This is a genomic window from Martelella radicis (genome assembly GCF_014196625.1).
In the GTDB taxonomy this organism is placed as follows: Bacteria; Pseudomonadota; Alphaproteobacteria; order Rhizobiales; family Rhizobiaceae; genus Martelella; species Martelella radicis.
The window spans coordinates 741207-782171 of sequence record NZ_JACIDZ010000001.1; the positions used below are offsets into that span (position 1 = coordinate 741207).

The following is a 40965-nucleotide window of genomic DNA, read 5'->3' on the forward strand; positions in this document are numbered from 1 at the left end:
ACGTAAAGATACGCTCGCTGGCAAGAGCCTCAATCGTGGCGAAGGAATCTGCCTGCGCCGAGGCGCTGACGAGCGCACCGGCGAACTGACCGCCCATGATCGCATTGTAGTTCTCGGCAAAGGCAGTGCTGCATGCCTCGAAGGCCTTGTTGATCGCGACCGCCCTCAAAACAGCGATTTTTTCCTGGGGCGTGTCGCCGCGATCATCCTTCGGTGAAAATCCGGCGACGGCGGAAAGCAGTGGCGCAACGTCGCCATAACCGAGATCGCCCGTGGTAAAGGCATCCTCAAGATCGAGGATATTGTAGCAGATGTCGTCGGCCGCCTCGACCAGATAGACCAGCGGGTGGCGTCGCCACCAGCCTGCCGACGCATCGCCGGCAAGAAGGCCGGTTCTGGCGGCGACGGTCTCCAGCGCCGCGCGCTCGGTTTCGAACACGCCGAATTTCTTCAGCCCGCTGTCGCGCACTGCGATCGTCTGGCGGGTGCGCGCCGTCACCGGATATTTGAGGAAGGCGCCGAGCGTGCCATGCGTCAGCCGCATGCCGCCGCGCCGGTGCATTTCCAGCCCGGCGATGATGCGGAAGCCCTGGGCGTTGCCCTCGAAGGCCTCGAACTCCTCGGCGAAGCAGGTTTCCCGGTCAGCAAAAAGCCCACCGCCGCGGTCGAATTTTTCGGCAAACCAGGCGCCGATCGCCGCCTCGCCGGAATGGCCGAAGGGCGGATTGCCGATATCATGCGCCAGGCAGGCAGCATGGACGAGGCCGGCGACGATCGCCTGTCCGCCCTTCTCGACCTTGCCTTCCTGTTCCAGCCACCAGCCGACCTCGAGCCCGAGCGAGCGACCGACGCTCGCCGTCTCGACGGAATGGATCAGACGGTGATGGATATGGTCGTTATCGTAGAGCGGATGGACCTGGGTCTTGTTGGCGAGCCGCCGGAAGGGCGCCGAAAAGGTGATGCGGTCTGCATCCTGGTCATAGGCGGGGCGGCGCGGCTTGTCCGACGAGGAGGTCAGAAACAACCGTTCGAGATCGAGCAGTTTCGACCATTCCATCGTCGTCATGAGATTTCCCTTGCTATCACGGCTTCGTTGCAGCCGTCGCTATTCGGCAGCCTTGCCCTCGGTGTCCGCGTCGGGCGCGTCTTCTGCCTCTTCGTCACGTTCAAGCTCGTAAGCATAGCCCTCGAGCATGGTATAGGCCTGCTCGATCGCCTCGATCTGGTCCTCGGCATTGCGGATCGCCTCGGTGATCGACTCGCTTCTGGAGCGCAGCATGGAGCCGAGCACGTCGGTTGTCGAACTGTCGCGCTTGCGACGGCCGAGCCGGTCCATGTGCTTGCGCACGCGGGCGCGATGGCGCTCAAGCTCGAGGATGTGGAAGCGGCTTTTCAGAATGTCGTCGGAAAGCTTGCGACGCATTGCCGCAACCGGATCGAAACTGCCGGGCTCGCGATCGTCGAGGATCATCTCGTTGACGAGCGGCTCCAGCAACATCAGCCCCTTCAGGTCCTTCGGGTCGGCAAGCTCGGGATCATAGCCGGTATCGTCAAAGACCTTGCGCCGGACGGGGTCCTTCAACAGGTCGTAGGACGCCTGAAGACGGGCGAAGCGTTCCTCGTCGCCGCCGCTGTCGGGATGGGCTTCCTTGGCCAGACGACGATAGGCCGCCCGCACGGTCTTCTCGTCGCAATCATGGTCTACGCCAAGCACTTCATAGGGGTCGATCAAGATGTTACCCGTCTCGCCGTGTCGATCAAAGTCCCTCTGAACTACTCTGCCATCGCCGCCGGTTCAAGCCGAAAGCCGGCCTGCCCGGCGCCCCTTCCCCTTGAATTGGCGAAAATCACCCTATTTCCATGGCATGGTTGAATGCACGACACTTTGGCGCCGGAAATTTGACATTCCACCGCCATAATTCTACACAGCGGAGGCCGCTCGATCGTTGAATTGACAACAGACAAGGCGGCCTTGTCGGGCTCTCTTGAGCCCTGGGGTATCGCGGACATTCGCCGGGTCGGTTTGCCGATCCTGCGCTTTCGCTCGGATGCGAGAGACATGTCCGGATGGATGCGAACGTCGCTTCTGGAGCCCCTTTTGCGTGGCGCGCGCGGGCCGCGCGCAGGCACAACCGAAGATCGGACGCCTCAGGGACCCTCATTCCCCTGTTGCCGAGTAAGGAAGAGGTATGACTGTCAAACTGACCGCGAAAAACGTTTCCAAGCTTTTCAACGATGACAGCGGCGAAGGGGCACGTCGCCTCGCCGCCGGCGAGAGCAAGGAAGACATCTTCAAGGCCACGGGTGTCACCGTTGGCATCGACAATGTGAGCTTTGATGTCCAGGAAGGCGAGATCTTCGTCATCATGGGCCTTTCGGGCTCCGGTAAATCCACCATCGTGCGCACGCTGAACGGCCTGATCCCGCCGACATCCGGTTCGATCATGATCGACGATGTCGACGTCGCCAATTGCAGCAAGGAAGCGCTGAGGGAAGTCCGCAGGCAGAAAATCACCATGGTTTTCCAGCACTTCGCGCTGTTTCCTCACAAAACGATTATAGACAACGTCGCCTTCGGGCTGAAGCTCAAGGGCGTCGACAAGGAAGAGCGTCACAAGCAGGCGCTGGCCTCGCTCGCCAAGGTCGGGCTCGACGCCTATGCCAACAGCTATCCGAGCCAGCTTTCCGGCGGCATGCAGCAGCGCGTGGGCCTTGCCCGCGGCCTGGCCAACGACCCGGAAATCCTGCTGATGGACGAGCCCTTCGGCGCGCTTGACCCGCTGATCCGCCGCGAGATGCAGGACGAACTGATCGTTCTTCAAAAGGAATTAAAGAAGACCATCGTCTTCATCACCCACGACCTCAACGAAGCCATGATCCTCGGCGACCGCATCGCCATCATGAAGGACGGCGCATTCGTGCAGGTGGGCACGGCCCAGGAGATCGTCTCCGAACCGGCCGACGATTATGTCCGCGCCTTCGTGTCCGATATCGACCGCAGCCGCGTCTTCAAAGTGTCCGACATCTCCAGCGATGCGGCCTGGGTAAAGGTTGACGCCACGGCCCGCGACGCACTCGGCGTCATGGACAAGGCCAAGTCCGACCTCGCCTATGTGGTCGAGCGCGGCGTGCCCGTGGGCCTGCTGATGCGTTCGGATGCGCTTGAGTGTCCGCGCGACACGCCGGTGCGTGACGTCATGTTTGCCGAGCCGCCGACCGTGCCGGAAGAGGCCTACCTCAATGAAGTCTACGGCGCCGCACAGGCGGGCGTGCCGATGGCCGTGACCGATGACGACGGCAAGCTCGTCGGCGTGGTCTCGCAGGATCAGATCTTCGAACAGCTTGCCGCTGATCCGGAAGAGCCTGAAACGGAGACCGAAGAGACCGACGCTGAGAAAAACAAACCGGCTGCAAGCCAGCCGGCTTCGGAATAAGCCGACAGGAGACCAGAGATTTGCTAGATCCATCGCAGTATTTCACGATCCCGTTCGACACGTGGGTCAATGACTTCGTCCGCGGCTTCCTCGTCCCGAATTTCCGGCCGTTCTTCCGCGCGCTCCAGGTGCCGGTCAACCAGGTTCTGATGGCGCTCGACACCTTCCTCGCATGGGTGCCGATGCTGGCCATGACCGCCATCTTCGCGCTTCTTGCCTGGCGCATCGTCGGCCGGACCATGGCGCTGGTGACGATCTTCGGGTTCCTGTTCGTCGACCTGATCGGCCTGTGGCCGGAGACGATGACCACGCTCGCCATGATCCTGACATCGGTGTTCTTCTGTACCATCATCGGCGTGCCGGTCGGCATTCTCGTTGCCCGCAGCGACATGCTGTGGCGTATCGTCCGGCCGATCCTCGACGTGATGCAGACCGTGCCGAGCTTCGTCTATCTGGTGCCGATCGTGATGCTCTTCGGCGTCGGCATGGCGCCGGGCATCATCGCGACCATCATCTTTGCCCTGCCGCCGATCATCCGCATGACCAATCTCGGTATCCGCAATGTGCGCACGGACCTGATCGAGGCATCGGAGGCTTTCGGCGCGAATTACACGCAGACGCTGATCGAGGTTCAGCTGCCGCTTGCCATGCGCACCATCATGGCGGGGTTGAATCAGACCCTAATGCTCGCCATGTCGATGGTTGTCATCGCAGCGCTCATTGGCGCAGGCGGCCTCGGACAGGTCGTCAACACCGGTCTCGGCCGACTTGATGTCGGCGGCGCGACCGCCGGCGGCGTCGGCATTGTGGTCCTGGCCATCGTGCTCGACCGCATCACCCAGGGCCTCGTCGAGCCTTCCGATCCCAACCGGATGACCTTCCGTCAGGCGTTGGGAACACTCTTCAGCGGCCAGAAAAAGGCCGCCGAATAAGCACGAGGGCGGCCCGAGGGCCGCTTTCAAGGGATCTCCGATCCCGTAGCCAAGGCGACGCGCCTGCCTCCCCGTAGGCGAGACGCCGCAACACGTAGAAACGGAGAAACACTCATGAACAAGAACCTCAACAAGCTCACCGCTGCCCTGATGATCGGCGCGGCCAGCCTTGTGCCGGCCACTGCCGCATTCGCGCAGGAGCCCGGCGACGGCAAGACCATCCGTATGGCCCAGGCCGACTGGGATACCGGCTGGTTCCAGGCCGAAATCTACAAGCAGATGTTTGAAGATCTCGGCTACACCGTGACCGGCCCGATGACGCTTGGCGCCTCGGCCTTCTATCAGGCCGTGTCGCAGGGCGACGTCGACCTCTGGGTCAACGGCTGGTTCCCGCTGCACCGCACCTATGAGTCGACCTTCGAGGGCAAGGCCAAGGTTGACGGCGCGGTTGCCAAGGGCGGCGCGCTTCAGGGCTACCTCGTCGACAAGGCGGCCATCGAAGAGTTCGACATCAAGACGCTTGACGATTTCAAGCGCGACGAAGTCAAGGAAGCCTTCGACCGCAATGGCGACGGCAAGGCCGATCTGGTCGCCTGCCCTCCGGGCTGGGGCTGCGAGCTGACGATTTCGCAGCACATGGAAGACTTTGATCTCGGCGACTCGATCAACCCGATCAAGGCCGGCTACTCCGCCTCCATGGCTGACGCGATCGCCGCCTACCAGAACGGCGAGCACATCCTGTTCTACACCTGGACGCCGAACTGGACCGTTGACCAGCTCGCGCCCGGCAAGGACGTGATGTGGATTGAAGTGCCGCAGAAGGAAGGCGTCGACCTGCCGGAACCGGCCAAGGGTCTCGACACCTGCGTTGCCGATCCGTGCTACATGGGCTTTGTCGCCAACGACATCGTCCCGGTCGTCAATGACGAGTTCCTCGCCGACAACCCGGCCGTCGATGCGCTCCTCAAGGAAGTATCGATCCCGCTGCCGGATATCTTCGCGCAGAACTCGGCCATGAACAACGGCGACGACGATGTTCAGGCCCAGGCCACCAAGTGGATCGAGGACAATCAGGACCAGGTCAACACCTGGCTTGAAGCTGCCCGTTCTGCCGCCAACTGATAGCGGCTGATCTTGAGGCCGGAAGGACGGTTTGGCCGCCTTCCGGCCTTTTTTGTTGTCCGGCGACGGCAGCGACCGCTCAACAGGCGCGCGCCCGAGCCGATCAGGACAGTTCCAGACAAGAGATTTTCATGAAGAAGCTGATTCACACGCTCGCCGTGACCGCCCTGGTCGGCACGGCCGGCCTTGCACCCGCCCTTGCTCAGGAGCCGGGCGACGGCGTCACCATCGAGATGGCCCGCGCCAGCTGGGACAGCGGCTGGTTCCAGGCCGCAATCTACACCAAGCTTTTTGAGGAACTCGGCTATGAAGTCGAGGGCCCGACAACGCTCGACGTGCCGCCCTTCTACCAGGCGGTGATGCAGGGCGACGTCGACCTCTGGGTCAATGGCTGGTTTCCCGCCCAGGACACCTACAAGCCGATCTTCGAGGATCAGGCCGAGGTGATCGGCATGGTCGCCGATGCCGGCGCGCTGCAGGGCTACATGGTCGACAAGGCGGCGATCGAGGAATTCGGCATCGAATCGCTCGCCGATTTCTCGCGGCCGGAAGTGCGCGAAGCCTTCGACCGCAATGGCGACGGCAAGGCTGACCTCGTCTCCTGCCCGCCGGGCTGGCTGTGCGAGCGCGTCATCGTGGAGCAGCTCGAGGACTTCGGGCTGGATGACGACATCGCGACGACCACGGCCGGCTACAACGCCGCCATGGCCGACACGATTGCTGCCTACAATGCCGGCGAGCATGTGCTCTACTATGCCTGGACGCCGAACTGGACCGGCTACGAACTGAAGGCGGGCGAGGATGTGATGTGGATCCCGGTTCCCCAGGTCGAGGGCGTCGAGACCGTGCCGCCGGCCGAAGGGCTCGAGACCTGCGTCGCCGACCCCTGCCACATGGGCTTCCCACCGAACGACATCCAGCCGGTGGCGCGCAAGGACCTGCTTGAGGCCAATCCGGCGATCGGCTCGATCCTGACCGAGGTCTCGATCCCGCTCGAAGACATTTTCGAGCAGAACGCGGCGATGATCGAGGGCGACGACGATATCGAGGCGCAGGCCGACGCCTGGATTGCGGATAACCGCGATGCGGTCGACGGTTGGCTGGAGACGGCCCGCGCAGCGGCCAACTGAGCCTGAGACAGAGATCCGAAAAGAACAAACCCGGCCCTGGTGACAGGGCCGGGTTTTTCTGTCACGTCAGCGGCCGTCGAGGCTGATGCCGCGCGTTTCGATGCGGAAGAAGAAGGTCACCACCGCGCCGATCAGCGAGGTCACGACCAGACCGTAGAGCAGCGCCGTGGTGCCGATATCGGCAAGCAGAACCGGAAACAGGAAGGCCGTCATGCAGGCGCCGATCTTGGCGAAGGAAGCGGCAAAGCCCGCGCCCGTGCCGCGGATATGGGTCGGAAACACCTCGCCCGCGATCAGATAGGTCTGGGCGTTCGGCCCGAGATTGGTCATGAAGTTGAACAGCATGAAGCCGGTGAAGATCAGAGCTGTCTGCGTCGCGCCCGAATAGCTGCCTGCCTGCGCGGCGATGAACAGGCCGACGGCGCAGCCGATGAAGCCGAAGACCTGCAGGCGGATACGGCCGATGCGGTCGGCGAGCAGCACGGCGCCGATAATGCCGACCAGAAGCAGAAGATCGAGCAGCGCCGTCCCCTTGGCGGCGATCAGGTCGTTGTGAACCAGGTCCGCGACATTGCGGGCATGTTCGGTCTTGTGGCCGACGGTCGCGGCCAGGATGGTGGGCGTGAAGATGCCAATGCCATAGGTGCCGAGATCCTGCAGGAACCACGGCACGGACGACAGGATCAGCGGACGCATGTTGTGCTTCTGGAACAGCGCGCGATAACCGGTCAACTTCTTGCGCGCGAGTTCCGGAGGCTCCGAGACACTGACCTTGGTCGGATAGGCCGGCACGCGTTTCAGAAGCTTCTGTAGTTCCGATTCGGCCTCCTTGCCCCGGCCGTGCACGGCGAGCCAGTGCGGGCTTTCGGGAATGAAGAACCGGCCGATGAACACGGCGAGCGCCGGAATGATCGCCACGCCATACATCCACCGCCATGCGCCGATCGAGGGGTCAAGGGTCAGGATGATATAGCCGAGAAGCGTGCCGAAGATGGCCCCGACCGCCTGGAAGCCGAATGCCGAGAGCACTAGCCCGCCGCGCGTCTTCGACGGCGTGCTTTCCGAAATCACCAGATGCGCCGTCGGATAGTCACAGCCGAGTGCCAGCCCCATGCCGAACAGACAAACGATCAGCCAGGCGAAACTCTGGGTAAAGATGATGGCCGTGAGAAAGGCGATGAAAAGCCCGAGCTCCATGATGAAAACGCGCTTGCGGCCGAACCGGTCGGCAAGCCCGCCGAGCGCGCTCGCGCCGATGAGTATGCCGAACAATGACGCCGAGCCGACCATGCCATGCTGCGTGGCATTGAGACCGAATTCCGCGGCAATCAGCGGCATGGCAACACCGGTCATGAAAACGACCAGGCCCTCGAAGAACTTGCCCGCCACCGAAAGCCACCAGATCAGCCACTGCGTTCCTGTCATCTTCGGCGGGGGCGCTTCCGTCCCGTCGATCCAGTACGGACGTTCGTCGATGTAGAACTGAACGCTCCGTGCTCGGTCGAGCCGGCGCTGGTCGGTCGGCATCTCATTCATGAAGTTTTCCTCTCGGCTTGCTCATATACCTTATACGGGAATGATTTAGCCCCTGCACTCGTGAGTTTCGTGACATTTTCCCAACTTCACGCCGCCAACTTCGAGGCCGGGCGACGATACGGCAGACCGATGAGGGCCATTCTTGACCTAAGTCAATGAAAGCGGGGGCCGTTTGTCTGCAAATGGCTCACGAACGGTCGATTCAGCAGGGAGGAACGCATGACGGCCGAAACCCTCGCGACTGATTGCTTGGACACTCAATTGACCCAGCCGATACCGAAAACAAACGGCCCAGCAAGTGCGGCGCTGCGCTCCGCTCATGCCACGATAGGGCGTCTTTGCGACGCACTGGAGGCCGTTGCCGATTCGCTCCCCGCGAATGTCAATCGCGGCGAGTGTCGGACCTTGTCCGAAGAACTGGTGCCTGCGCTCAAGAAGGCACAGGAACTGGAAGAAATGCAGGTCTTTCCTGCAATCCGCCGGGCAACTGGAGGCCGGGCTGCGGCCGAGGCCCTTGACCGCCTGAGCTACGAGCATTTCGAGGATCTCTGCTTTGCGGAGGAGGTCACAGACGTCCTGCGTCGGCTTTCAAGCGGCGACGTGGTCAATACCGAAGCCGTTGGCTACATGCTGCGCGGCCTGTTCGGCGCGCTCAGGCGCCATTTGTCATTCGAACAGGAACTCGTCGCAAGCCGCCTGCGATAGCCGGGCGGCCTCGGCCGCTCACCGCTTCCGGCGGCTCCACCGATCATGATACCAGAGCCATTGCTCGGGATATTCGCGCACCCAGGTCTCCACCTTGTCGTTCAGCGCCTGGGCCGTCGCGGCCACGTCCACCGCGCCCTTTTCCGTCCGGGGAAGCGGCATTTCCTCTTCCAGTTCGAGACGGAAGCGATTGTCCGGCAGCCGTACGCAGCGGGCGGGAAAGATCTTGCAGTCGAATTGGCGCGCAAGCTTGGCCAGTAGCGGGTTGGTCCGCACCTCCTGGCCGAAATAGGTCGACGGCGATCCGCGCTTGAACTTCTGGTCGACAAGGACGCCTACTCCCCTTCCCGCATCGAGCGCGCTGGCGAGCGCGAAGGCGGAGCCAGCATGGGAGGGAACCAGCTCGCCCATGCGCTTGCGTCGGAAACGGAACACTTTTTCGGCAATATAGGGGTTGTTCGGCGGGCGGAAGAGAACCGAGACGTTGAGGCCAAAGGATGCGGCGGCCACCGGAAGCAGTTCGAAATTCGCCGTATGGGCCGTGAACACGATGAACGGCTTATCGAGCGCCAGCAGATCCATGAAACGTTCCACGCCCGCCACCTCGATGCGGCCCACGTCCGGCCTTTCCGGATCGAAATCGAAAAGCTCGTCGAGAAACACATATTCCGCCGCGAGCCGGCCGATATGGCCCCAGCTGGCAAGCGCGATCCGCTCGACTTCCGCCTCCTCCATGTCTGGAAAGGCGCAGCGCAGGTTTTCAAGCACCAGCTTGTGCCGGCCGGTATGGGGCCCGATCTTGCGCATCGCCCAGTCGGCAAACCGGATCGAACCGTCCGCCGGAAAAAGCTTCATCACGGAAAGCAGGCCGAACACCAGATAGGCAATCAGCCACTGCTGGAACTGCCGGGCTTTGAGAACGATGCGGGTGATGAAGGATTTCACGGGAACCAGATCCAGAATTGAGTGCGGGCAGCGCGAGTGATCCGCGCTGCCCGCCTTGTAACGAGGATTTTCTTTCAGGCCAAGCTTAACAACGCAGGACGCTTGGTGCGCTAGTCACCGATCTGAAGCACGATCTTGCCGAAGACCTGACGGCTTTCCATCCGCTCGAGCGCCTTGTCGATGCCGTCGAAATCAACCAGCGTATCGATGACCGGGTGCACGATCCCCTGCGCCATCTTCTGCATGGCGTCCGCCATGTTTTCCATGCGGCAGCCGAAGGAACCGAAGAATTTGAGCTGCTGCTGGAACAGCATCATCAGGTTGACATTGGTGGAAACGCCCGAGGTCGAACCGCAGGTCACAAGGCGGCCGCCGCGCTTCATCGAAAGCATGGAACCGGCCCAGGTATCCGCGCCGACATGTTCGAAGACGACGTCGACGCCCTTCTTCTTCGTCAGCTTGCGAACGACGCCTTCAAACCGGTCCTCGCGGTAGTTGATAACCTCATCGGCGCCAAGCGCGCGGGCCTTTTCCATCTTGTCTTGTGACCCGACAGTGGTGATCACCCTGCAGCCCGTTTTCTTGGCAAGCTGGATTGCCGCCGAACCGATGCCCGACCCACCGGCATGCACCAGAATGGTCTCTCCCGGCTGAAGCTTGGCGTTGTCGAACAGCATGTGCTCCACCGTGCCGAAGGTGACCGGCGCCAGCGCTGCGGCAACGGCGTCGACGCCGGGCGGCGCGACAACAAGCTGGCGGGCCGGAATGTTGATCCTGTCCTGGGCAAAGCCGTCGAGATGGAAACCATGGACGCCGCCCACATGTTCGCACAGATTGTCCCGGCCCTCGCGACAGGCCTTGCAGCGCCCGCAGACCCGCGCGCCATAGATCGAGACAAGATCGCCCGGCAGAACATTGGAAACGCCGGGACCGATCGCCTCGACAATGCCGGAGGCCTCCGCGCCGATGGTGAGCGGCAGCTTGCGCTTGGCAAAGGCCATGCCGCGCCAGCCCCAGACATCGATATGATTGAGCGCCACCGCCTTCGGCCGCAGCGTCACCTCGCCCGGGCCGGGCGCTTCCGGCTCGGCAACATCCATAAGCTCGATCTTGCGGTCATCTGTCAGCTGCAATGCGCGCATGGGTCATTCCTTCAACATTTCGAAAAGACGGCCCTCGGCCGCCTCGCAAACTCAAGGCGCGATCTTCCCTCAGGAGGGTTCGCGCGTCATCACCAGGCAGGCATTCTGCCCGCCAAAGCCGAACGAGTTGGAAAGCACCGAAGAGACGCTCGCCTCGCGCTTCGCATTCGGCACGACGTCGAGCTCGATCGTCGGGTCCGGCGTGTTGTAGTTGATCGTCGGCGGCAGCACACCCGTCAGCATGGTCTGCAGCGAGAACACCGCCTCGACGGCGCCGGCCGCCGTGAGCGTGTGGCCGATCATCGACTTGTTCGACGACAGCGGAATGGACGGCATCATCTCCTCGCCGAAGACGGCCTTGAGAGATGAATACTCCATCTTGTCGTTTTCCGGCGTCGAGGTGCCATGGGCGTTGATATAGTCGAGCCCGTCAATGCCGAGGCCGGCATCCTCAAGCGCCGCGCGAATTGTCGCGATCGCCGGGCCGCCATCGGGCGAGGACCGCGTGCGGTGGAAATGATCCGCCTTTTCGCCACAGCCGCGAATGATGCCGTAAACGGTCGCGCCGCGGGCATGGGCGGCTTCCAGAGATTCGAGAATGAGCGTTGCCGCCCCTTCCGCTATCACAAAGCCGTCGCGATCCTTACTGAAGGGCTTGGAGGCCTTTTCCGGCGGATCGTTCTGGGTCGAAAGCGCCGACAGCAGCGAGAAGCGCACCAGCGCCTCGGCCGTCACCGAACCGTCGGTCGCAACCGTCATCGCCCTGTCGGTGCGACCCTGACGGATCGCCTCGACCCCGAGCTGGATCGCGGTGGCGCCGGACGCGCAGGCTGTCGACAGCGTCACCGGCAGTCCGCGCGTGCCGAAGCGATCGGCGATCCGCTCAGAGATCGACCCGAACATCACGGCCTCGTGGAAGGCGGGATCTGCCTTTTCGCGCATGGCGGCGAGAAAGCGGATATAGGCGTCATTGTCTTCGCTGGGCGGCGGCGCGCGGTCGGCAAGGTCGAAGCGCATCGACCATTCCGGCTCAACCGGCGGGGCGGCAAGGAACAGCGGCGCGTCGAAGTCGCCGGAAAGCCCGGCCATCGCCAGCGCTTCCTCGATCGTCGCCGCGGCAAAGGCGTAGGACCGCGCGACGGGGTTCTGCTCGGAGGGGATGAAATCCACCGTTCCGGCAATGCGCGTGGAGAGATGATCGGTCGGAAAGCGCGAGATCGCGTGGATGCCGGAGACGCCGCTGGTCAGCTTCTCCCAGTTATCCTTCAGTCCGCGCCCGAGCGAGGTGACGACGCCCATGCCGGTGACGGCAACCAGCGGACGGCCAAGGTGATCGGTAAATTTGCTCATCTGCCCGTCCTTTCTCACTTCTCGCCGACAAGCACGGCAACGCCTTCGCCGCGCTGCAGACCGACTGTGGTCACGGCGATCTTCTCGGCCGGCGCCGACATCGATGCCTCTCCGTCATTGAAGACGGGCACCGGCGCCTTGGCATCGAGCGAAAGCGCGGCCAGCGCGATGCCGAGAGGGAAATTGGCTTCCATGGCGTGGCCGGTCATGCCCGTGTAGCCGCGCAGCGGCGTATCCGGGAAACCGGACTTCAGAACATCGGCTTCCTGCTTCGTCAGCGCGCTGAGGCCGGTGGCGCCGGAGAAGATGGCCTCGTTCTGGCCGCCGTCAAAGCCGGCATCGGCAAGGAGCCGGGCAAAGCGTTTCTCGAACTTTCCATCCTCGCGCTTGCCGCGATCGCCCTCGACGCCGGAGAGCGTGGCATAGATGTGCGCGCCGCGCGCTTGCGCATAGGCGCGGGATTCGAGCACCAGGAAAGCGCCTGCCGACCCCATGATCATGCCGCCGTCGTCCTCGGCGGCCCTGTCCCAGAGCGGCGCCCATTTGCCGCACGACAGCGCATGAACGGCCTCCAGCATCAGCAGGATGTCGCGCCGCTCGGCAACGAAGGATGCGCCGACGAGCGTATGCGTCGACTGGCCGGCCAGTATGCGGGCGTAAGCCGTGGCAACAGCCGAGATGCCCGCCGCCTCTTCGCCCATGAAGGTGCGCGACGATCCCGTGACCTTGTGGACGATCGAGATATTGCCGGCCACCAGATTGGCAAGCTGCGCGAGGAACAGCGTCGGGCGCAGTTCCGTCGTCAGCTTTTCATTCAGCAGGATTTCGCGGTCGGTGCGCTCGCGCGCCTCGTTGACGATCATCGTGTCGACGGCAATGTCGCGCTCGCCGCCGCCGGCGGCCACGATCATGTCCATGGTCGAGCAGATCTCTTCATTGTCCTTTACGCCGGCATCGTCGAGCGCCAGGCCTGCGGCATAGACGCCGAGACGCTGCCAGTTTTCCATCTGGCGCTGATCGCCGCGTTTGGGGATCTGGTCTTTCCAGTCGATTTCGGGCAGCGGATGCACCGGATAGGGCGCGCAGATCTCGTCATCGATGCGCATCCCGGGCGCCGCGCCGCCGGTCAGCATGGCGACATGCGGCGCCTGGCCGACGCCGAAACTGGTCACAAGCCCGATACCGGTGACAACGACATCATTGTCCGATTTCGTCATTTCAGGACCTTTCCACGGTCTGGCCGTTCTCGATCGCGGCGAAAAGGCCGACTTCCTCGGCCCGTCGCCGGACGATCGGCGCCAGATCATTGTCTTCAAAAGAAAGCGTGCGGAATTTCAGCTGGGCGCTGGCGATCGGCTTGCCGGCAGACGCGATCTTCGCCTTGGTCACGGCAAAGCCGGAACCCTCGTGCTCCAGCGCCGCCTCGATATCGAGCACGGCATGCGGCTCGACGAAGCTGCGCAGCTTGGCGCTGTCGACCATCATAAGGAAGGGCATGGCCGAACAGTTGTTCACGCCCAGAAGCAGCATGCCGGAGGCCTGCGCCATGGTCTCGATCAACAGCACGCCCGGCACAAGCGGCATGCCGGGAAAATGCCCTTCGAACACGGGGCTCTTTTCCGGCACTGTCGAGCGCGCAACGATCCTGCCGGCGGAAATGTCCACGGACACGATCTCGTCGATCATCTGGAAATATTCGAGCAGCATGAATGCCTTCAGCCTCTCCCGCCTGCATCGTTCACGGCCAGGAAACGGAAGCCACGGCAGGCCCCGAAGCTTGTCCGCAGAAGAGGGCTGCCTGACGAAATCAGGCGTTCTTGGCCGCTCTCAGCTCGTCGATCTTGGCGCAGAGATTCTTCAGGATGAAGTATTCATCTGCATCGACCTTGCCCTCGTTGACTTCCTGAGTCCATTTTTCGAGCGGAATCTTGATACCGAATTCCTTGTCGATGGCAAAGACGATATCGAGGAAATCAAGACTGTCGATGCCCAGATCGTCAATCGTGTTGCTTTCCGGCGTAATCTTGTCGCGGTCGATTTCGCTCGTTTCAGCGATGATATCGGCAACTTTGTCGAATGTAGCGCTCACGCCTGTACCTCTTCAAACTATCAATTCAGCCCTTCTCATAGGCAAAGATTGGCGAAAAGCCAATGGCCACGGGGCATCGGATGATCATTTTTCGACATTTGATCAGACCGCCGAGGAATGTCGTCCCCGGCCGCCTTCCAGATAGGTATCAAAAGTCGCCGCAACAGAGCGGGCGAAGGGAAGCGCAGCTTTTTCCAGACGAAAACCGAAGGCATCGAAGCGACAGATGTCCGGATTGAGGCGCGCATAGGCTTTCGCCTCGGCAATCACATGTTCGGCCGCCTGCCCGAAACGGGCGCGCAGTTCGCAACTGGAAAAGCCATAGGCGCACATCACCTTTTCAATGACGAAGCGGCGCAGCCGGTCCTCGTCATCAAGCGCGATCCCGCGCACCACCGGCAGTTCGCCAGATTCCGCCAGACGCCGGTATTCGCCGATCGCCGGCATGTTCTGCCAGTAGCCCTCCCTCACCTCGCTGATCGAGGAAGCGCCAAGCCCGATCAGCGAGTCGGCGCTCTCATCCGTGTAGCCCTGGAAATTACGGCGCAGGCGACCTTCTCTCGCTGCACGCGCCAGACTGTCGCCGGGAAGCGCGAAATGGTCGATGCCGATCGGCTGGTAGCCTGCTTCCGCCAGCATTTCCCCGGCAAGCGTCATCTGCTCGAATCGGGCTTCGGCATCCGGCAGCGCATCCTCGGGAATCAGCGTCTGATGCTTCTTCATCCACGGCACATGCGCATAACCGAAAAGCGCGATCCGGTCGGGGCGCAGCGAGATGATCTGCGCCACGGTGCGGGACAATGTCTCGAGGCTCTGGTGCGGCAGGCCGTAGAGCAGATCACAATTGACCGAGCGCACGCCGCGTTCGCGCATCGCGGCAATCACCGCGGCCGTCTGCTCGAAGCTCTGCAGGCGGTTGATGGTCTTCTGTACACGCTCGTCGAAATCCTGAACGCCGAGGCTCGCGCGGGTCACGCCGATATCGGCGAGCGCATCGTAGCGCGCCTCGTCGAGATCGTTCGGATCCATCTCGACGCTGATCTCCGTGTCCTCGGCAAAGTCGAAGGCCTCCCGCAACCAGCCCATCAGCCGGCGCATGTCGTCCGGCGTCAGCATCGTCGGCGATCCGCCGCCCCAGTGCAGGGCGGAAACCTTCACCCCCTGCGGCAGCATGGCACCGACGGACTTGATTTCCTGACTGAGACTTTCCAGATAAGATGTAATCGGATCGTAACGCAGCGTATGCTTCGTATGACAGGCACAGAACCAGCAAAGCCGGTCGCAATAGGGAATGTGCACATAGAGCGAGACTTTGTCCCCTGCAGGAATCGCCTTCAGCCAGCCGGCAACGTCCGTCGCGGAAATCCCGCCATGAAAATGCGGGGCCGTCGGATAGCTCGTGTAGCGCGGTACGGGGCGCGAGAACGTCTTCAGCAACTGCCTGCTTGATATCATGGCGAAAACCCTTCCTCTTGCGGGATCAGTTTGTCGTTATCGCCTTGCACTTCCCCCGGCTTTGACTTTAATCAAGGAATGAGAATGTCTTACGCCCGCGCCGATCTCTAAACTGTTGCGCGCCGAACAAAGGGCGTCTAGACGGGTCGGAAGATTGAAGGCAACCTCGTGAACGGGCTGCGATTTGGTGAAACCATGGATGAAAAGCCGCATTTTGCAACCGATGATGACGCCATACCGCAGGTGTGCCGGGCCTGCGAGGCGCGCCATGGCGGCATTTGCTCGGTGCTGAACGGTTCCCAGCTCGCTGTCTTGAACAAGCAGTCGTCAAAGCGGACGATCGATCCCGGCACGGAAGTCGTCGGCCAGGGCGAGAACGTCAACAGCTATTCCAATATCCTGCGCGGCGTGGTCAAGCTGTCGAAGATGATGGCCGACGGTCGCCAGCAGATTGTCGGACTGCAGTTCGCGCCCGACTTTCTCGGTCGTCCGTTCTCGCGCGAAAGCTCGCTGACGGCGGAAGCGGCGACGGCGACGGAAATCTGCGCCTTTCCCCGCGCCGCGATCGAGCGGATGATCTCCGACACGCCCGGTCTCGAGCACAAGCTCTACGACCAGTCGCTGAAAGAACTCGACGAGGCGCGCGACTGGATGCTGACGCTCGGCCGCAAGACCGCGCGCGAGAAGGTTGCCTCCTTCCTCCACCTGATCGCCACGCACATCGACCCGGAAGCCGATGACGGCTGCACGTTCGACCTGCCATTGTCGCGGGCGGATATCGCCGACTTTCTCGGCCTGACCATCGAGACGGTCAGCCGCCAGATGACGAAGCTGCGCAAGGAAAAGGTGATTCTCGTGGAGAACAACCGGCACGTCACCGTGCCGGATATCGACCGGCTGAACGAGGCCGCCGGCAACGACTGAGCGTCAAGCCGAACGAAAGATCACAGCGACCAGACGAATCAGAGACGGCTGATGATGTGGCTCTCGCCCTCGTCATCGGCGTCCTGTTCGGCCCAGAGCGCTTCGATCGTCGGCAGGATCTCGCCGACGTCATCGATCAGGCGCGGGCGCACCTGATGGCTCGTGTGCAGGAACCCCTCGCCGCTCATATGTTCAAGCAACTGGATCATCGGGTTCCAGAAACCGTCGACATTGCCGAAGATCATCGGCTTCGAATGACGGCCGAGCTGAGCCCAGGTCATGATCTCGACGATTTCCTCCAGCGTGCCGATACCGCCCGGAAGCGCGACAAAGGCATCGGCGCGCTCAAACATGGTGTGCTTGCGCACATGCATGTCCGGGGTAATCAGCAGTTCATCGAGCGCCTCGAGCTGGTGGCGGGTCGCCTCCATGTCCACCAGAAATTCCGGGATGATGCCGACCACATGACCGTCATTCTCGAGCACGCCCTCGGCAACGGCGCCCATGATGCCCTTGGTGCCGCCGCCATAGACGAGCCGGTAGCCTGCCTTGGCGATGGCCGTTCCGAGCGCCTTGCCGGCGGCCATGTAGCTTGCCGATGTACCGGGTCTTGATCCGCAGTAGACGCAGACGGATCGAATCGTGTCTTGTTCGCTGTTCATGGATTTACTGAACCTCATTTGGCCTTTGCCGGTCAAGCGCATTGCAAATCGACCACAATCAGACGTTTACCTTGTTCATGCTTTCTCGCAAGCGCGAATGAAGACTTGTGTATAAACCGCACTATCGCTAGCGTTTTCAGCGAATTGACGTCGTCCGCGTGGCGTCGTGTCTGGAGTGAAGAATGAACAAGAACAACACACGTGTCATCATTGCGGCCATCATCCTGCTGCTGATCGCGGCTGGCGCCTATTTCGCGCTGCGCGACAAGAACGGTGAAATCGCAGGCGAGCAACAGACCACGCAGGACACGCAGACCGAAACGCCGCAGACGGAGCCTCCCGGCCCCGACATGCAGGAGGAGGCTGCCGCACCGCAGCGGGAGCCCGAGAGCGGGACGGCCACGGCCGAACCAGAGAGCGAAGCCGGCGACGACGAGCCGGTTGAGCGACAGGCGGCGATGTTGCGCATCCCCACCTTCGACGTCCTGCGCGTAGAACCTGACGGCACCGCAGTGATTGCCGGCGGCGCCGAACCGCTCGGTTTGCTCGATGTGAAGGAAGAAGAGAGCATTCTCGCCTCCTCAGACGTTACCGAATCCGGCGACTTCGTCGCCATCGTCGAAACGCCGCTGTCGCCCGGCGACCACTTGATCTACCTCAGCGTCACCATGCCGGACGGCAGGACGGTGCGATCCGAACAAACGGCGACGGTTTCCATCCCGGACGGCAACAATGGCGAACTCCTCGCGCTGATCACCGAGCCTGGCAAGGCTTCCGAGATCATCTCCGCGCCGCAAATGCAGTCGACGACGTCACCCGGCAACACGGTCGTCGCAACGCGACAGGACGTCGACCAGCAAGCATCCAACGACGGAAACGCCGGGCGGGATGACGCCATGCTTTCCGGAGATACGTCTGGAGACGATGAAACAGATACCAATCTGCCTGCCGTCAACGTCGAAACGCGCGGAAGCCAGGACGAGGCGTCGGGTGCGGTCACCGCCGCGCAGGAGCCCGCCTCCGACCAGACGCCGATCGCCGTTACCGTCTCGATCAAGGCCGTCGAGATCGAGGACGACACGCTGTTTGTCGCCGGCGAGGGCGAGATCGGCGCAACCATACGCGGTTATGTCGATGACGCACTCGTGGCCGAAGGGTCCGTCAACATCGAGGGCAATTTCGTGCTTGAGGCCCGGACCGAGGTATCGGTCGGACTGCATACGATCCGCGTCGACATGCTGAACGAGAACAACCAGGTCGTGGCCAGGGCCGTCGTGCCCTTCGACCGGCCGCCGGGAAACCAGATCGCCGCGATATCGGCCGACCCAGACGGCACCAGCGCCGATCAGTCCGACGGAACCCAGACATTCCTCCAGCCGCAGCTTCAGGGCAGCGACAACGCGGTCATCATCAGGCGCGGCGACAATCTCTGGCGGATTTCACGGCGGGTCTATGGCCGGGGCGTTCGCTACACCACGATCTACCTTGCCAACGAAACGCAGATCGTCAATCCGGACCTGATCTTGCCCGGCCAGGTCTTCTCCCTTCCCGTCGAGCCCTTGCCCGACAGCGAGGCGGAGACCATCCACCGCCGCCTTCTGGAAGGCATGCCCGTGGGACCGGAATACCAGTTGCCGCCTGCCGACAGATAGGGCGAGATGTCCTGCCCCAGGCCTCGTGCCATTGCATTCGGCGACAAACGACCCTATCTCGCATGACGAAACGACGCCTAGTGCGTCGTTTTCCCGTCTTTGAACATATTTATCATGGCTCGGCCGACCCGCCTCGAGCCGGGGGATTATCATGGCAGATCGCCAGAGAACCGTTTCAGCGGATTCAGCCAATCCGCTTCAGACCATCATCAACCTGTGGCCCTATATCTGGCCATCCAGTCGCCCGGACCTGAAACGCCGCGTCGTCTACGCGACGATCGCGCTGGTGATTGCCAAGCTCATTCTCCTTCTGGTGCCCTATTCCTTCAAATGGGCGACCAATGCGCTAACGGGCGAGCTCGAAATCAACACCATTCTGCCAGCCTTCCTGTTCGGCGCGGTCACGCTGGTCCTGTTCTACAATCTGGCCCGCATCGGCCAGCTCGGCTTCAACCAGCTTCGCGACGCGCTGTTTGCCAGCGTCGGCCAGTATGCGGTGCGCCAGCTCGCCCACCGCGTGTTCGTGCACATGCACAGGCTGGCGCTGCGCTTCCACCTGTCGCGCAAGACCGGTGGACTTTCGCGCATCATCGAGCGCGGCACCAAGGGCATCGAAACCATCGTGCGCTTCACGATCCTCGCCACGCTGCCGACCGTGCTGGAATTCTTCCTGGTCGCAGTCATCTTCTGGTGGGGCTATGGCTTCGACTATCTGGCGATCACTGCGGTCACTGTCGTGCTCTATGTCTGGTTCACCATCAAGGCCAGCGACTGGCGCATCGCCATCCGCCGGCAGATGAACGACAGCGACACCGACGCCAACACCAAGGCGATCGACTCGCTCCTGAACTATGAAACCGTCAAATATTTCGGCAATGAGGACATGGAGGCCAGCCGCTACGACAGTTCCATGGCCAAGTACGAGGCAGCGGCAACACGAATCTGGACCTCGCTCGGCTGGCTCAACTTCGGTCAGGGTGTCATCTTCGGCGCCGGCATGACCGTGATGATGGTGCTTTCCGCGATCGCCGTGAAGAACGGCACGCAGACGATCGGCGATTTCGTCTTCGTCAACGCCATGCTGATCCAGCTTGCCATTCCGCTCAACTTCATCGGCTCGGTCTATCGCGAAATCCGCCAGGGACTGACCGATATCGAGGAGATGTTCAACATTCTCGAAGTCGATCCGGAAGTCACCGACAAGGACGACGCGCAAGACCTGCAAATCCGTCAGGGCGCAATCGCCTTCAAGGATGTGCATTTTTCCTATGATCCCTCCCGGCCGATCCTCAAGGGCGTTTCCTTCGAGGTGCCGGCCGGCAAGACGGTCGCGATCGTCGGCCCGACGGGCGCCGGCAAATCGACGATTTCGCGCCTCCTCTTCCGCTTCTACGACGTCAACGAGGGCGCGATCACCATTGACGGTCAGGACCTGCGCGAGGTGCGCCAGCACAGCCTTCGCGAGGCGATCGGCATGGTGCCGCAGGATACCGTGCTGTTCAACGACACGATCGCCTACAATATCCGCTATGGCCGAACCTCGGCGACCGACGAGGAAGTCAACGCAGCGGCCGAGCTTGCCCAGGTGGGCGATTTCATCCGGCAACTGCCCGAGGGCTTTGATACTCAAGTGGGAGAGCGCGGACTGAAGCTCTCCGGCGGCGAAAAGCAGCGCGTCGCCATCGCCCGCACGATCCTCAAGGCCCCGCCGATCCTCGTGCTCGACGAGGCGACCTCGGCGCTCGATACCCACACCGAGCGCGAGATCCAGGCCGCCCTCGATGTCGTCTCGAAGAACCGCACGACGCTCGTCATCGCCCACAGGCTTTCCACCGTCATCGGCGCCGACGAGATCATCGTGCTGAAGCGCGGCGAGATCGCCGAGCGCGGAACCCACGACAACCTCATCGCCATGAACGGTCTCTACGCCCAGATGTGGGAACGCCAGCGCGAGGCCACGCTTGCCGAAGAACATCTGCGCGAAGTACGCGAGAGCGATGACATGGGCGTGATCATGCGGCTCGATCCCGCAAACTGAACGAAGAAGCCCGCGCCTGTGGAGAACCATTTTCAAGTCGCGGGGGAACCTGTAAGCTTTCCACGCGTCAGTGTTACAAGCGGCCGAACCAAGAGCCCCCGGAGCCAAGGAAACCGATGACCGTTTTCGATTCGATCAGGAAGGCGATCGTGCCCATCCACAAGGAAGGCTATCCCTTCATCGCGATCTTTATCGTCGCCACGCTGATTCTCGGCTGGATCGCCGATCCGCTGTTCTGGATCGGCCTCTTCGCCACGCTCTGGTGCGCCTATTTCTTCCGCGATCCCGAACGCATCGTGCCCCAGGACGACGATATCGTCATCAGTCCGGCCGATGGCCGCGTCTCCTCCATCAGCGAGGAGATCCCGCCGCAGGAAATGGGGCTTGGCGACGAGCCGATGCTCCGGATCTGCGTGTTCATGAACGTGTTCAACTGCCATGTGAACCGGGCGCCCATGGCCGGCACTGTGCGCGGCATTCACTATCGCCCGGGCAAGTTCCTCAATGCCGAACTCGACAAGGCAAGCGAGGACAATGAGCGCAACGGCGTGGTGCTCGACACCGCCCATGGCGCCATCGGCGTCGTACAGATTGCAGGCCTGGTCGCCCGCCGCATCGTCTGCTTCGTTGAAAACGGCGATGTGGTCGATGCAGGCGAGCGGTTCGGCCTCATCCGCTTCGGCTCGAGGCTCGACGTCTACCTGCCGGCCGGCACGACCCCGCGCGTTGCCGTCGGTCAGACGGCGACGGCCGGCGAAACGGTGCTCGCCGTTTTCGGCGACTTTGAACTGCCCGTTGTCGGACGGCGGATCTGATGGATGTGAACGAGAACGAAGGCTCGCTGGCGACGCGAACGAAATCGGGCTCCGATATGTCCGGCAGGGGTCCGCGCCTGCGTGAAATTCCGCTGCGCCTGATCGTTCCCAACCTTGTGACGGTGCTTGCTATATGCGCCGGACTTTCCGGCATCCGCCAGGCGATCGACGGCAAGTTTACCGAAGCGGTGCTGATGCTGTTGATCGCCGCCTTTCTGGATGGCGTCGACGGCCGGCTGGCGCGGCTCCTGAAGGCGTCTTCGAAATTCGGCGAACAGATGGATTCGCTCGCCGATATCGTCAATTTCGGCATCGCGCCGGCGCTCGTCTCCTATATCTATCTGCTGAATGATGCCGGCACGCCCGGCTGGATCGCCGCCCTGCTTTACGCGATCGCCGCCGCGCTCCGTCTCGCGCGCTTCAACGTGATGGCGGAACGCAAGCGCAAGGCAAGCTGGCAAGGCGAATATTTCGTCGGCGTGCCAGCGCCTGCGGGCGCGATCATCGTACTCCTGCCGGTCTATCTAGGTTTTCTCGGCATGCAGCCGAGCCGCGGGATCGCACTTGCAGCTTCGATCTACACCGTGCTCATCGGCTTCCTTCTGATCAGCCGGCTACCGGTCTGGTCGGGAAAAAGCCTCGGGCTGAATGTCCGTCGCGAGTTCGCACTGCCAATGATGCTGCTTGCGGTCCTTTCAGTCGCGCTGCTCGTTGCCTACACCTGGCACGTGATGATCGCCGGCTCGGCTCTCTATATTGCCGCCCTCCCGCTCGGCGCACGCGCCTGGCATTCCAAATACGGCACGCTGGTGATGGAGGAGGATGACGAGGACGACGAAGACGATGATCCGGACCACCCGCGCAAGAACCGGCTCGATCTCGATATCTGACACAACCGTCCGGCTGCGGTCGCCTCAGAAGAGATCCATCTGATCGCCCGGTCCCGCCTCCGGCTCGTCCGGCAGCAGCGCAGGCCCGATCGGCTCGATCAGCTCCGCGCCGAGATTGCGGGCGTTGCTGACCGCCTTTGAGACCGGAAAGGCCTCGAAGAAATCGTCCGGAGCCGGCTTCATCAGGTCAGCCACATGGCGCGGTTCGAGCGTGCGGCAGTCAAGCCAGCGTTCGAAGTCCTCCGGCATGATGATCACCGGCGAGCGGTCGTGCAGTTTCGCCACCACGCCGCTTGCCTGCGTGGTCAGGATCGTGCCGGTATCAAGCTCCGTGCCATCCGCCCCCTGCCAGGGCGACATCAGCCCAGCGAAGGCGATCAGCCCGCCATGGCGCGGGCGGATCCAGTAGGGCTGGGCCGTGCCCTTGCCGCCCGCCTTGCGCCACTCGAAGAAGCCGCTTGCCGGCACCAGCGTGCGGAAATGTCGCAGGGCGCCGCGAAAGGCCGGTTTTTCCGCCGCGCTTTCCGAACGCGCATTGAAGAGCAGCGGAAAATCCCGGCCGTCCTTGACCCAGGCCGGAATAAGTCCCCAGCGCACGAGAAGCGCCGTGCGTCCTTCCCCGCCCCCGGTCAGTTCCGAGGCATTGACCACCATCAGGATCGGTTGCGAAGGCGCGATATTGTAGCGCGGCGGAAACGGATCGATCCCGGTCAGATCGAAGGCCGCCGCCGCCGTCTCAGGGCTTGTTATCAGTCCAAAACGTCCGCACATTGCGTATAGATTTCATCTTGCGCGATGAATGACAAGGGTGCGCGCGACCTCCCGCGAGCCCCGGAAGAAATGCCATAGGGATACCCGTCCATGACCATCTCACCCAGACCCGCCTCCTCCGTGATCGTCAGGCGCGAAGGCAAATTCCTGCTCGTGCGCCGGGCCAATCCTCCGGCACAGGCAATGTATGCCTTCCCCGGCGGCAAGGCAGAGGATGGCGAGACGGCCGAACAGGCCGCGATCCGCGAACTCGCCGAGGAAACCGGCCTGGTCGCGGCCGCCGCAAGCCTGTTTGCGGTCTACGATCTGATCGACCGCGATGATGGCGGCGAGATATCGAGCTTCTACCGGCTGAGCGTGTTTCAGGCGGATGTCGACCGACAAGCTGTTGCGGCAGCCGCGGACGATGCCGACGATCTCGGCTGGTACGCGCTGGAGGAAATCCGCGCCATGAATGTACCGACCAGCGTGCTCGAATGCGCCGAGAGGCTCGGTCGCCCGGGCTGAGACTGTGGCAGCCGCGACACATCGGCGGCACAAGAAACACGGACTGCCCCTGCCGTTAACCGGCTGTTCACTTTTTATGGCAGCAACGCTGACAGACCGGGTAAAATGTTGATACGATAGTTCCGGAACGACCAAGAACGAGAAGCCAGCAAGGAACCGAGATGAAGCCGGATGCCAACGAAATCGACGACATGATCGTGCGGGAAAAGATGCAGGCGGCTCTCGAATACCAGAACGAGGCATGGGCCGACGGTGTTGCCGACGGCATCGAGCCTGAGATCATCGCCGATGCGGCGCTCGCGCTCGCCATGCGCGAAACCGTCCGGATGATCGGCGAGGAAGGCGCGGAGGCAATGCTGGAATCGCTGCGCGAACGCATGCTCGCCGGCGAGTTCTCCCCCGAGCGCATCCTGCAGTAATCCCGACCTGCCGACCGAACGCTCCTCCCCGCATTGACGAATGCCGCTTCGCGCGTGACAAATCGGATCGCGATTCGATCCGCGCCGCGCCGCGCATGAAAGGGACGACCATGGCATTGATCCATCTTCCGGACAGAGCCTTCATCACGCTTGAGGGCGAAGACGCCGAAGCGTTTCTGCAGAACCTGATCACCACCAATGTCGAAGGGCTTGCCTCCGGCGAGGCCTGGCCCGGCGCGCTTTTGACGCCGCAGGGCAAGATCATGTTCGATTTCCTGGTTTCGCGCGGTCCGGCGGGCTTTCTGATCGAGACCCATGCCGAGGACCGGGAAGCGCTGGCAAAGCGGCTGATGCTCTACAAGCTGCGCGCCAAGGTGACGATCGGCACGCCCGACTTTGACGGCGTCACGGTTCTCGCAAATGCGGAGACTGTTCCCGAGGGCGCGATCGCCGACAAACGCTTTGCCGCGTCTGATATCGCGCTGTTCCGTCTGCCCGGACGCCTGGACGACGCGGCAGACGATGCCGACGCCTATACTGCCTTGCGGATCGAAGCCGGGGCTGCGGAAATGCACGCGGATTTCGCCGCCGAAGACGCCTTTCCCCATGACGTGCTGTTCGACAGGAATGGCGGTCTCAACTTCCGCAAGGGCTGCTATGTCGGACAGGAGGTTGTCTCGCGCATGCAGCATCGCGGCACGGCGCGGCGAAGGCTCGTCCGGCTGGAGGCGTCCGAACCCTTCAACACGGATCAGGGCACTGTCGAGGCCGGCGGCAAGAATGCCGGCAGCCTCGGCTCGGTCAGCGGACATAACGCCATGGCGATCGTGCGCATCGACCGGATCGCTTCGGCCGCCGGCGATGTCAGCGTCGGCGGCATACCGGTCAGCGTCACGCCCTATGCCTGGAGCGGCGTATCGCTTGAGCCGACCGGCGCGGAGCCCGAGTAGCCATGCCCAAGACCGATTCCCGAGCCTGGCAGCGCATGCTTTCCGGCCGCCGCCTGGACCTGCTTGATCCCTCCCCGCTTGATGTCGAGATCTCCGACATTGCCCACGGCCTTGCCCGCGTTGCCCGCTGGAATGGCCAGACGGTCGGGACCCACGCCTATTCCGTTGCCCAGCACAGCCTGGTGGTCGAGACCATCTTCCTGCATTGCCACAAGGCAAGCCCCGAAGACTGCCAGATGGCGCTTCTGCATGATGCGCCCGAATATGTGATCGGCGACATGATCTCGCCGTTCAAGGCGGTTGTCGGCGGCGGCTACAAGAGCGTGGAAAAACGGCTGGAGGCAGCCGTCCACCTGCGCTTCGGCCTGCCGCCGCATCCCCCGCGCACGCTGAAGGCACGAATCAAGGCCGCCGACCGCATCGCCGCCTATTTCGAGGCAATCACCCTTGCCGGTTTTTCGCGCACCGAGGCCAAGCGCTTTTTCGGCGAACCCAACGGCGTGTCGATCGAGATGCTCGCAATCGAGCCGATGGCGACGACCGATGCCCAGACGCGTTTTCTGGCGCGGTTTGCGGAAATCGAGGCCGAGCGCGCCAACCGGGAGGCGCCGGCGAAGGGGAATGGCGGATGAGCGCAGCCATCGTGGTCAGCCCGCTGGCGCGCATCGGAGAGATGGCCGCCCGCCACAAATGCCGGTCCATGCTGTCGCTGATGGCCAACGGCCATGACTTTTCGCGGCCGGGCGCGATCGATCCGGCCCGGCACCTGACGCTGCGAATGAACGATATAGCCTTTGCCGGCAGCGGCAAGCTGGTTGCGCCGGAGGCCTTTCACGTCGAAGAGATCATCCGCTTTGCCCGGGCCTGCGATGGCCCCATGCTTGTCCACTGCTGGATGGGCGTATCCCGCTCTCCTGCCGCCGCGCTGATCGCGGCGCTTGCGCGCGCGCCCGTGCTCGATGATCGTGCGCTGGCAGAGGCGCTGAGGGCAGCATCGCCCTTTGCCACGCCGAATGCGCGTCTGATTGCCCTTGGCGACGAGGCCCTCGATCGGAAAGGGCGCCTTGCAGAAGCGGTCAGGGGGATCGGGCGCGGGCGCGACTGCCAGTTGAACCTGCCCTTCGTGCTGGAACCGCAGCGACTTTTCGACGACGGTGGCAACGTTGCAGCGACGCGCGAGTTTTCGTAGCATGGACTTGCGCTGAAAACGCCCTAGCTAGGCAATCATCCTTCCAGTTTCCGAAGACAAGGCATTTTCAATGGACAATATAGAGCAACAGGTCGGCGACATGTTCAAGGCGTCTGGCGATTTCGCCAACGCCATGTGGGCGCTGGTCATCACCTACACATTTTCGGTTCTTGGCGCCGTCATCCTGCTGATTGTCGGCTGGATCGTGGCCGCGCTGGTGCAGCGATCGATCAAGAACGCATTCCTCAAATTCGAGAATGTCGACCGTACCCTGGCGGGCTTCTTCGGTAATATCGCCCGCTACGGCATTCTGACCATCGTCATCATCATGGTGCTCGGCCAGTTCGGCGTGCAGACGGCGTCCATCCTTGCCGCTCTCGGCGCTGCCGGCCTCGCCATCGGTCTCGCTCTGCAGGGCACGCTGCAGAATATCGCGGCCGGCATCATGCTTCTGGTGCTCCGCCCCTTCCGCGTCGGCGAATATATCAGCACCGGCTCGATCGACGGCACGGTGCAGGAAGTCGGCCTGTTCGCCACCGAACTGAAGACCTTTGACGGGCTCTTCCGTCTCGCCCCGAACTCGACGCTCTGGAATGTCTCGATCACCAATTACTCGCGCGTCACCCAGCGCATGCATGAGCTTGCCATCGGCATCGGCTATGACGACGACCTGAAGAAGGCGATCGAGATCCTGCTGGACCTGGCCAAGAACAATGAAAACGTTCTTGCTGATCCCGAACCCTACGCCTTCGTCAAGGAACTCGGCGACAGCGCCGTTGTCGTCGCGATGCGCTACTGGGCGCCGGGTTCCGTGTGGTGGAAGACGACGCATATCATGACCCGCGATGCCAAGCTCGCCTTCGACGAGGCCGGCATTTCCATTCCCTTCCCGCAGGTCACGCTGTCGACGCTGGACGGCGACGAACAGCTCCTCGAAAAAGGGGATGAAGGCGCAGACAAACCGGCGGAGAAGAGCTAGGATCAGGATCAAAGTTGCCGGCCTCGCGCCGGCTTCTTTTTGTCCTTTCGCGCCGGAGCCTGCCATGAAGATTGCCGCCCTCAACATCTACCCGCTGAAAAGCGCGCGCGGGATCGCGCTTGAGGAAAGCCAGTGCGGCCCTTCGGGACTTGCCGGCGACAGGATCGCGGTGATCACGGACGCCGCCGGCCAGTTCATCACCCAGCGCGACATGCCGGCGCTTGCCCGGCTTTCCGCTCTCCGTCGGGATGACGGGCTGGTGCTGGAGATGGATGGTTCGAAGCCGGTTTTTGCCGCTCCGCGCCATGCCGAAAGGCTTGATGTCACGGTGTGGAAGGACACGATCAATGCCGCGACCACATCGGGCGATGTCGATGCGACATTGTCGGACTGGTTCGGCCGGCCTGTTCGCCTGACCTTCTTTGACGGCTCCGCAAGCCGCATTGCCAGCCGCGACTGGGTGGAGCAGGATACGCCGGTTTCCTTCGCCGACGGCTTCCAGCTTCTGGTGACCAGCACCGGCTCGCTTGCCGCCCTCAATGCCGATCTTGAAGCCCATGGCGCGGAGCCGGTCGGCATGGAGCGCTTCCGACCGAATATCGTGCTCGACTGCGCGGAACCCTGGGCAGAGGACGGCTGGACCGGCATAGAGATTTCCGGAATCCGGTTCGACTTCGTCAAGCCCTGCGCCCGCTGCATCATGACCACGCAGGACCAGACCACCGGATCGCGCGACGGCGCCAATCCGCTGCCGGCGATGGGCCGCATCCGCATGTCGGCGGATCGCCGGGTGCCCGGACCGCTCTTCGGCTGGAACGCCGTGCCGCGCGGCGAAGGCCTTCTGCGGGTCGGCGATGCGGCGGAAATTACCGGAACGCGGGAAGAAAGCTGGCCGCTGAAGCGGCGGCGCTGAACGTCAGGCCGTTTCCTGCTTCTCCAGCGCCTTCAGGGTTGCGGCGATGAAACTGTCGCGGGCGCTGTCCGGCTTGATCCCGCGCGGCTCGTAGACGTGGCGATCGAGAAAGAAGCCGGTCAGGCGGAAACCCGCCGCAAGACCCGTTGGGTCCGCGGCCTCGTTGATATCCGCTCTCAAAAAATCCGGCAGCGCCAGCATCCGGTCCGCATAGGGCGCGCCGGCATGCCGCGAGACCGCCCTGCCCGACTTCGGCGACACATAGACAAGATCGACCATGGAGCCGTTCGCGGCGCAGCGCGCCAGGTCAAGCCCGAAACCGAGCTCGTTCAGGAGCGCCAGTTCGAAGCGGACATAGAGCTCGCCCGCCGAGACGGGGTCATCCAGGTTCGCGATGATCACTTCGACAGCTTCGCAGAGATGGCGATGCGGGTCGCGTTCCGGCAGGAGGCGCAGAAGCGCCGCCATGGCGCGCATGCCATGCAGCGCGGTTGCCGACTGCATCAGAAGGCCGGCCCGCTGGCTGAGCGGCTCGACCCGGAACTCGCCGAGATGTTCGGAAAGACGAGCCCGCCATGAAAGCGAGACCCGGTTGCCGGGCTGCAGCACCGGGCGCATCGTGCGCGAGCGGCCGCCACGCACCAGACCCAAATGGCGACCATGGGAAAGCGTCATGACCTCGGCGATCGCGCTGGTCTCGCCATGGCGGCGCATACCCAGAACAATGCCTTCGTCCTGCCATTCCATCGCTCACGCCACTCCGCTTAATTCGAGTAATCGAGCCCCATCTCGCGGTAACGCTCCGGGTCGTCGCCCCAGTTCTCACGCACCTTCACGAACAGGAACAGGTGAACCTTCTGCTCGAGGATCTCGGACAGTTCCTTGCGGGCCGCCATGGAGATCGACTTGATCGCCTCGCCGCCCTTGCCGAGCGCGATCTTCTTCTGGCTGTCGCGTTCCAGGTAGACCACCTGCTCGATGCGCACCGAACCGTCCTTGCGTTCCTCCCATTTCTCCGTCTCGACATGGGCAGAGTAAGGCAGTTCCTGATGAAGCCGCAGGAACAGTTTTTCGCGGGTGATTTCGGCGGCAAGCTGGCGCATCGGCAGATCGGAAATCTGGTCCTCGGGATAGTACCACGGGCCCTCCGGCAGGGCTTTCGCCAGATAATCCATCAGGTCGTCACAGCCCGACCCATTGGTGGCCGAGATCATGAAGGTCTGCTCGAAGCCGATCGCCTCATTGGCGGCGGCGGCGAGCTTCAGCAGGTCTTCATGGCGCACGCGGTCGATCTTGTTGAGCACAAGAATCTTCGGCTGCCGGACCTCTTTCAGGCCTTCGAGAATAGCCTCAGCATCGCCCTTCAGACCGCGCTCGGCATCGACCAGCAACATGATCAGATCGGCATCGCGCGCGCCGCTCCAGGCCGCCAGCACCATGGCGCGGTCAAGCCTGCGGCGCGGCTTGAAGATGCCGGGCGTATCCATGAACACGATCTGGGCATTGTCATGAATGGCGATGCCGCGCAGCGTGGCGCGCGTGGTCTGCACCTTGTGGCTGACGATCGAGACCTTGGCGCCGACGAGCCGGTTGACCAGCGTCGATTTGCCGGCATTGGTCGGACCGATCAACGCAACGAAGCCGGAACGGGTCGCGGCGGTCTCTGCGCCATTTTCTGCGTCAGTCATCTGCTTCTCCTGCGGCTCGCACCAAAACGCGGAAACCGGTAAAACACTTTAAATTCAGTCTATTGTTACGCCAAACTAAACGCATTCATGAATGCGAGAGCCATCAGCCCCCGGTCTTCCAGACGCCTTCGCGCTCCAGAAGCTTGGTCGCAGCCACCTGTTCTGCCGCACGTTTTGAACGGTCAACGCCGGTCTCGGGCTCAACGCCTTTGACGGTGACCTTCACGGTGAAACGCGGCTCGTGATCCGGGCCGGACCGGTCCTCGACATGATAGATCGGGGTTTCGCCATGATTGGCGTGCGCCCATTCCTGCAGTTCCGTCTTGGCGTCGCGTCTCAGTTTCACGCCATCGGCAAAGAGCGGCTTCCAGTGCGTCTCGATGAAGCGGCGCGCCGGTTCCAGGCCGCCCTCCATGTAGATCGCCGCGATCACGCTCTCGACCACGTCGGCGCGGATCGAAAGCACGCGCTTGCCCGTCAGCTTCTTCACGTCCTGACCGGTCTTGATGAAGCGGTGCAGGCCGAGATCGTCGGCGACCCTGGCGCAGGCCTCCGCGCTCACCAGCTGATTGAGGCGGACCGAAAGCTCGCCCTCGGTTGCCGTCGGGAAAAGCTTGAACAGGTTCTCCGCGATCACCAGCCCCAGCACGCGGTCGCCGAGGAACTCCATGCGTTCGTAGTTTCCGTCCTTGCCGCTGCGCGCGCTCGAATGGGTCAGAGCCCGCGCTATGCGTTCCCGGTCGGAAAATTCGAAACCGATCAGCCTTGCCAGTTCGCCGGCTTCATCCTCTCCTGCGCCCCGTGCCGCCATTCAGCCACCAATGACCTTGAACAGGCGGTCCCAACGCATGTTGAACGGCCACTTCCAGATTTCGGCGAAGGACGTGTCATTGCCGAGCGAGAAGAAGATCAGGCTGGCGCGACCGACGAGATTTTCCGCCGGCACGAAACCGACGTCAAAGCGGCTGTCGAGCGAATTGTCGCGGTTGTCGCCCATCATGAAATAATGGCCCTCAGGGACGATGAATTCGCGGGTGTTGTCGCCAGGCGAGTTGCGGATTTCATCGAGCGTGTCGTAGCTGACGCCGTCCGGCAGGGTTTCGCGGAAGACCGGAATGTCGCGGCCCGGGTCCCGGCGATAGTCGGAGGTGAAGGTGCCATCGGCCGTGCGCGGAACCGGCTCGCCATTGAGGTAGAGAATGCCGTTCTGCACCTGCACCCGGTCGCCCGGAAGGCCGATCACGCGCTTGATGTAGTCGACACTCGGGTTCGGCGGATAGCGGAACACCACGACGTCGCCGCGATCGGGATCGGAGCCGAAAATGCGCCCTTCGAACAGGTTGGGCGAAAACGGCAGAGAATAGCGCGAATAGCCGTAGGAGAACTTGTTCACGAACAGGTAGTCACCCACCAGAAGCGTCGGCATCATCGAACCCGAGGGAATGGTGAAGGGCTGGAACAGAAACGTCTTGATGACGAGAGCAAGAAGCAGCGCCTGAACAATGACTTTGACATTGCTCCAGAGCGAGCTTTCCTTTTTTTCTTCTTCTTCGGCCACGCGTTATTTCCTTCTTACACCCATGCGGTTCGTTGCCTGAGCTTTAGCCCCTTCACCCGAAGCGGGCAATGTTTTTAAACCAAAATGCAGGCTCTACACAGCTTCGATGATGACGAAGGCCTGGGCGAGCGGATAGTCGTCGGTGATCGTCAGATGAATGCGCGCCTCGAGACCTGCGGGGATCATGGCGGCGAGATGTTCGGCTGCCCGTCCGGTCAATTCCATGGTTGGCTTGCCGCCGGCCAGGTTGACCACGCCCATTTCCCGCCAGAAGACGCCGCGCGCGATACCCGTCCCGAGCGCCTTGGCGCATGCTTCCTTTGCGGCGAAACGTTTGGCGTATGATGCAGCGCGATTGCGGCGTTGGTCGGAACGCTGCTGCTCGATCTCTGTGAAACAGCGCGCGATGAAGCGGTCGCCGTGGCGTTCGATCGATTTCTCGATCCGCCTGATGTCGATGAGATCGCTCCCAAGCCCGACAATCATCTCCCGGTCCCCCGCATGGTGTCAGCTCTTTGAGCCTTCGGCGGCCTGACCTTCGCGCGGCTTGCCGCCGCGGGCCGCCAGCATTGCCTGGCGGCGTTGCTGGAAGGACTGGACGGCGAAATAGGTAAGCCCGTAGAAGATGGCGCCGCTCAACAGCGCCGGAAGCACCGCGCCGACGGCCATCGGCTCCAGAAGCGGTCGCCAGAGGTCTGAAAGCTCGAAACGGTGCACCAGATCCACGAGGTCGATATGGTCGCGCCCGCCGACATCGCGTCCGAGCAGAGTGCTGCCGAGCCGCCAGGTCGAAAGCCAGATGAACGGGAAGGTCAGCGGATTGCCGAAGGCCGTACCGAGCGCTGCGGCGGCATAATTGCCGCCAAACAGAAAGGCGAGAAGAAAGGCCGAAATAAAATGCCCGCCGATGAAAGGCGTCCACGAAACGGCAACGCCAGCCGCAATGCCCATGGCAATCGCGTGCGGCGTCGCCCTCAGCCGCACCGTGCGGTGATAAAGATAGACCGGCACGCGCCAGAAGCCCTTCTTGGGCCAGATCGCGGCGCGAAACCGCTGCCAATAATTTGCCTGGGAACGTCTCTTAAAAAGCATCGCCTACTTTTGACATCTGGCGGGGGGATTGCAAGGGCGTAGATCGTTTCAGCGTCCACTTCAACAAGGATCGCCGCCGGCAGCCAAGACAAAGCCGAACGCGTCACCCGGACAGATGACCTCACCTGCCGCACGCGTCCGTTCCAGATGTCGGCCATGCGGCCCTGGTCAATCCTTCCTGTGCTCTTGCGAATAGTGCTCCGGCGTCGGGCGGTTCGGGTCGAAACTGTGGTCGATATTGTCGATCACATGCTTGACGCCGTCGACCTCCTTCTCCGTGACCTTGGGGCTGGTAAAACGCTTGAAGAAGCGCGTCAGACGATCCAGCATCTTGTACCTTCCTTTCATCGTTCATTCTGTCCTTGAGGGACAAAAAACGCTAACAGGAAGACGCGGCGAAATCGTGGAAAGTTCCATGCTTTGCGCGCTTTTCGCGCTATTCGAAGAGCCGGTTGACCGTGGCCACGCAATCAAGGGCCTTGAGCTGGTTCAGCGTCTGCGTCAACTGCCGCAGATCCCAGACTTCCATGTCCATTGTCACCTCGGCAAAATCCTCTGCGACGACCTTCATCTGGATGGCGCGGATATTGACGCCAAGCGTGGCGATCGTCTCCGTGATCCGGGCAAGCGTTCCCGGCTCGTTGAGGACACTGATGCCGACGCGGGCGCGAAAGCGCTTGTCATTGGTGGAATCGATATCCCAGCGGATATCGATCCAGCGATCGGGCTCGTCGTCGAAATGCTGCAGGTCCGGCGACTGGATCGGATAGACGGTGATGCCGCCGTCATCGCCGGCAATGCCGACGATCCGGTCGCCTGGAACGGCGCCGGAAGGCGCGAAACGCACGGTCGCCCCGGCATTGAGCCCGCGCAGCGGAAAGCTTCCCGCCGCGTCTCCACCATCGGTGGTTTCCGGCAGTTTGAAGGCCATGCCCTCGCCCTTCGGCAGGTTGACCCAGCCTTCCTCGCTGCTCGGCTTGATCGTGACGCGCTCGTCCTTGTGATCGGGGAAGACGGCGCGCAACACGTCACTCGATGACATCTCGTTGCGGCCGACCGCGGCGATCACGTCCTCGACATCGCTCTGGCCAAGCCGATGCAGCACCGTCGACAGCACCTCCCGAGAAAAGGTCTTTCCCGAGCGCGCGAAGGTACGCTCCAGAATACGATAGCCGAGGCCGCTATACTGTTTGCGGATCGCGGCCCGAGTCGCCCGGCGGATCGCCGCGCGGGCCTTGCCGGTGACCACGATGCCTTCCCAGGCGGGCGGCGGAACCTGAACGCCGGAACGGATGATCTCCACCTCGTCGCCATTGTTAAGCCTGGTGACAAGCGGCATCATCCGCCCGTTCACCTTGGCGCCCACGCACGTATCGCCAACATTGGTGTGCACCGCATAGGCAAAGTCGATCGGCGTTGCGTCCTTCGGCAGCGCGATCAGCTTGCCCTTCGGCGTGAAGCAGAACACCTGATCCTGGAACAGTTCCAGCTTGGTGTGTTCCAGGAATTCCTCGGGACTGTCGCCCTCGGCCAGTGCTTCGATGGTCTTGCGAAACCAGGAGAAGACGCTCGTCTCCTCATCGCCTGCCTGCCCCTTGACGGTGCGACCGTCCTTGTAGAGCGAATGCGCGGCGATGCCGTATTCGGCGATCTCGTGCATGTGCTTCGTGCGGATCTGCAGTTCGATGCGCTGGCGCATCGGCCCGACGATCGTCGTATGCAGCGACTGGTAACCGTTCTGCTTGGGGTTCGAGATATAGTCCTTGAACCGCTCCGGCACCATGCGCCATGTGGTGTGAACGAGACCAAGTGCGCGATAGCAGGTCTCCACTTCGTCTACGATGATGCGGAAGCCGTAGAGATCCGACATCTGTTCGAAGGAGAGCGATTTCGACTGCATCTTGTTGAAGATCGAAAACGGCTTCTTCTGCCGGCCCTTGACCTTGACGTCCTGCAGGCCGTGCTCCTGCAGCAACGCCTTCAGCTCGTCTTCGATGCTCTTGACCAGGGCCTGATTCTGGCCGGAGAGATCTTCCAGCTTGCCCTTGATCGTCTGATAGGCATCGGGGTTGATGTATTGGAAGGAGAGGTCCTCCAGCTCCTCGCGCATGTCCTGCATGCCCATGCGGCCGGCGAGCGGCGCATAGATTTCCATCGTCTCCTCGGAGATCCGCCGGCGCTTGTCGGGACGCATGTAGTAGAGCGTGCGCATATTGTGCAGGCGATCGGCAAGCTTGACCAGAAGCACGCGCACATCATCGGCCACCGAGAGCAGAAGCTTGCGAAGGTTTTCCGCCTGCTGGGCCTTGCGGGAGACGAGGTCGAGACGCTTGATCTTGGTCAGCCCCTCGACAAGCGCACCGATCTCGTCGCCGAAGAAAGCGTCGATTTCGGCGCGGGTCGCCGACGTGTCCTCGATCGTATCGTGCAGCAGCGCGACGGCAATCGTGGATTCGTCCATATGCAGATCGGTCAGGATCGCCGCGACTTCCAGAGGATGCGAGATGTAGGGGTCGCCGCTGGCGCGCTTTTGCCGGCCATGTTTCTGCATGGCGTAGACATAGGCCTTGTTGAGGAGCGCGATATCGGCGTCGGGCTTATATTTCTGTACCCGCTCAACAAGTTCATATTGCCGCATCATGGCTGAAAGACCAGGCCCACTCGGGCGTAATACGGGTCGGGTACGGCCCGTTCTGACGGAGATGGAAAGGAAGGCAGTTCGCGGGGCTCAACGCCCCGCAATGCAAGCGATCAGTAGTCGTCGCCTTTTTCCGGCGGAACCAGTCCCTCGATACCGGCACGCAGCTCTTCTTCCGACATCTGGTCGAAAGGAATGGCTTCGGGCTGGTCGGGACGGTCTGCGGTTTCTTCGCTGACATCGTCTTCGGATGCCGCGTTCTGCGTCTGCTCCGCTTCCGGCTCGTCCACTTCGACGTGACGCTGCAGGGAATGGATAAGGTCTTCCTTGAGGTCGTCGGGCGAAAGGGTCTCGTCAGCGATTTCACGCAGTGCGACAACAGGGTTCTTGTCATTGTCGCGATCGACAGTTATCGGAGCGCCCTGGGAGATGAGACGCGCACGATGTCCGGCGAGCAGAACCAGTTCAAACCGGTTGTCAACTTTGTCGATACAGTCTTCAACTGTGACACGTGCCATTGACTGTCCTTTTAGGTGATTTCTGTGGAAATGCCTCTCATAGAGACTCACATATCGGAATTCAAGAGCGCATTTTCAATCCCGCGAAGCGGTTTTGGAACAAACGGCACCTTTGCCCGTTCACTGGTTATAACTATGGGTTGAATGTTTTCGCATACATGATTAAATCGCAATTGCGACCAACTGGCGTCTTCGGCGCACAGTCGTTATACTGAAGACTCTTTAATTTATCGCAATTCGGGCTCGTCCCAAGCAAAGCTGGTTTTAGTGAAGGGTATTTTGCATGTTTGATCCGCGCGAGAAAATTGCGCTCTTTATCGATGGAGCGAATCTGTATGCCGCTTCGAAAAGCCTCGGGTTCGACATAGATTATCGCAAGCTGTTGAAGACCTTCAACAACAAGGCCTACCTCCTGCGTGCCTACTATTATACGGCGCTCATCGAGGACCAGGAATATTCGTCGATCCGACCGCTGATCGACTGGCTGGACTATAACGGCTACAAGGTGGTCACCAAGCCGGCCAAGGAATTCACCGATTCCATGGGGCGCAGGAAGATCAAGGGCAATATGGATATCGAACTGGCCATCGACGCGATGGAACAGTCGTCCACGGTCGATCATCTGGTGATCTTTTCCGGCGACGGCGACTTCACCACCCTGGTCGAAGCGCTCCAGCGCAAGGGCCGCAAGGTTTCGGTGGTTTCCACGATGTCGACCCAGCCGCCGATGATTGCCGATGACCTACGCCGCCAGGCGGACCATTTCATCGATCTGGTGTCTCTGCGGTCCGAAGTCGGCCGCGAGCCCTCCGAGCGTGCGCAGCGGCCGGCCGAGGTTGTTTCGTCGGACTTCGACGACTGACCCGATAACAAATGTCCGGGGCGCCGCCTCGGCGCATTCCGTTCTGACAGCGTTATCAGCAACTCCAAGAATAAGAAAACAACCCTGAGGCGAGCTTCCGCCTCACCCAAGTTGCTTCAGAAGCCTGCTCTTCTCCCGATTCCAGTCCCGTTTCTTGACCGTCTCGCGCTTGTCGTGCGCCTTCTTGCCCTTGCCGAGCGCAAGCTGCAGCTTCGCCAGCCCCCGTTCGTTGAAATAGAGCTTCAGCGGGATCAGCGTCATACCCTCGCGGTTGACGGCCGAACGCAGCCGGTTGATCTCGCGGCGCCCCAGGAGAAGCTTGCGGCGGCGGCGCGGTTCGTGATTGAAGCGGTTGCCCTGAAGATATTCCGGCAGGTAGGAATTGATCAGCCACATCTCGCCGTCCTCGTCGGAGGCATAGGACTCGGCGATATTGGCCTTGCCCTCGCGCAGCGACTTCACCTCGGTTCCGGTCAGAACCAGGCCGGCCTCGAACGTGTCGAGGATTTCGTAATTGAACCGCGCCTTGCGGTTTTCGGCGACGGTCTTGAATGCGCCGCCCTTGCTGCCTTTCGGAGCCATGGTCTTTTCCGTATTCTTGAGCGGCGTCTTGCTGCGACTAGTCGATCAGCCCGGCGTGGCGCAACGCGGCGTCAATGGCGCCGGCCGTTCTTTCCTCCACACCGAGAAGCGGGAGCCGCACGGCATCGCTCATTCGTCCAATCCTCTTGAGCGCATATTTAGTGCCGCTGACACCCGGTTCAAGAAACAGCGCCTTGTGCAGCGGCATCAGCCTGTCCTGATAGGACAGCGCGGTCTTGAAATCCTCCTTCAACAGCGCCGACTGGAACTCGGAACAGAGTTTCGGCGCGACATTGGCGGTGACCGAAATGCAGCCGACGCCGCCCTGGGCGACAAAGCCGAGCGCGGTGGCGTCCTCGCCGGAAATCTGGATGAAGTCCGCGCCGCAGGAGATGCGCTGCTCCGACACGCGCTCGATCTTGCCGGTGGCATCCTTCACGCCGACGATATTGGCATGCGCCTTGGCAAGCTGCCCCATCGTCTCCGGCAGCATATCGATGACCGAACGCGGCGGAATATTGTAGATGATGATCGGCAGCGAGATGGCCTCGGCGATTGCGGCGAAATGGGCATAGAGCCCCTTCTGGGTTGGCTTGTTGTAATAGGGCGTCACCACCAAGACGGCATCCGCGCCGGCTTTTTCCGCGTGCTGGGCAAGATCGATCGCCTCACGGGTATTGTTGGAACCCGCTCCGGCGATCACAGGCACGCGCTTTGCGGCGGCCTCGACGCAGAGATCAACCACGCGGCGGTGTTCGTCATGGCTGAGCGTCGGCGATTCACCAGTGGTCCCGACCGGCACGACACCGTGGCTGCCCTCATCGATCATCCAGTTGACGTGATCGACAAAACCCGCCTCGTCCAACGCGCCGTCCGGCGTGAACGGGGTGACAAGCGCGGGAATGGACCCCTTGAACATGCGGCTTCTCCTGGCGGCGTTCTTTATAAGGCCGCATTCCTGTTTCAAAATCGAGCGCACCATAATGCCGGATATGAGGCACTGCAAGCATTGCCTTTACTCGCGAAGAGGTCTTCCGTCGGCCTTGAAATTCATCAGGGTTAAGCCGATTTTAACCGAGGAGACCGATAATTTCAGGCGCTGTTGAATTCGTTCCCGGGACGCTCGAATGAAGAAAACCCTGTTGATGCTTTCACTCGCCGCTTCGGTGGCCGTGACAGACGCTCAGCTTGCCGCCGCGCAGGAGTTCCCCTCCGTGGCCCCCATTCCCTATGCAAAGCCCGATCGCACTGCTAGCGCGCCGTCTATGGAGATCACCGGCGCGATAAGCCAGCCGGTGGCAAATCCCGCCTCGAGTTCGATCCTGAAACACGGCCTTGACGCGCTGAAGGAATCCGATGTCTCGACAGCGCTGCGCGACCGCAACCGCCTTCCGGAAGGTTCGCTCGATCACCAGATCATGAGCTGGGCGATCGCGCTCTCCGGCGACAAGGGCGTCCCCTCCTCCGAGATCGCCGAGGCACAGCAGGAATTGCGCGGCTGGCCGGGGCTTTCCGCCCTGAGGGCAAATTCCGAACGCGCCTTTGCTGACGAGAACCCATCTCCCAACGCCGTCATAGCCGCCTTCGGCAATTCCCTGCCGGAGACCTCGGAAGGCACACTTCTGCTCGGGAAGGCACTGCTGGCCACCGGCCAGCGCAAGCAGGCCCATGACATCGTCAACCGCGCCTGGAGCGGATGGGCGCTCGACACGGCGACGGAAAACCAGTTCATCAACGCCTTCGGTTCGATCCTCTCGCAGGAGGATCACAAGAATCGCATGGTCTACCTGCTCTATCGCGACCGGGCGACCCAGGCCAAGCGCTTCTCCGAATACGGCAATGCGCAATCCTTCTACAACGCCTGGGCGGCCGTCATCCGACGCCAGTCCAATTCCGACAGCCTGATCAACGCCGTTCATTCCTCCTGGCGCAGCGATCCGGGCTTTCTCTATATCCAGATCCGTAACGCCCGCCAGAACAACCGTTTCGACACGGCGGCGGCACTACTGAAGAAAGCTCCCCGCAATCAGGCAGCCATGGTCAGCCCGGACCAGTGGTGGGATGAAAGCCGCATTGTCGGCCGCCATTTCTACGAGGAAGGCAATCCGCGACAGGCCTACCAGATCGTTGCCGCTGCCATGCCCGAGGGAAGGCTCGACCAGCTTGACGAGGCCTTCCACGCCGGCTGGATCGCACTTCGCGGCCTCAATGACGGGCGCACCGCTGCTGCTCATTTCGCCAAGATCGTGGAGATTTCGCCGACGCCGATCTCGTCCTCGCGCTCCTATTACTGGCAGGGACGCGCCGCTGAAGCCGGCGGCCCCGGTAATGCACGCGATTTTTATCGTCGCGCCGGCCAGTACCCGACCACCTTCTACGGCCAGCTTGCCCTGCAGAAGCTCGGCCAGACCCAGTTTGATGTCGACTATCCGAGCCCGACGCCGGCCGACCGCGCCAATTTCCAGAAGAACCCCGCCGTTCAGGCCATCAACCGGCTGCAATCCGTCGGCCATGGCTGGCGCGCAAACCGGCTCTATCTGGCCCTGGCCGACGAGCTGACGAGCCCGGGTGAACTTGCCATCCTCGCCTATCAGGCCGAGCAGGACCGCAACCACACACTCTCGCTGCAGATCGGCAAGATTGCCTACGGACGCGGACTTGATGTTGCAGCGCTTGCCTTTCCCATCGGCGTGATCCCGACGGATGCCAATATCTCCGGATCCGGCATGGCGCTCGCCTATGCGATTGCGCGGCAGGAAAGCGCGTTCAATCCGGGCGCCGTTTCACCCGCCAATGCGCGCGGCCTGCTGCAGCTTCTGCCGACGACCGCCCAGCGTGTGGCAAGCCGCCACGGCCTCTCATACTCCGCCTCGCGCCTGACCAATGATCCCGCCTATAACGCCACGCTCGGCGCCCATTATCTCGGCGAGCAGATCGACCGGTTCGATGGTTCCTACATCCTCACCTTCGTCGCCTACAATGCCGGCCCCGCCCGCGTGCCGCAATGGATCGAACGCTTCGGCGACCCGCGCGGCAAGAACCTCGATTTCGTCATCGACTGGATCGAATCGATCCCCTACCCCGAGACGCGCAACTACGTTCAGCGCATCATGGAAAACTACGAAATCTACAAGGCCCGCCTCGGCCAGCCGACGGATATCGCAAGGGATTTGATTTACGGGCGGACGTGAGGACATGAAAAAGCCGGATGTGATGCCTCCGGCTCAGACCGCCAACAAAGCCTACTTGCGGAAGGGGCGTCCCCCTCTCTGCGTCACCCCGGCCTTGAGCCGGGGTCCAGGGCGACACGAACAAACCTTCGGTCTTGATGCATGCACAACCAGTTCGCGATGGCTCTGCCTGCTCGCCCTGGCAACTGTATTGTTTTGTACCTGTTCAGGCTGGTTTGTACATGGTCTGATCTCTTAGCATTGCGTTTGCAAGGGTTAGGATTTTTCGTGCGATTGCGATGATCATG

Annotated in this window: 42 protein-coding genes (1 of these 42 cut by a window edge); 19 read left to right on the top strand and 23 right to left on the bottom strand. The window is 62.0% G+C overall.

What is annotated here, in order from left to right:
• Window positions 1-1066 carry the 5' portion of a dGTP triphosphohydrolase gene (gene dgt / locus GGR30_RS03380; RefSeq protein WP_210287911.1) on the bottom strand. The gene continues 266 nt to the left of window position 1, outside the view, so 1066 of the gene's 1332 nt are visible here — the first part of the coding sequence; its start codon is at window positions 1064-1066; its stop codon lies off the left edge, out of view.
• Between the two features lie 39 nt (window positions 1067-1105).
• Window positions 1106-1732: a J domain-containing protein gene (locus tag GGR30_RS03385; protein WP_183482509.1), complete on the bottom strand. Its 627-nt coding sequence runs from the start codon at window positions 1730-1732 to the stop codon at window positions 1106-1108.
• A 457-nt stretch (window positions 1733-2189) separates the two neighbouring features.
• Between GGR30_RS03385 and GGR30_RS03390 the strand changes: the two genes are divergently transcribed.
• The 4 genes from GGR30_RS03390 (at window position 2190) to proX (GGR30_RS03405) (ending at window position 6618) form a co-directional block, all read left to right on the top strand.
• Window positions 2190-3434 (top strand): quaternary amine ABC transporter ATP-binding protein, encoded by a 1245-nt coding sequence (locus GGR30_RS03390; protein WP_183482511.1) that lies wholly within the window; start codon window positions 2190-2192, stop codon window positions 3432-3434.
• A 20-nt stretch (window positions 3435-3454) separates the two neighbouring features.
• The gene (locus GGR30_RS03395) at window positions 3455-4366 is read left to right on the top strand and encodes an ABC transporter permease (RefSeq protein ID WP_138749537.1); all 912 of its coding nucleotides are present in this window, start codon (window positions 3455-3457) and stop codon (window positions 4364-4366) included.
• A 114-nt stretch (window positions 4367-4480) separates the two neighbouring features.
• Window positions 4481-5488 carry a glycine betaine/L-proline ABC transporter substrate-binding protein ProX gene (gene proX, locus GGR30_RS03400; protein WP_183482513.1) on the top strand — a complete coding sequence of 336 codons (1008 nt, stop codon included), beginning with the start codon at window positions 4481-4483 and terminating at the stop codon, window positions 5486-5488.
• Window positions 5489-5619: 131 nt separating this feature from the next.
• Window positions 5620-6618 carry a glycine betaine/L-proline ABC transporter substrate-binding protein ProX gene (gene proX / locus GGR30_RS03405; protein WP_183482515.1) on the top strand — a complete coding sequence of 333 codons (999 nt, stop codon included), beginning with the start codon at window positions 5620-5622 and terminating at the stop codon, window positions 6616-6618.
• 66 nt (window positions 6619-6684) lie between these two features.
• Here the strand turns inward: proX (GGR30_RS03405) and GGR30_RS03410 are convergent, their stop codons facing one another.
• Window positions 6685-8154: an MFS transporter gene (locus tag GGR30_RS03410; protein WP_183482517.1), complete on the bottom strand. Its 1470-nt coding sequence runs from the start codon at window positions 8152-8154 to the stop codon at window positions 6685-6687.
• Window positions 8155-8373: 219 nt separating this feature from the next.
• On the opposite strand from GGR30_RS03410, the gene GGR30_RS03415 reads away from it, so the two are divergent.
• A complete protein-coding gene (locus tag GGR30_RS03415; protein ID WP_183482519.1) occupies window positions 8374-8859 on the top strand; it encodes a hemerythrin domain-containing protein in 486 nt (161 codons plus the stop codon).
• 18 nt (window positions 8860-8877) lie between these two features.
• Here GGR30_RS03415 and GGR30_RS03420 read toward each other — a convergent pair whose 3' ends face one another.
• From GGR30_RS03420 to hemN, 7 genes are all read right to left on the bottom strand, one after another.
• Window positions 8878-9804, bottom strand: coding sequence for a lipid A biosynthesis lauroyl acyltransferase (locus tag GGR30_RS03420; RefSeq protein WP_183482521.1), 927 nt, complete (start codon window positions 9802-9804; stop codon window positions 8878-8880).
• A 110-nt stretch (window positions 9805-9914) separates the two neighbouring features.
• Window positions 9915-10946: a zinc-binding dehydrogenase gene (locus GGR30_RS03425; RefSeq protein WP_183482523.1), complete on the bottom strand. Its 1032-nt coding sequence runs from the start codon at window positions 10944-10946 to the stop codon at window positions 9915-9917.
• 69 nt (window positions 10947-11015) lie between these two features.
• Window positions 11016-12296, bottom strand: coding sequence for a beta-ketoacyl-ACP synthase (locus tag GGR30_RS03430; protein ID WP_183482525.1), 1281 nt, complete (start codon window positions 12294-12296; stop codon window positions 11016-11018).
• A 14-nt stretch (window positions 12297-12310) separates the two neighbouring features.
• On the bottom strand, window positions 12311-13513 hold the full coding sequence (locus tag GGR30_RS03435) for a beta-ketoacyl-ACP synthase (protein ID WP_183482527.1): 1203 nt from the start codon (window positions 13511-13513) through the stop codon (window positions 12311-12313).
• Window position 13514: 1 nt separating this feature from the next.
• Window positions 13515-14003 carry a 3-hydroxyacyl-ACP dehydratase FabZ family protein gene (locus GGR30_RS03440; RefSeq protein WP_183482529.1) on the bottom strand — a complete coding sequence of 163 codons (489 nt, stop codon included), beginning with the start codon at window positions 14001-14003 and terminating at the stop codon, window positions 13515-13517.
• Between the two features lie 100 nt (window positions 14004-14103).
• Window positions 14104-14385, bottom strand: coding sequence for an acyl carrier protein (locus GGR30_RS03445; protein ID WP_138749545.1), 282 nt, complete (start codon window positions 14383-14385; stop codon window positions 14104-14106).
• 102 nt (window positions 14386-14487) lie between these two features.
• Window positions 14488-15840 carry an oxygen-independent coproporphyrinogen III oxidase gene (gene hemN, locus GGR30_RS03450; protein WP_183482531.1) on the bottom strand — a complete coding sequence of 451 codons (1353 nt, stop codon included), beginning with the start codon at window positions 15838-15840 and terminating at the stop codon, window positions 14488-14490.
• A gap of 195 nt (window positions 15841-16035) precedes the next feature.
• On the opposite strand from hemN, the gene GGR30_RS03455 reads away from it, so the two are divergent.
• On the top strand, window positions 16036-16764 hold the full coding sequence (locus GGR30_RS03455) for a Crp/Fnr family transcriptional regulator (RefSeq protein ID WP_183482533.1): 729 nt from the start codon (window positions 16036-16038) through the stop codon (window positions 16762-16764).
• Between the two features lie 38 nt (window positions 16765-16802).
• Here the strand turns inward: GGR30_RS03455 and GGR30_RS03460 are convergent, their stop codons facing one another.
• Window positions 16803-17426 carry an LOG family protein gene (locus GGR30_RS03460; protein WP_183482534.1) on the bottom strand — a complete coding sequence of 208 codons (624 nt, stop codon included), beginning with the start codon at window positions 17424-17426 and terminating at the stop codon, window positions 16803-16805.
• A gap of 182 nt (window positions 17427-17608) precedes the next feature.
• Between GGR30_RS03460 and GGR30_RS03465 the strand changes: the two genes are divergently transcribed.
• The 4 genes from GGR30_RS03465 (at window position 17609) to pssA (ending at window position 22821) form a co-directional block, all read left to right on the top strand.
• Window positions 17609-19078, top strand: coding sequence for a LysM peptidoglycan-binding domain-containing protein (locus tag GGR30_RS03465; protein ID WP_183482536.1), 1470 nt, complete (start codon window positions 17609-17611; stop codon window positions 19076-19078).
• Window positions 19079-19229: 151 nt separating this feature from the next.
• The gene (locus GGR30_RS03470; protein ID WP_183482538.1) at window positions 19230-21116 is read left to right on the top strand and encodes an ABCB family ABC transporter ATP-binding protein/permease; all 1887 of its coding nucleotides are present in this window, start codon (window positions 19230-19232) and stop codon (window positions 21114-21116) included.
• The gene (locus GGR30_RS03475) at window positions 21113-21931 is read left to right on the top strand and encodes a phosphatidylserine decarboxylase (protein ID WP_281378100.1); all 819 of its coding nucleotides are present in this window, start codon (window positions 21113-21115) and stop codon (window positions 21929-21931) included. Before GGR30_RS03470 ends, GGR30_RS03475 begins: the two co-directional genes overlap by 4 nt.
• Window positions 21931-22821, top strand: coding sequence for a CDP-diacylglycerol--serine O-phosphatidyltransferase (gene pssA / locus GGR30_RS03480; protein ID WP_183482541.1), 891 nt, complete (start codon window positions 21931-21933; stop codon window positions 22819-22821). Before GGR30_RS03475 ends, pssA begins: the two co-directional genes overlap by 1 nt.
• A gap of 24 nt (window positions 22822-22845) precedes the next feature.
• Here the strand turns inward: pssA and GGR30_RS03485 are convergent, their stop codons facing one another.
• Entirely contained in the window at window positions 22846-23592 is a 747-nt protein-coding gene (locus GGR30_RS03485; RefSeq protein WP_183482543.1) for an SOS response-associated peptidase, read from the bottom strand.
• Between the two features lie 90 nt (window positions 23593-23682).
• Between GGR30_RS03485 and GGR30_RS03490 the strand changes: the two genes are divergently transcribed.
• The 7 genes from GGR30_RS03490 to GGR30_RS03520 all read left to right on the top strand — a co-directional run bounded on the left by GGR30_RS03490 (window position 23683) and on the right by GGR30_RS03520 (window position 28549).
• Window positions 23683-24099: an NUDIX hydrolase gene (locus GGR30_RS03490; protein WP_183482545.1), complete on the top strand. Its 417-nt coding sequence runs from the start codon at window positions 23683-23685 to the stop codon at window positions 24097-24099.
• Between the two features lie 161 nt (window positions 24100-24260).
• Complete coding sequence (locus GGR30_RS03495; protein ID WP_183482547.1) at window positions 24261-24518, top strand: hypothetical protein; 258 nt, start codon at window positions 24261-24263, stop codon at window positions 24516-24518.
• Between the two features lie 110 nt (window positions 24519-24628).
• Window positions 24629-25468, top strand: coding sequence for a CAF17-like 4Fe-4S cluster assembly/insertion protein YgfZ (ygfZ, locus tag GGR30_RS03500; protein ID WP_183482549.1), 840 nt, complete (start codon window positions 24629-24631; stop codon window positions 25466-25468).
• 2 nt (window positions 25469-25470) lie between these two features.
• On the top strand, window positions 25471-26100 hold the full coding sequence (locus GGR30_RS03505) for an HD domain-containing protein (RefSeq protein ID WP_183482551.1): 630 nt from the start codon (window positions 25471-25473) through the stop codon (window positions 26098-26100).
• Window positions 26097-26657 carry a tyrosine phosphatase family protein gene (locus GGR30_RS03510; RefSeq protein WP_183482553.1) on the top strand — a complete coding sequence of 187 codons (561 nt, stop codon included), beginning with the start codon at window positions 26097-26099 and terminating at the stop codon, window positions 26655-26657. The genes GGR30_RS03505 and GGR30_RS03510 overlap by 4 nt, the downstream gene beginning before the upstream one ends.
• A gap of 70 nt (window positions 26658-26727) precedes the next feature.
• Window positions 26728-27636, top strand: a complete 909-nt coding sequence (locus GGR30_RS03515) for a mechanosensitive ion channel family protein (protein WP_183482555.1) — start codon at window positions 26728-26730, stop codon at window positions 27634-27636.
• A gap of 64 nt (window positions 27637-27700) precedes the next feature.
• Window positions 27701-28549 (top strand): MOSC domain-containing protein, encoded by an 849-nt coding sequence (locus GGR30_RS03520; RefSeq protein ID WP_183482557.1) that lies wholly within the window; start codon window positions 27701-27703, stop codon window positions 28547-28549.
• 3 nt (window positions 28550-28552) lie between these two features.
• On the opposite strand, the gene recO is transcribed toward GGR30_RS03520, so the two are convergent.
• The 9 genes from recO to rpoZ all read right to left on the bottom strand — a co-directional run bounded on the left by recO (window position 28553) and on the right by rpoZ (window position 36043).
• Window positions 28553-29296, bottom strand: coding sequence for a DNA repair protein RecO (recO, locus tag GGR30_RS03525; protein WP_183482559.1), 744 nt, complete (start codon window positions 29294-29296; stop codon window positions 28553-28555).
• Between the two features lie 17 nt (window positions 29297-29313).
• Window positions 29314-30237, bottom strand: a complete 924-nt coding sequence (gene era, locus GGR30_RS03530; RefSeq protein WP_183482561.1) for a GTPase Era — start codon at window positions 30235-30237, stop codon at window positions 29314-29316.
• A gap of 103 nt (window positions 30238-30340) precedes the next feature.
• A complete protein-coding gene (gene rnc, locus GGR30_RS03535) occupies window positions 30341-31048 on the bottom strand; it encodes a ribonuclease III (protein WP_183482563.1) in 708 nt (235 codons plus the stop codon).
• Window positions 31049-31795, bottom strand: coding sequence for a signal peptidase I (lepB, locus tag GGR30_RS03540; protein WP_024707068.1), 747 nt, complete (start codon window positions 31793-31795; stop codon window positions 31049-31051). It lies immediately after the preceding gene.
• 93 nt (window positions 31796-31888) lie between these two features.
• On the bottom strand, window positions 31889-32281 hold the full coding sequence (acpS, locus tag GGR30_RS03545; RefSeq protein WP_183482565.1) for a holo-ACP synthase: 393 nt from the start codon (window positions 32279-32281) through the stop codon (window positions 31889-31891).
• A 21-nt stretch (window positions 32282-32302) separates the two neighbouring features.
• On the bottom strand, window positions 32303-32887 hold the full coding sequence (locus tag GGR30_RS03550) for a DUF2062 domain-containing protein (RefSeq protein ID WP_183482567.1): 585 nt from the start codon (window positions 32885-32887) through the stop codon (window positions 32303-32305).
• Between the two features lie 168 nt (window positions 32888-33055).
• Window positions 33056-33217 (bottom strand): hypothetical protein, encoded by a 162-nt coding sequence (locus GGR30_RS03555; protein ID WP_183482569.1) that lies wholly within the window; start codon window positions 33215-33217, stop codon window positions 33056-33058.
• Window positions 33218-33323: 106 nt separating this feature from the next.
• A complete protein-coding gene (locus tag GGR30_RS03560) occupies window positions 33324-35528 on the bottom strand; it encodes a RelA/SpoT family protein (protein WP_183482571.1) in 2205 nt (734 codons plus the stop codon).
• Between the two features lie 110 nt (window positions 35529-35638).
• Window positions 35639-36043, bottom strand: coding sequence for a DNA-directed RNA polymerase subunit omega (gene rpoZ, locus GGR30_RS03565; protein ID WP_183482573.1), 405 nt, complete (start codon window positions 36041-36043; stop codon window positions 35639-35641).
• Between the two features lie 283 nt (window positions 36044-36326).
• Between rpoZ and GGR30_RS03570 the strand changes: the two genes are divergently transcribed.
• Window positions 36327-36905 carry a LabA-like NYN domain-containing protein gene (locus GGR30_RS03570; protein WP_183482575.1) on the top strand — a complete coding sequence of 193 codons (579 nt, stop codon included), beginning with the start codon at window positions 36327-36329 and terminating at the stop codon, window positions 36903-36905.
• A gap of 102 nt (window positions 36906-37007) precedes the next feature.
• Here GGR30_RS03570 and smpB read toward each other — a convergent pair whose 3' ends face one another.
• Complete coding sequence (gene smpB, locus GGR30_RS03575; protein ID WP_183482577.1) at window positions 37008-37487, bottom strand: SsrA-binding protein SmpB; 480 nt, start codon at window positions 37485-37487, stop codon at window positions 37008-37010.
• A gap of 37 nt (window positions 37488-37524) precedes the next feature.
• A complete protein-coding gene (dapA, locus tag GGR30_RS03580) occupies window positions 37525-38406 on the bottom strand; it encodes a 4-hydroxy-tetrahydrodipicolinate synthase (protein ID WP_183482579.1) in 882 nt (293 codons plus the stop codon).
• Between the two features lie 208 nt (window positions 38407-38614).
• Here dapA and GGR30_RS03585 point away from each other — a divergent pair, with 208 nt between their 5' ends.
• Window positions 38615-40678, top strand: a complete 2064-nt coding sequence (locus tag GGR30_RS03585) for a lytic transglycosylase domain-containing protein (protein ID WP_183482581.1) — start codon at window positions 38615-38617, stop codon at window positions 40676-40678.
• Window positions 40679-40965 lie beyond the last annotated feature (287 nt).

Excerpts from the sequence above, each read along its gene's own strand:
- GGR30_RS03430 (WP_183482525.1), bottom strand. The coding sequence starts at position 12,296 with ATGAGCAAATTTACCGATCACCTTGGCCGTCCGCTGGTTGCCGTCACC.
- GGR30_RS03585 (WP_183482581.1), top strand. The coding sequence starts at position 38,615 with ATGAAGAAAACCCTGTTGATGCTTTCACTCGCCGCTTCGGTGGCCGTG.
- GGR30_RS03550 (WP_183482567.1), bottom strand. The coding sequence starts at position 32,887 with ATGCTTTTTAAGAGACGTTCCCAGGCAAATTATTGGCAGCGGTTTCGC.
- GGR30_RS03520 (WP_183482557.1), top strand. The coding sequence starts at position 27,701 with ATGAAGATTGCCGCCCTCAACATCTACCCGCTGAAAAGCGCGCGCGGG.
- GGR30_RS03560 (WP_183482571.1), bottom strand. The coding sequence starts at position 35,528 with ATGATGCGGCAATATGAACTTGTTGAGCGGGTACAGAAATATAAGCCC.
- GGR30_RS03495 (WP_183482547.1), top strand. The coding sequence starts at position 24,261 with ATGAAGCCGGATGCCAACGAAATCGACGACATGATCGTGCGGGAAAAG.
- GGR30_RS03465 (WP_183482536.1), top strand. The coding sequence starts at position 17,609 with ATGAACAAGAACAACACACGTGTCATCATTGCGGCCATCATCCTGCTG.
- GGR30_RS03470 (WP_183482538.1), top strand. The coding sequence starts at position 19,230 with ATGGCAGATCGCCAGAGAACCGTTTCAGCGGATTCAGCCAATCCGCTT.
- GGR30_RS03410 (WP_183482517.1), bottom strand. The coding sequence starts at position 8,154 with ATGAATGAGATGCCGACCGACCAGCGCCGGCTCGACCGAGCACGGAGC.
- GGR30_RS03510 (WP_183482553.1), top strand. The coding sequence starts at position 26,097 with ATGAGCGCAGCCATCGTGGTCAGCCCGCTGGCGCGCATCGGAGAGATG.
- smpB (WP_183482577.1), bottom strand. The coding sequence starts at position 37,487 with ATGGCTCCGAAAGGCAGCAAGGGCGGCGCATTCAAGACCGTCGCCGAA.
- pssA (WP_183482541.1), top strand. The coding sequence starts at position 21,931 with ATGGATGTGAACGAGAACGAAGGCTCGCTGGCGACGCGAACGAAATCG.
- rnc (WP_183482563.1), bottom strand. The coding sequence starts at position 31,048 with ATGGCGGCACGGGGCGCAGGAGAGGATGAAGCCGGCGAACTGGCAAGG.
- GGR30_RS03515 (WP_183482555.1), top strand. The coding sequence starts at position 26,728 with ATGGACAATATAGAGCAACAGGTCGGCGACATGTTCAAGGCGTCTGGC.
- GGR30_RS03425 (WP_183482523.1), bottom strand. The coding sequence starts at position 10,946 with ATGCGCGCATTGCAGCTGACAGATGACCGCAAGATCGAGCTTATGGAT.
- acpS (WP_183482565.1), bottom strand. The coding sequence starts at position 32,281 with ATGATTGTCGGGCTTGGGAGCGATCTCATCGACATCAGGCGGATCGAG.
- GGR30_RS03440 (WP_183482529.1), bottom strand. The coding sequence starts at position 14,003 with ATGCTGCTCGAATATTTCCAGATGATCGACGAGATCGTGTCCGTGGAC.
- recO (WP_183482559.1), bottom strand. The coding sequence starts at position 29,296 with ATGGAATGGCAGGACGAAGGCATTGTTCTGGGTATGCGCCGCCATGGC.
- GGR30_RS03570 (WP_183482575.1), top strand. The coding sequence starts at position 36,327 with ATGTTTGATCCGCGCGAGAAAATTGCGCTCTTTATCGATGGAGCGAAT.
- GGR30_RS03390 (WP_183482511.1), top strand. The coding sequence starts at position 2,190 with ATGACTGTCAAACTGACCGCGAAAAACGTTTCCAAGCTTTTCAACGAT.
- ygfZ (WP_183482549.1), top strand. The coding sequence starts at position 24,629 with ATGGCATTGATCCATCTTCCGGACAGAGCCTTCATCACGCTTGAGGGC.
- GGR30_RS03505 (WP_183482551.1), top strand. The coding sequence starts at position 25,471 with ATGCCCAAGACCGATTCCCGAGCCTGGCAGCGCATGCTTTCCGGCCGC.
- GGR30_RS03435 (WP_183482527.1), bottom strand. The coding sequence starts at position 13,513 with ATGACGAAATCGGACAATGATGTCGTTGTCACCGGTATCGGGCTTGTG.
- GGR30_RS03415 (WP_183482519.1), top strand. The coding sequence starts at position 8,374 with ATGACGGCCGAAACCCTCGCGACTGATTGCTTGGACACTCAATTGACC.
- proX (WP_183482513.1), top strand. The coding sequence starts at position 4,481 with ATGAACAAGAACCTCAACAAGCTCACCGCTGCCCTGATGATCGGCGCG.
- dapA (WP_183482579.1), bottom strand. The coding sequence starts at position 38,406 with ATGTTCAAGGGGTCCATTCCCGCGCTTGTCACCCCGTTCACGCCGGAC.
- era (WP_183482561.1), bottom strand. The coding sequence starts at position 30,237 with ATGACTGACGCAGAAAATGGCGCAGAGACCGCCGCGACCCGTTCCGGC.
- rpoZ (WP_183482573.1), bottom strand. The coding sequence starts at position 36,043 with ATGGCACGTGTCACAGTTGAAGACTGTATCGACAAAGTTGACAACCGG.
- GGR30_RS03555 (WP_183482569.1), bottom strand. The coding sequence starts at position 33,217 with ATGCTGGATCGTCTGACGCGCTTCTTCAAGCGTTTTACCAGCCCCAAG.
- GGR30_RS03490 (WP_183482545.1), top strand. The coding sequence starts at position 23,683 with ATGACCATCTCACCCAGACCCGCCTCCTCCGTGATCGTCAGGCGCGAA.
- GGR30_RS03485 (WP_183482543.1), bottom strand. The coding sequence starts at position 23,592 with ATGTGCGGACGTTTTGGACTGATAACAAGCCCTGAGACGGCGGCGGCG.
- GGR30_RS03460 (WP_183482534.1), bottom strand. The coding sequence starts at position 17,426 with ATGAACAGCGAACAAGACACGATTCGATCCGTCTGCGTCTACTGCGGA.
- GGR30_RS03455 (WP_183482533.1), top strand. The coding sequence starts at position 16,036 with ATGGATGAAAAGCCGCATTTTGCAACCGATGATGACGCCATACCGCAG.
- proX (WP_183482515.1), top strand. The coding sequence starts at position 5,620 with ATGAAGAAGCTGATTCACACGCTCGCCGTGACCGCCCTGGTCGGCACG.
- hemN (WP_183482531.1), bottom strand. The coding sequence starts at position 15,840 with ATGATATCAAGCAGGCAGTTGCTGAAGACGTTCTCGCGCCCCGTACCG.